This window comes from Oceaniglobus ichthyenteri, assembly GCF_003057885.1.
GTDB classification, from domain to species: domain Bacteria; phylum Pseudomonadota; class Alphaproteobacteria; order Rhodobacterales; family Rhodobacteraceae; genus Oceaniglobus; species Oceaniglobus ichthyenteri.
Genome location: NZ_QAGK01000012.1, coordinates 55097 through 111555 on the forward strand (window position 1 = coordinate 55097; position 56459 = coordinate 111555).

At 58.3% G+C, this 56459-nt stretch carries 58 protein-coding genes and 1 riboswitch (2 of these 59 running past the window's edge); of the genes, 35 read left to right on the plus strand and 23 right to left on the minus strand.

The features are described 5' to 3' along the window. The 3 genes from lnt to C8265_RS15950 form a co-directional block, all read left to right on the plus strand. On the plus strand, nt 1–979 hold the 3' portion of the coding sequence (lnt, locus tag C8265_RS15940) for an apolipoprotein N-acyltransferase (protein WP_240611116.1). The gene continues 512 nt to the left of window position 1, outside the view; the window shows 979 of its 1491 coding nt (coding positions 513–1491); its start codon lies beyond the left edge, outside the window; the stop codon is at nt 977–979. Between the two features lie 27 nt (nt 980–1006). Beyond that, nucleotides 1007–1055, plus strand: a riboswitch (SAM-SAH riboswitch). Between the two features lie 7 nt (nt 1056–1062). Further along, nucleotides 1063–2244: a methionine adenosyltransferase gene (gene metK, locus C8265_RS15945; RefSeq protein WP_108485013.1), complete on the plus strand. Its 1182-nt coding sequence runs from the start codon at nt 1063–1065 to the stop codon at nt 2242–2244. A 96-nt stretch (nt 2245–2340) separates the two neighbouring features. Further along, entirely contained in the window at nt 2341–2670 is a 330-nt protein-coding gene (locus C8265_RS15950; protein WP_108485014.1) for a hypothetical protein, read from the plus strand. A gap of 39 nt (nt 2671–2709) precedes the next feature. Here the strand turns inward: C8265_RS15950 and C8265_RS15955 are convergent, their stop codons facing one another. After that, nucleotides 2710–3765 (minus strand): LacI family DNA-binding transcriptional regulator, encoded by a 1056-nt coding sequence (locus tag C8265_RS15955; RefSeq protein WP_108485015.1) that lies wholly within the window; start codon nt 3763–3765, stop codon nt 2710–2712. A 177-nt stretch (nt 3766–3942) separates the two neighbouring features. On the opposite strand from C8265_RS15955, the gene C8265_RS19550 reads away from it, so the two are divergent. The 6 genes from C8265_RS19550 to C8265_RS15980 all read left to right on the plus strand — a co-directional run bounded on the left by C8265_RS19550 (nt 3943) and on the right by C8265_RS15980 (nt 9403). Beyond that, nucleotides 3943–4092 carry a hypothetical protein gene (locus C8265_RS19550; RefSeq protein ID WP_164512354.1) on the plus strand — a complete coding sequence of 50 codons (150 nt, stop codon included), beginning with the start codon at nt 3943–3945 and terminating at the stop codon, nt 4090–4092. Between the two features lie 29 nt (nt 4093–4121). Beyond that, on the plus strand, nt 4122–5270 hold the full coding sequence (locus tag C8265_RS15960; RefSeq protein WP_108485016.1) for a TRAP transporter substrate-binding protein: 1149 nt from the start codon (nt 4122–4124) through the stop codon (nt 5268–5270). Between the two features lie 114 nt (nt 5271–5384). Then, nucleotides 5385–5897 (plus strand): TRAP transporter small permease, encoded by a 513-nt coding sequence (locus C8265_RS15965; protein ID WP_108485017.1) that lies wholly within the window; start codon nt 5385–5387, stop codon nt 5895–5897. Nucleotides 5898–5909: 12 nt separating this feature from the next. After that, a complete protein-coding gene (locus C8265_RS15970; protein ID WP_108485018.1) occupies nt 5910–7235 on the plus strand; it encodes a TRAP transporter large permease in 1326 nt (441 codons plus the stop codon). 45 nt (nt 7236–7280) lie between these two features. Then, a complete protein-coding gene (locus C8265_RS15975; RefSeq protein WP_108485019.1) occupies nt 7281–8408 on the plus strand; it encodes an alanine racemase in 1128 nt (375 codons plus the stop codon). Between the two features lie 98 nt (nt 8409–8506). After that, the gene (locus C8265_RS15980) at nt 8507–9403 is read left to right on the plus strand and encodes a 5'-methylthioadenosine/S-adenosylhomocysteine nucleosidase (protein WP_108485020.1); all 897 of its coding nucleotides are present in this window, start codon (nt 8507–8509) and stop codon (nt 9401–9403) included. A gap of 65 nt (nt 9404–9468) precedes the next feature. Here C8265_RS15980 and C8265_RS15985 read toward each other — a convergent pair whose 3' ends face one another. Then, nucleotides 9469–11454 (minus strand): acyltransferase family protein, encoded by a 1986-nt coding sequence (locus C8265_RS15985; protein ID WP_164512358.1) that lies wholly within the window; start codon nt 11452–11454, stop codon nt 9469–9471. 274 nt (nt 11455–11728) lie between these two features. Then, entirely contained in the window at nt 11729–12400 is a 672-nt protein-coding gene (locus C8265_RS15990; protein WP_108485022.1) for a GntR family transcriptional regulator, read from the minus strand. Between the two features lie 123 nt (nt 12401–12523). Between C8265_RS15990 and C8265_RS15995 the strand changes: the two genes are divergently transcribed. The 4 genes from C8265_RS15995 to C8265_RS16010 all read left to right on the plus strand — a co-directional run bounded on the left by C8265_RS15995 (nt 12524) and on the right by C8265_RS16010 (nt 16514). Then, nucleotides 12524–13603, plus strand: coding sequence for a 4-hydroxythreonine-4-phosphate dehydrogenase PdxA (locus tag C8265_RS15995; RefSeq protein WP_108485023.1), 1080 nt, complete (start codon nt 12524–12526; stop codon nt 13601–13603). 38 nt (nt 13604–13641) lie between these two features. Beyond that, nucleotides 13642–14613 (plus strand): TRAP transporter substrate-binding protein, encoded by a 972-nt coding sequence (locus C8265_RS16000; protein WP_108485024.1) that lies wholly within the window; start codon nt 13642–13644, stop codon nt 14611–14613. A 66-nt stretch (nt 14614–14679) separates the two neighbouring features. Next, complete coding sequence (locus C8265_RS16005) at nt 14680–15231, plus strand: TRAP transporter small permease (RefSeq protein ID WP_206050350.1); 552 nt, start codon at nt 14680–14682, stop codon at nt 15229–15231. Continuing rightward, nucleotides 15228–16514 carry a TRAP transporter large permease gene (locus C8265_RS16010; RefSeq protein WP_108485025.1) on the plus strand — a complete coding sequence of 429 codons (1287 nt, stop codon included), beginning with the start codon at nt 15228–15230 and terminating at the stop codon, nt 16512–16514. Before C8265_RS16005 ends, C8265_RS16010 begins: the two co-directional genes overlap by 4 nt. A 65-nt stretch (nt 16515–16579) precedes the next feature. On the opposite strand, the gene C8265_RS16015 is transcribed toward C8265_RS16010, so the two are convergent. Further along, complete coding sequence (locus tag C8265_RS16015) at nt 16580–17728, minus strand: putative sulfate/molybdate transporter (protein ID WP_108485026.1); 1149 nt, start codon at nt 17726–17728, stop codon at nt 16580–16582. Between the two features lie 108 nt (nt 17729–17836). Between C8265_RS16015 and C8265_RS16020 the strand changes: the two genes are divergently transcribed. After that, a complete protein-coding gene (locus C8265_RS16020) occupies nt 17837–18046 on the plus strand; it encodes a TOBE domain-containing protein (protein WP_108485027.1) in 210 nt (69 codons plus the stop codon). On the opposite strand, the gene C8265_RS16025 is transcribed toward C8265_RS16020, so the two are convergent. From C8265_RS16025 to tsaA, 4 genes are read right to left on the minus strand one after another with little or no spacing between them, the layout of a single operon-like run. Continuing rightward, nucleotides 18001–18825, minus strand: a complete 825-nt coding sequence (locus C8265_RS16025) for an ABC transporter ATP-binding protein (protein WP_206050351.1) — start codon at nt 18823–18825, stop codon at nt 18001–18003. The genes C8265_RS16020 and C8265_RS16025 overlap by 46 nt on opposite strands. Next, nucleotides 18825–19847, minus strand: a complete 1023-nt coding sequence (locus C8265_RS16030) for a FecCD family ABC transporter permease (RefSeq protein ID WP_108485029.1) — start codon at nt 19845–19847, stop codon at nt 18825–18827. The genes C8265_RS16025 and C8265_RS16030 overlap by 1 nt, the downstream gene beginning before the upstream one ends. Continuing rightward, complete coding sequence (locus C8265_RS16035) at nt 19820–20848, minus strand: iron ABC transporter substrate-binding protein (protein ID WP_108485030.1); 1029 nt, start codon at nt 20846–20848, stop codon at nt 19820–19822. The genes C8265_RS16030 and C8265_RS16035 overlap by 28 nt, the downstream gene beginning before the upstream one ends. Before the next feature lies 1 nt (nt 20849). Then, nucleotides 20850–21359, minus strand: coding sequence for a tRNA (N6-threonylcarbamoyladenosine(37)-N6)-methyltransferase TrmO (gene tsaA, locus C8265_RS16040; protein ID WP_108485031.1), 510 nt, complete (start codon nt 21357–21359; stop codon nt 20850–20852). Nucleotides 21360–21545: 186 nt separating this feature from the next. On the opposite strand from tsaA, the gene C8265_RS16045 reads away from it, so the two are divergent. The 11 genes from C8265_RS16045 (at nt 21546) to C8265_RS16095 (ending at nt 31975) form a co-directional block, all read left to right on the plus strand. Continuing rightward, entirely contained in the window at nt 21546–22232 is a 687-nt protein-coding gene (locus C8265_RS16045; RefSeq protein ID WP_420818876.1) for an ABC transporter permease, read from the plus strand. Continuing rightward, nucleotides 22225–22980: an ATP-binding cassette domain-containing protein gene (locus C8265_RS16050; protein ID WP_108485032.1), complete on the plus strand. Its 756-nt coding sequence runs from the start codon at nt 22225–22227 to the stop codon at nt 22978–22980. The genes C8265_RS16045 and C8265_RS16050 overlap by 8 nt, the downstream gene beginning before the upstream one ends. Before the next feature lie 31 nt (nt 22981–23011). Further along, the gene (locus tag C8265_RS16055; protein WP_108485033.1) at nt 23012–23830 is read left to right on the plus strand and encodes an ABC transporter substrate-binding protein; all 819 of its coding nucleotides are present in this window, start codon (nt 23012–23014) and stop codon (nt 23828–23830) included. Between the two features lie 53 nt (nt 23831–23883). Next, entirely contained in the window at nt 23884–24792 is a 909-nt protein-coding gene (locus C8265_RS16060) for a helix-turn-helix transcriptional regulator (RefSeq protein WP_108485078.1), read from the plus strand. 134 nt (nt 24793–24926) lie between these two features. Next, nucleotides 24927–25340 carry a universal stress protein gene (locus C8265_RS16065; protein ID WP_108485034.1) on the plus strand — a complete coding sequence of 138 codons (414 nt, stop codon included), beginning with the start codon at nt 24927–24929 and terminating at the stop codon, nt 25338–25340. A gap of 142 nt (nt 25341–25482) precedes the next feature. Beyond that, nucleotides 25483–26781 (plus strand): TRAP transporter large permease, encoded by a 1299-nt coding sequence (locus C8265_RS16070; RefSeq protein ID WP_108485035.1) that lies wholly within the window; start codon nt 25483–25485, stop codon nt 26779–26781. A gap of 27 nt (nt 26782–26808) precedes the next feature. Further along, nucleotides 26809–27858, plus strand: a complete 1050-nt coding sequence (locus C8265_RS16075) for a TRAP transporter substrate-binding protein (RefSeq protein ID WP_108485079.1) — start codon at nt 26809–26811, stop codon at nt 27856–27858. Between the two features lie 13 nt (nt 27859–27871). Continuing rightward, on the plus strand, nt 27872–28378 hold the full coding sequence (locus C8265_RS16080; protein ID WP_206050352.1) for a TRAP transporter small permease: 507 nt from the start codon (nt 27872–27874) through the stop codon (nt 28376–28378). A gap of 192 nt (nt 28379–28570) precedes the next feature. After that, nucleotides 28571–29260, plus strand: a complete 690-nt coding sequence (locus tag C8265_RS16085) for a type 1 glutamine amidotransferase (RefSeq protein ID WP_108485037.1) — start codon at nt 28571–28573, stop codon at nt 29258–29260. Continuing rightward, nucleotides 29247–30617 carry a glutamine synthetase family protein gene (locus C8265_RS16090; protein ID WP_108485038.1) on the plus strand — a complete coding sequence of 457 codons (1371 nt, stop codon included), beginning with the start codon at nt 29247–29249 and terminating at the stop codon, nt 30615–30617. The genes C8265_RS16085 and C8265_RS16090 overlap by 14 nt, the downstream gene beginning before the upstream one ends. Before the next feature lie 68 nt (nt 30618–30685). Next, on the plus strand, nt 30686–31975 hold the full coding sequence (locus C8265_RS16095) for an NAD(P)/FAD-dependent oxidoreductase (protein WP_108485039.1): 1290 nt from the start codon (nt 30686–30688) through the stop codon (nt 31973–31975). A gap of 23 nt (nt 31976–31998) precedes the next feature. On the opposite strand, the gene C8265_RS16100 is transcribed toward C8265_RS16095, so the two are convergent. From C8265_RS16100 to C8265_RS16125, 6 genes are all read right to left on the minus strand, one after another. Beyond that, nucleotides 31999–33327, minus strand: a complete 1329-nt coding sequence (locus C8265_RS16100; protein ID WP_108485040.1) for a glutamine synthetase family protein — start codon at nt 33325–33327, stop codon at nt 31999–32001. Further along, nucleotides 33324–34163 (minus strand): ABC transporter permease, encoded by an 840-nt coding sequence (locus tag C8265_RS16105; RefSeq protein WP_108485041.1) that lies wholly within the window; start codon nt 34161–34163, stop codon nt 33324–33326. The genes C8265_RS16100 and C8265_RS16105 overlap by 4 nt, the downstream gene beginning before the upstream one ends. Next, nucleotides 34160–35035, minus strand: a complete 876-nt coding sequence (locus tag C8265_RS16110; protein ID WP_108485042.1) for an ABC transporter permease — start codon at nt 35033–35035, stop codon at nt 34160–34162. Before C8265_RS16110 ends, C8265_RS16105 begins: the two co-directional genes overlap by 4 nt. Before the next feature lie 84 nt (nt 35036–35119). Continuing rightward, on the minus strand, nt 35120–35845 hold the full coding sequence (locus tag C8265_RS16115) for a transporter substrate-binding domain-containing protein (RefSeq protein ID WP_108485043.1): 726 nt from the start codon (nt 35843–35845) through the stop codon (nt 35120–35122). A gap of 24 nt (nt 35846–35869) precedes the next feature. Next, entirely contained in the window at nt 35870–36649 is a 780-nt protein-coding gene (locus C8265_RS16120; RefSeq protein WP_164512359.1) for an ABC transporter ATP-binding protein, read from the minus strand. A 134-nt stretch (nt 36650–36783) separates the two neighbouring features. Then, a complete protein-coding gene (locus C8265_RS16125) occupies nt 36784–37227 on the minus strand; it encodes a tellurite resistance TerB family protein (protein ID WP_108485045.1) in 444 nt (147 codons plus the stop codon). 153 nt (nt 37228–37380) lie between these two features. Between C8265_RS16125 and C8265_RS16130 the strand changes: the two genes are divergently transcribed. Continuing rightward, nucleotides 37381–38196 carry a MipA/OmpV family protein gene (locus C8265_RS16130; protein WP_108485046.1) on the plus strand — a complete coding sequence of 272 codons (816 nt, stop codon included), beginning with the start codon at nt 37381–37383 and terminating at the stop codon, nt 38194–38196. Between the two features lie 6 nt (nt 38197–38202). Here C8265_RS16130 and C8265_RS16135 read toward each other — a convergent pair whose 3' ends face one another. Next, complete coding sequence (locus C8265_RS16135; protein WP_108485047.1) at nt 38203–38970, minus strand: 23S rRNA (adenine(2030)-N(6))-methyltransferase RlmJ; 768 nt, start codon at nt 38968–38970, stop codon at nt 38203–38205. Then, nucleotides 38971–39264, minus strand: coding sequence for a DUF1330 domain-containing protein (locus tag C8265_RS16140; protein WP_108485048.1), 294 nt, complete (start codon nt 39262–39264; stop codon nt 38971–38973). Nucleotides 39265–39320: 56 nt separating this feature from the next. On the opposite strand from C8265_RS16140, the gene C8265_RS16145 reads away from it, so the two are divergent. Continuing rightward, nucleotides 39321–40097, plus strand: a complete 777-nt coding sequence (locus C8265_RS16145; RefSeq protein WP_108485049.1) for an SDR family oxidoreductase — start codon at nt 39321–39323, stop codon at nt 40095–40097. Here C8265_RS16145 and C8265_RS16150 read toward each other — a convergent pair whose 3' ends face one another. From C8265_RS16150 to C8265_RS16160, 3 genes are all read right to left on the minus strand, one after another. Beyond that, nucleotides 40098–41741, minus strand: a complete 1644-nt coding sequence (locus C8265_RS16150) for a CTP synthase (RefSeq protein ID WP_108485080.1) — start codon at nt 41739–41741, stop codon at nt 40098–40100. It abuts the gene before it with no gap. A 168-nt stretch (nt 41742–41909) separates the two neighbouring features. Beyond that, a complete protein-coding gene (gene secG / locus C8265_RS16155) occupies nt 41910–42269 on the minus strand; it encodes a preprotein translocase subunit SecG (protein WP_108485050.1) in 360 nt (119 codons plus the stop codon). A gap of 190 nt (nt 42270–42459) precedes the next feature. After that, complete coding sequence (locus C8265_RS16160) at nt 42460–42855, minus strand: DUF6524 family protein (RefSeq protein ID WP_108485051.1); 396 nt, start codon at nt 42853–42855, stop codon at nt 42460–42462. 154 nt (nt 42856–43009) lie between these two features. On the opposite strand from C8265_RS16160, the gene C8265_RS16165 reads away from it, so the two are divergent. Then, a complete protein-coding gene (locus C8265_RS16165; RefSeq protein ID WP_108485052.1) occupies nt 43010–44302 on the plus strand; it encodes an adenylosuccinate synthase in 1293 nt (430 codons plus the stop codon). 8 nt (nt 44303–44310) lie between these two features. Next, entirely contained in the window at nt 44311–44538 is a 228-nt protein-coding gene (locus tag C8265_RS16170; protein ID WP_108485081.1) for a DUF2842 domain-containing protein, read from the plus strand. A gap of 72 nt (nt 44539–44610) precedes the next feature. Here the strand turns inward: C8265_RS16170 and C8265_RS16175 are convergent, their stop codons facing one another. Next, entirely contained in the window at nt 44611–46905 is a 2295-nt protein-coding gene (locus tag C8265_RS16175; RefSeq protein WP_108485053.1) for a hypothetical protein, read from the minus strand. A gap of 141 nt (nt 46906–47046) precedes the next feature. Here C8265_RS16175 and C8265_RS16180 point away from each other — a divergent pair, with 141 nt between their 5' ends. Next, on the plus strand, nt 47047–47697 hold the full coding sequence (locus tag C8265_RS16180; protein WP_108485054.1) for a thiamine diphosphokinase: 651 nt from the start codon (nt 47047–47049) through the stop codon (nt 47695–47697). On the opposite strand, the gene C8265_RS16185 is transcribed toward C8265_RS16180, so the two are convergent. The 3 genes from C8265_RS16185 to C8265_RS16195 form a co-directional block, all read right to left on the minus strand. Next, nucleotides 47648–48586 (minus strand): DMT family transporter, encoded by a 939-nt coding sequence (locus C8265_RS16185; protein ID WP_108485055.1) that lies wholly within the window; start codon nt 48584–48586, stop codon nt 47648–47650. The genes C8265_RS16180 and C8265_RS16185 overlap by 50 nt on opposite strands. Then, nucleotides 48583–49503, minus strand: coding sequence for a DMT family transporter (locus C8265_RS16190; protein ID WP_108485056.1), 921 nt, complete (start codon nt 49501–49503; stop codon nt 48583–48585). Before C8265_RS16190 ends, C8265_RS16185 begins: the two co-directional genes overlap by 4 nt. 298 nt (nt 49504–49801) lie before the next feature. Next, entirely contained in the window at nt 49802–51175 is a 1374-nt protein-coding gene (locus tag C8265_RS16195; protein WP_108485057.1) for an L-serine ammonia-lyase, read from the minus strand. Nucleotides 51176–51342: 167 nt separating this feature from the next. Between C8265_RS16195 and rpiA the strand changes: the two genes are divergently transcribed. The 5 genes from rpiA to C8265_RS16220 form a co-directional block, all read left to right on the plus strand. Further along, a complete protein-coding gene (gene rpiA, locus C8265_RS16200) occupies nt 51343–52131 on the plus strand; it encodes a ribose-5-phosphate isomerase RpiA (protein WP_108485082.1) in 789 nt (262 codons plus the stop codon). 72 nt (nt 52132–52203) lie between these two features. Then, on the plus strand, nt 52204–53562 hold the full coding sequence (gor, locus tag C8265_RS16205; protein ID WP_108485058.1) for a glutathione-disulfide reductase: 1359 nt from the start codon (nt 52204–52206) through the stop codon (nt 53560–53562). 82 nt (nt 53563–53644) lie between these two features. Then, complete coding sequence (gene hflK / locus C8265_RS16210) at nt 53645–54793, plus strand: FtsH protease activity modulator HflK (protein WP_108485083.1); 1149 nt, start codon at nt 53645–53647, stop codon at nt 54791–54793. Further along, nucleotides 54793–55680: a protease modulator HflC gene (hflC, locus tag C8265_RS16215; protein WP_108485059.1), complete on the plus strand. Its 888-nt coding sequence runs from the start codon at nt 54793–54795 to the stop codon at nt 55678–55680. Before hflK ends, hflC begins: the two co-directional genes overlap by 1 nt. A gap of 291 nt (nt 55681–55971) precedes the next feature. Further along, nucleotides 55972–56459, plus strand: the start of a protein-coding gene (locus C8265_RS16220; RefSeq protein WP_108485060.1) for a DegQ family serine endoprotease. 919 nt of this gene lie beyond the right edge of the window; only the first 488 of its 1407 coding nucleotides appear in the window; the start codon lies at nt 55972–55974; the stop codon falls past the right edge of the window.

Consider the following 56459-nt stretch of genomic DNA (forward strand, 5'->3'; position numbering starts at 1 on the left):
GCTGCTGGGCGTTGCGATTGCCGCGCATCTGGATCGGCGGCGCAGCGCAGCGTTGGTTTTGGTGGGGCTTTGGGGTTGGATCATCGGCACCGGGCATCTGTTGCTGGACCCCGCCCAACCCGCGCCCGCCGACGCCGCCACACTTCGGCTGGTCCAACCCAATGCGCCGCAAAACGAAAAATGGGATCCCGACCGCGCGATGGTGTTTTTCAACCGCCAGCTTGATTATACCGCCGCGCCCGGTGCGCCGGATCTGACCATCTGGCCCGAAACCGCCATTCCGTGGTTGGCCGAACCGGGCCACCCGGCGTTGGAGCAAATTGCCTTTGCCGCGCAGGACCGGCCGGTGATCATCGGTGCGCAACGTCTGGAAGGGTTCCGCGCGTTCAACAGCCTGCTGAGATTGGGTGTTGGCGGCGAAATCAACGCAACTTACGATAAACATCATCTGGTTCCACTGGGCGAATATATCCCATTCGGTCAGGTCACATCATGGATGGGGCTGCAAAGTTTCGCGGCCCAGGATGGCTATGGATTTTCGGCCGGGCCGGGGCCGGAGTTGTTGGATCTGGGGCCATTGGGCCGCACATTGCCGTTAATCTGTTACGAGGCGGTGTTTCCACAGGATTTGCGCGGCACCGCACGCCCCGATTGGATCGTGCAGATCACAAATGACGCGTGGTTCGGCACATTTGCCGGCCCACAACAGCATCTGGCACAGGCGCGGTTGCGCGCGATTGAACAGGGGCTTCCGTTGGTGCGGGTGGCCAATACCGGTATTTCCGGCCTGATTGATGCCCGGGGGCGGCTGCGCGATCATATCCCGCTGGGCCAAGCGGGGTATATTGATGTGCGCCTGCCCAAGGCGCGGGCCGCGACGCCCTATTCCAAAACCGGCGATTTGCCTTTGGCCCTGTTGCTGTGTGTATTTGCCGCGGCGCTATTACCGGGGCGGAGCGCTAAGGTAATTGATCCTTAACCCCAGACAGTGTACCCCGCGCCATCACACCCGGCGCAACGGCTTCCTGGCGCGTCGGGCTCATTTGAATGGAGCACGTCCCAATGACCCGCAAGAATTATGTATTCACTTCGGAATCCGTGTCCGAAGGCCACCCTGACAAGGTGTGCGACCGGATATCAGATGCCATCCTCGATGCGCTGCTGACCGAAGAACCCGAAGCGCGGGTCGCCTGTGAAACCTTTGCCACAACAAACCGCGTGATCATCGGCGGCGAGGTGGGGCTGAGCGATCCGACCAAGTTGAAAGAATATATGGGCCAGGTTGAGGGAATCACCCGGGCCTGCATCAAAGACATCGGATATGAGCAGGATAAATTTCACCACGCCACCTGTGAGATCACCAACCTTTTGCATGAACAATCGGCCCATATTGCCCAGGGCGTGAATTCGGCCGTGGACAAGGATGAGGGCGCCGGCGATCAGGGCATCATGTTTGGCTTTGCCACCCGCGAAACCCCTGAATTGATGCCGGCACCGATTCATTATGCCCACGCGATTCTGAAACGTCTGGCCGAAGTGCGCAAGGATGGCACCGAGCCCACTTTGCGCCCCGACGCAAAATCACAGCTTTCGGTGCGCTATGAAGATGGCAAACCTGTCGGGGTCAGTTCGATCGTGTTGTCGACCCAACATTCTGACGAACGCCAGACCAGCGCCGATATTCGCGCCATCGTCGAACCCTATATTCGCGATGTCCTGCCCCAGGGCTGGATTGACGACGAAACGGTGTGGCACGTGAATCCCACCGGCGTTTTCGTGATCGGTGGCCCGGATGGCGATGCCGGTCTGACCGGACGCAAGATTATCGTCGATACTTATGGTGGTGCGGCACCCCACGGGGGCGGTGCGTTTTCCGGCAAAGATCCGACCAAGGTTGACCGTTCCGCCGCCTATGTGGCGCGGTATCTGGCAAAAAATGTGGTTGCGGCGGGCATGGCCGACAAGTGTACGATTCAGCTGTCCTATGCCATTGGCGTGGCGCGGCCTTTGTCGATTTACGCCGATACCTTTGGCACCGGCGATGTGGCCCCCGCCGAAATCGAGCGCGCCATCGATCAGGTGATTGATCTGACACCGCGCGGTATTCGCGAACATCTGGGTCTGAACCGCCCGATTTACGCCCGCACCGCCGCCTATGGCCATTTCGGCCGCGCACCCGAATCCGATGGTGGTTTTTCATGGGAGCGGACAGATCTGGTGGATGCGCTGAAAAAGGCAATCTGACAGCTGCGAGATGTTTTTTGGATGAACGCGCTCTTGTGCGTCAGGGTTTTGCGCGGCTTGGACTGCCGCGCATAACCACAACAAAGAGGGGGCCCCATGGTAGGCGTGAATTTCCCGCGTTCGCGCGACGGCGAACCGTTTGCCTGGGGTCTCTCCGGGCCCGAACCTGTCGAGATCTGGGAAAGGTTTTCTCCGGCCTATGAGGCGCAACTTGAGCGGTTGGTGTCCACCCTGCAAGAGCTTGGGTTCGCCCCAGCGGTCGGTGGGGCCGGGTCGGAGGATGGCGAATATGTTCGGGCTGAATATCTGGCCAACAGCCGCGTTGTGTTTTTTTACCACCTCGAAGATCCCGCCGACGCACGGTTTATTGCCGCGCTAAACGACGATGATCTGCGCAGATGGATTATCGAATCCTGGGGCGTTTAGCGGGGCGTTTCCCTTTACCCCACACCGCCATTTCCCTGATCAGATCGCGCGCAACCCGGTCGCCGGTTCAAGGGTGTGTGGCGGCGGCGCCAAAGTGTCGCGCATAACCAGCGACGTGCCAAGTTCGATTGATTTCAACGGCTTATCGTCTTTCAATAGCCCAACCAGCGCCAAGGCCGATTGTCGGCCCATTTCACGGTGGGGGACATGAACACTTGTCAGCGCCGGGATGGTAATCTGGGCAAGCTGCATATCGTCAAACCCGGTGATTGAAACATCGGCGGGCACTTTGATTCCCATCTCATGGGCCCGGCGTAACGCTCCCACCGCCAGCACATCATTGCCGCAAAAAACCGCGGTGGGGCGCGGCGTTGATTGCATCAGGGTTGCAAACGCAACAGCGCCCTGTTCGATGCCATATGTCGTTGTGACCATTTGCAAATCTTTCGGGTCCAAACCGGCGGATTTCAGAGCATTGCGAATGCCCGTCAGACGCCCTGATGCACGGTCGTTGGTGGATGTGTCAGCCGAAATCAGCGCCAGACGTTTGTGGCCCAAATCAATGACCGCATCGGCCATCTTTTGCATTGCCGCCACGTTGTCAAACCCGACTGATGGCTGTTTCAACGCAGGTTCATAGGCCCAGGTGACAAGCGCCGGAACGCCTTGGGTTTCCAAAAACTGATATATCTCGGGGGCGCGGGCATGGCCGATCAATAACAGGGCATCAGCCCCGCGCGCCACCAAAGACCTGATCTGTTCCTCTTCGATATCCTGGCGGTACGAGGTGCTGGCGACGAGCATGGTATAGCCGTGGCCGCGCAACTCTTCCTGAAACGCTTGCAGGGCGCGGGCGAAAATCGCATTTTCCATGGTGGGGATGATTGCGCCGATGGTGTTGGTGCGACGCGATGCCATCGCCTTGGCGCCGAAATTCGGCGAATATCCCAGTTCCGCCACAGCGGCCATCACCCGTTCGCGGGTTGGTTTGGCAACCTGTGTGGGAAAGTTGAGACACCGCGATACCGTCGCAGTCGACACACCTGCCATTTGCGCGACATCATGCAAGGTCGGTATCGAGTGGCGTTGCGGCATACAAATCCTGAGTATTCACGTCTGAGAAAATATCGGTTTGTCGTCTTACCAGCATAACAGATGATAAAACAGTCGATGTAAAGGCTTGCATTTCGAAAATATCACGGTTTAAATAAAAAAGGGAATTGGCGTAGCGATCGGGAGGATACGCAGATGCCGCTTTACGGAGCACTCATCTTGTTTACGATTTTTGCAGCAAACGTGGTGCTTGGCGCCATGTCCAATGCCGCATTTCTAAGCGATGTGGGCGAAATGCTCGTGTTGTGGGGTGTCGCGGTGCTGTTCGTTATCGTGGTTCTCAAGAAAGAGGCCGACGCCAGGAAATAGGCCTAATTCAACAGATCAGGGAGGATCGAATGATGGATCAAGAGAACGAAATCAAATCCGCCGAACGGCGCAATTTTCTGAAGCTGGCCGGCATGGGCAGCTTTACCGCAGCGGTTGTTGCGGGTGCGGCCGGAACGCTTTGGTCATCCGAGGCCGCGGCCCAGACGGCGAACGAAGAGCGTGACCGCGAAGCGGCCGCCGATCATGTGATGACGTTGGCCACAGAATATGTCATCGGCACAACGCGCAGCTATCCGGTGATGCAGCTGGACGTGAAAGAAAACCTGCAAAACGCATCCAATGGCAAAATTTACGTCAAACTTGCACCGGGTGGGCAACTTGGCACCGGGTCTGCGCTGGCGCAAAAGGTGCAGGGCGGCACCGTTAATGCAGGGCAGTTTTCCCTTTCGAACTTTGCGCCCTTTGCCCCGGCTGTCGATCTGATCAACATGCCGTATTTCTGCGGTGCGAATCAGCGTTTCGTGAACCTGGTCACATCCGACATCTGGAAAACCGAAGTCGACGCCATGGTTGAACAGCGCGGGTTCAAGCCGATGTTCTATTTCTGCATTGATCCGCGCGTCATGGCCGTGCGCAAGGGCGGCGCCGGGGCGATCATGACACCGGGCGATCTGCAGGGGGTCAAATTCCGCGTGCCCGGCTCGCAGATGTTGCAACAATTTTACCGTATGGCCGGGGCCAACCCGACGCCTGTGGCCTGGGGTGAAACATCATCGGCCATCAAACAGGGCGTTGCCGATGCGTTGGATCCGGCTGTTGGCGCGCTCTATGCCTTTGGTTTCAAAGACATCCTTAGCCATGTGACCTTTACACAGGCGGTGCCTGACAGTCAGGTCTACGCCTGCAACCTGGAATGGTACAACACCCTGCCGGGCGACGTGCAAGAGGCCATCACATGGGCATCCGAGATGAGCTTTCATCAAAACCTTGCCAAGGTTCCGTCGTCGCGCGCCTTTGCCATGGCGGAAATGGCCAAGAGCGGCGTTGAATTCCACTCGCTCAGCGACGACCAGCTTGCCGAATGGAAAGACACGGTTGGCTATCAGCGGTCGGAATGGGACGGGTTCAAGACCGAACTTGCCGGGTCGATGGACACGTTCGAAAAACTGGTCGAAGCGGCCGGAACCCGTGGGCAATTTTACGTTCACGACGCCTGATCGACACAGATCGGCGGGCGCTGAATGCGGCGCCCGCCACATTCCAAACATTCAAAGCGCTGCTTTTTCCGGCCATTCCGGAGCATTTGTCGCGTGATGTCTCCGGGGGGACAGATGGAAACTTTGCGCAATATCGACCGCAACGCCGAAAGATGGCTGCTGTTGGTCTTTTATGTCATGCTTGTCATCACGATGGCGATCGAGGTGCTGCGGCGCGAGGTGTTTTCCTATTCCTCGGTCTGGGGCGAAGAGATCGTGCGCTATTCCTTCATTTATCTTGCCTGGATCGGGGCATCGGCGGCGATCCGGGATCGCGCCCATATCCGCATTGACGTGATCATGCATTATATCGGGCCACGGCCAAAGGCACTGCTGTATATCTTTGGCGATATCGTGATGTTTCTGGTCGCTGTGATCGCGCTTTACTGGTCGTTCGAAACGGTTCTGGTTTCGGCAAAATTCGGGTCGGTCACCGCCGGGCTTCGCATTTCGCAAATCTGGTTTCTGATGGCCGTTCCGGTCGGATTTACGCTGATGATCTGGCGGCTCATTCAATCTTTTCTTCGTGATGTCAAAGCCCTGAAAGACGGGACTGACGTTTACGAAGGCAATACTCTGTTCGATTGAGGAAATACTTAAATGTGGCAACAAATCAATCAGACAGTGGAACTGGGCTGGGATTTCCACCTGCCGGTGATCTTGTTTGTATCGCTGATCGCGCTGGCGGTTCCGGTCTGGGCGGCGATCGGGGCTGGCGCGATCGTCATGCTGGTCATGTCGGGCGACATGCCGCTGAGTGCGGTTGGCGAAACGCTGTTCAGCGGCATCGATTCCTTTGCGCTCACGGCGGTGCCGTTGTTCATTCTGACCGGTGATGTTTTGGTGCGCACCGGTTTGTCGCGCAAATTTCTTGACGTCGCCGAGGCCCTGACCAGCTTTGCCAAAGGCGGGTTCGGATCGGCGACAGTTCTGGTGTGCGGCATGTTCGCGGCCATTTCCGGGTCGGATGCGGCGGGTGCGGCGGCGGTGGGGCGAATGACAATCAGCCGTCTTGTCGAATCCGGTTATCCGCGGCCCTATGCCTGTGCGCTGGTTGCGGCGGGGGCCTGTACCGGCATTCTGATTCCGCCCTCCATTGCCTATATCATCATCGGTCTTGTTCTGGGAATTTCGGCATCAACCCTGTTTCTGGCCGCACTGATCCCCGGCCTTGCGATCCTTACATCGATCCTGATTACAAATATCATCGTCAACCGTATCTATAATTACGAAGGCGGCGGCATGCTCAGTTTCGCAGAGTGGTTCACAAATCTGGGCCGCTCGCTGAAATCGGGGTGGTATGCGTTCATCGTGCCGGGCATCATTTTTTACGGCATCTTCTCGGGGCGTCTGACCCCGACTGAGGCGGGCGCCACCGCGGTTGTTGTCACGATCATCATGGGGTTCATTCTGCGCACGCTGAAGTTTGCAGATTTTCCCGCGATGCTGCTCAGCTCGGCCAAAGTGAACGGTGTGATCCTGCCGATCATCGCATTTTCGGCGCCTCTGGCCGAAGCCCTGGCAATCATGGGTGTTCCGCAGGGGTTTGTGAATTCTGTCACTTCATTGACGGACGAACCCTGGGTGCTGATCCTGTTGATGATCGCGATTCTGATCGCGGCGGGCTGTGTGATGGAGACGACTCCAAATATCGTGATCCTCGCGCCGATCCTGAAACCGTTGGCCGACAATATCGGCATGAATGAAATTCAGTTTTGTATCATGATGGTCACGGCGTTGGGTGTCGGATTTATCACGCCGCCCCTTGGGCTGAACCTGTTTGTGGTGGCCGGGATCACGGGCGAATCCATTCTGCGGATTGCATGGCGTGCGATACCATTTGTTCTGGTCATGTTGATTGTGGTTCTGCTGATCGCATATATCCCGGCCATTTCCACGACCCTGTTGCCGGATATTTACAAATAGGCCGGGTCTGTCAGGGTGGGGGCATAAATCCAGGGGACACACGGGATGCAAACTGATCGAACTGACCTTGAAGGATTGGCAACACCCGCCTTGGTGCTGGATACGGCCAAGATGACGCGCAATATCGACCGACTGGCGGCGCGCGCCAGTGATCTGGGCGTGACGTTGCGGCCGCATATGAAAACCGCCAAATCGGTTGATGTTGCCAAGCGTCTGACCGGTGGTGACACCACCGGGCCGATCACCGTGTCGACCTTGAAAGAGGCCGAGGTGTTTCATGGGGCGGGCTACACCGATATTCTGTATGCCGTTGGTATCGCGCCGCAAAAACTGCCGCATGTGCAGGAACTGCGGGGCAGGGGCTGCGATCTGGTTGTGATCCTTGACAGTGCGGCGCAGGCGGTCGCGGTGGCCGATGCGGGCGTGCCGGCATTGATTGAAATTGACAGCGACGGGCATCGCGGCGGGCTGTCTGCGGATGATCCCGACTTGATCAAGGTTGGCCGTATTCTGCACGATCACGGGCTGCTGCGCGGGGTGATGACCCATGCAGGCGAAAGTTACGGCGCCCGCGGTCAAACCGCCCATGCCGCATTTGCCGAACGCGAACGCGATGCGGTTGTTGGCGCGGCTGAAAATTTGCGGGCGGGCGGGCTCGATTGTCCTGTTGTGAGCGTCGGATCAACACCCACCGCCCATGCCGCGCGCGATCTTACAGGCGTCACTGAAATGCGCGCCGGCGTTTACATGTTCTTTGATCTGGTGATGGCAGGGATTGAGGTGTGCCGCGTGGACGACATCGCGCTCAGCGTGCTGACCACGGTAATCGGGCACCAAAATGCCAAGGGTTGGGTGATGATTGATGCGGGCTGGATGGCCATGTCACGCGACCGTGGAACAGCAGCGCAAAGTGTGGATCAGGGATATGGAATTGTCTGCGATGCCCAAGGGGCGGTGATTCCCGATCTGATCGTGATCAGCGCCAATCAGGAACACGGCATCATTGCCCTGCGGCCGGGCGCGAATGGCACGGTGCCTGATCTTCCTGTGGGAACACGATTGCGCATTCTGCCCAACCATGCCTGCGCGACGGCCGCACAACATGACCGGTATCACGTGCTGCCTGCGCAGGATGGAACGATGGCGGTTTGGCATCGCTTCAACGGCTGGTAAGCGGGCGGACCGGCAGAACCCTTTCATGTCGTTCTCAACCTTGACTTACCGGGCGCCTCGGTGCTTCGGTCGGCGTTAGATCAATCACGGAGGCTGCCATGCGCCATCTATCAATTCTTGCCCTTGCCATCATGCCGACAATGTCGGCCGCCGAAATGCTGGACGACACACCGCGCATCGCCCTGATGTCGGCATTCCCGCCCGAATGGGTGGCGTTGCAGGAAGGGTTGGAAAACCCGTCCGAACATGAATTGAATGGCGTCACCTTCATCACCGGCCAGATGGGCGGCAAGGATGTGGTGATTTTTCTGTCGGGCGTTTCGATGGTGAACGCGGCCATGACCACGCAACTTGCGCTTGATCATTTTGACATTACGACCATCGCGTTTTCCGGTATCGCGGGCGGTGTCGATACCAGCCTTTCGATTGGCGATGTGGTGGTTCCGGCGCAATGGGGCAAATACCTCGAAGGTGTGATGGCCCGCGAAACCGATGGCGCGTTTTCGATTCCGCCCTGGATGAACAGCGATTTTGAAAACCTGGGCATGATCACGACCGTCCCGATGGGGATCAAATCGGCGGCAAGTGCCGAAGTGGATGATCGTTTCTGGTTTCAGTCGGATGAAAAATTGTTGGAAACCGCGCGCCGGGTTGCGGAAGAAATGACGTTGGCCGATTGCAATCCCGACAACGAATGCCTGAGCACCGCGCCCGAGATCGTAATTGGCGGCAATGGGGTGTCGGGGCCGTTCTTCGTGGACAATGCCGAATTGCGAACCTGGGCCTTTGCAACATTTGAGGCACAGGTTCTGGATATGGAAAGCGCGGCGGTGGCCCATGTTGCCTATGCCAATGACGTGCCGTTCATCGCGTTCCGGTCATTGTCTGATCTGGCCGGCGGCGGCGAGGGGGCGAATGAAATGGGCACGTTCATGTCCCTCGCGGCCAGCAATGCGGCAAGCGTGATGCGCGGTTTTGTCGCCGCATTGGAATAGCGCGCGGTTTTACCGCAAACCCGGTGAGAGGGCGGGTTTTGGATCATGGGGAAAGAGCCGGGGTTTCATTTGGGCGATGGTGGTAACATCAGCGCCCGAATGGCCGGATCACCTCCCAGATCCCGTGCCAAAAACCGCATGCCCGATTCCGTCAGATGCTGATCGTCGAAATTCATCAAGGTCAGATCGTCACCCGGCACAAAGGCCAGACATCCATCAGGGTCACAAAGCGCTGCCAATCGGTTATACACATGAAAACCATAAGGTTGCGCCATTTCAACCAGCGCCCTGTGTGCCGCCGCAACATCAAAATCAAACCGCGCTGGCAATCGGGTGTCCGGGGTCAGATTCGCATTGTTCAACCCCAAACCGCGGATCGCGCTGACGGTGGGGTTCTGAAACTTTGGTCCCGGCCCGATGACAAGAACCTCACCGCCCCACCGATCCAGATCAGTCAGGGTTTTTGAGGTTGGGGAAAGACCCACAATTGGCCAGTGCGATGCAAGAATTACCAGTTTCGGTTGGACGATGGACAGTACCTCGGAAAGGTTGTCGTTCAGGCCGGGAAAGCAATGCCGGTTGGCCCGAACGGTATATTGCGCTGGCGCACAGCCAGAGGAATGAAGCATCACAAGATGCGCCTTGGGAAAGGCATATCCAATGGTGCGCAACATGTCGCGCCCGTGACTGTCGCCTATAATCAGAACCGGCTGATCACCGGGCGCCGCACCGCGGGTGGCATTTTGTGTCGCAGTTTCAAGACACGCGAGGGTGGCAGGCACCGTTTCATAGGTGTCCAGACTGCACAGGCCCTGGCGCCCATCCATGCCCAGATTGGTCAGATGATCAATGTAATCTGAACGTGCGGTGTCGGCCAACGCCGTGATGACGCGGGCATCATGCAGGGGAAGATATGTGCGCGCGGTGCTTATCAGGGATGTCTGTTTTTCAAGCGTCCAGGCAAAGCCAACCATAATCAACGGTATCACCGCCACCGCGACCGATCGTTTGGGCAACCGCCACCACGGGTTTGTACGCACAGGCCTTTCAAAAAACCGATAGGACAGTTCAGCCAACGGAAAAGCCAGCAGGGCAATGGCCATCCGCTCTCCTTCGTTGGGGATGATCATGATGAGTTTGAGTGCAACGATAAGCGGCCAGTGCCACAAATAAATCGAATACGACCGCGTGCCGATCCACCGCATCACCCGATTGGTCAAAAACCAAAACGACGGATCCGACTTTTGCGCCGGGGCTGCCACCACCAAACCCGCCCCGATGATGGGCAACAGCGCGCCCAAGCCGGGAAAGGGCAGGGCCGAGCGGTACAAAACAGCCGTCGTCACAATCACGCACAGCCCAACCAACCGCATGATCCAGCCAAAGCGCGCAAACCGTGCGAACGCCCCCTGACTCAGGCCCAGAATCCCGCCGATGGCCAATTCCCAAAACCGCGGCACTATCCCGAAAAACGCGCGGTTGTCTGCGTTTTGAACAAGATATTCTGCCCAGATCAGCGATACGCCCGCGAAAAGGATCAGAACAAGCGTCATGCGCGATTTCACAACAAAGGGCAGCACCGCAAGGATGAGATAGAATTGAAACTCTACCCCCAATGACCATGTGTGCAGCAACAAGATGGTATCGCTGCTGCGTTCGAAATATCCACTTTGTGCCAAAAACAGATAGTTCGAGAAGAATCCCGATGCCGCAAATGCGCTGTTTAAAAACTCTACAAACGCGCTGTCGCTGAGGTATAACAGGCCAACAGCGCCGCTGAAGGCAAGCACCGGCAGCAGGGCGGGCACCAGACGGCGAAACCGCCGCAACATGAAATCCCGTGCCGAAAACGTGCCCGCCGCACTCTGTTTGAACACCGCCGGAATGATCAGATAGCCGGAAATGACAAAGAAGACATCAACACCGATAAAGCCGCCGCCAAAATCGGAAAATCCGACATGATAGAAAAGAACAATCAGAACCGAAAGCGCGCGCAAGCCGTCAATATCGTGCCGAATCTCACGCGCTGCGTTTTGCCGTCCTATCGTCACGCGACATTCCTTTGTTGAAACGTACCCAACGGACATCGCGTCAGGGATACTTGGGCCTCACGAAGTGCCGCGACCGTTTTGCGGGCCTGCAAGACCATCCGATATGGGGGGTCTGAATATCTTAAACCAATGAATATTCAATACCGATGCGTTCAGGGCCGCACCGCGCAAAAGGGCGATCTGTGCGTGGCACTGAAAGGTACAGTGCGCTGGCTAGGATCAGGGCCGGGCCTGCCGCGCACATGGTTCAATCATCTGAGGGCTATGCTGACATTCAGATGCTGTTTTGCACCCTGTCCCACGTGTTGGCGAGGTGGCGTTCCATGATATCGGACAGGCGCGTGGCGTCGCGATCTTTTAGCGCGGCGACCATTTCTTCATGTTCGGCCACGGCATTGGCCCAGTGTTCGGGCGTCGCGTTGCCCATGAACCGAATCCGTTTAAGACGCGCCTGAATGTTGGCCTGAATCTCAACAAGCGTCGGGTTCCCGCTCAGTTCGGTCAGGCGACTGTGAAATTCCTGATTAAGCTTGTAATAAGGAAGCCGGTTGCGGGATTCGTAATATCCGATCATTCGACGGTGAAGATCCAGCATACCTTCGATATCGGCGTCCGATGCCCGCTCACAGGCCAGACGCCCGACCAACCCTTCCAGATGGGCCAGCACTTCCAGCATGGATTGCACTTCTGATGGGGTCAGTTTGCGCACCCGGCTGCCATGCGACGGGCGGATCACGATCAGACCCTCGGCCGCCAACGTACGCAGCGATTCGCGAAACGGTGTGCGCGACACGCCAAGCTGGCGCAGCAGCGTCGTTTCGTCGATCCGGCTTCCTGGCTCCAACACGCCCTCGATGATCAGGTCGCGCACCCGGCTGGCAACCTGATCGTGCAGCGTTTCTTTTTGAATGGCCAGGGGGTGGGCCGGTTCGGTCGTGTCATTCATCAGTGTTCTCCTCGCAAATATATTAGAGCGTTGTTCGGGAAAATACATCTTGAATTTACAATATAAAATTTTGTATACATAATACACAGGAAAGAATTTGTACTCGGTAACTGTGAGGTCGGCATGAAGATTGCGTTTGCTCTGGGTGATGCGGCAGGTGTTTCACCAGAGTTGGCTGCAAGGGTCCTTGCGGATCCAGCGGTGGAAGCGGGCGAGATGATCGTCATTGGCGATGCGCGCGTGCTTGAACTGGGTTGTGCACAGGCCGGAGTCACACTGGATCTGCCGCGTATCACGGCCGATGATCTGGGCAATCTGCCCCAAGGGTCGGTTTTTCTTGATATGGGAAATTGCGATCCTGCTGATGTGCCTTTGGGTGAGGCAAGTGCCGCAGGCGGGCGCGGATCGGTTCAGAATTTTCGCGCTGCGCTGTCGATTGCCAATGCCGGCATTGCCGATGTGGTGTTTTTCACCCCTTTCAACAAACACGCGATGCGCCAGGCGCAACCTGATTACGTGGATGAAATCGGGTTCATCGACGCCACCATCGGGGCCACCCAATCGGGGCGCGAATTCAACGTGCTGGATGAGGTGTGGAATGCCCGCGTGACATCGCACATTCCCCTGCGCGACGTGGCCGATACACTGACCACTGACCGGATTTACAACAGCCTGAAACTGACCGCGCAGATCATGGAGGGCGCGGGGTTCGAGCGCCCGCGCATTGGTGTGGCGGCGTTGAACCCCCATGCCGGCGACGGGCGTAATTTCGGAACTGAAGATGATGATATCATCGCGCCCGCGGTCGAGCGTGCCCGCAAGGAGCAGTTGGCCGTGACCGGCCCTGTGCCGTCAGACACCGTATTCGTGCGCGCCATCAAGGGCGAATTTGACGCCGTGCTGACCATGTTCCATGATCAGGGCCAGATCGCCATGAAACTTTTGGGTTTTGATCGGGGCGTTACCCTGATTGCCGGCTATCCTTTTCCGATTGTGACCCCGGCCCATGGCACCGCCTATGATATCGCCGGGCAGGGCAAGGCCGACACCGGCGCCACGTTTAACGCTGTGCATCTTGGCCGCAAACTGGCCGGACTGGCGCAACTGTCTGACGCCGCCGAACCCACAAATCACGATGAGCTTCGCCGTGCACTGCCCGCCCTGATCGGGCGGATTCAGGCCGGAACCGACGACTGGAGCTAAAACACAAACGTTTTGATAAATCTTTGGGAGGAGATAACATGAAACTTCGTCACACCGTCTTTGCTTTGGCCACACTCGCAGTTGCGGGTCCGGCCATTGCGCAGCAAGAAATCATTTTCGGCCTGTCCGCCGCTAACGGATCGTTGCAGGAACAAACCGCAAGCGAATTTGCCCGCCGCGCCAATGAAAAATTGGGCGACAAGGCCGTGGTCAAGGTTTTTGCCGACAGCCAGCTGGGCAAAGACAAGGACATGCTGCAAAAGATCAAGCTGGGCACGATGACCCTGACTCTGCCGTCGTCCACCATGCCCGAAATTGCCCCCGAATACGCGATTTTCGATCTGCCCTTCATGATCAAGGACCGCGCGCATCTGGCACGTATCGATGATACGCTGTTCAAGGATGTGCTGGTGCCCGCCGCCGAGGCGCAGGGTTATCGCCCTCTTGCCATTTGGGAAAACGGCTTTCGCCAGATCACCAACAATGAACGCCCGGTTGTCACACCCGCCGATCTGGAAGGTCTGAAAATCCGCACGCCAAATTCAAGCTGGCGTGTGGCGATGTTCAAGGAATACGGCGCAAATCCGACACCGATGTCGTTTTCCGAAGTGTTCGTTGCCCTGCAGACCGGCGTGATCGACGGTCAGGAAAACCCCCTGACCAACATTGCGGGTGGCAAGCTGAACGAAGTTCAGAAATATCTGTCAATGTCGGGCCATGTGTATTCCCCCGCATACCCCACCGTTGGCATCGCCGCGTTTGAAAAGCTGGATGCCGATGTGCAGACCGTCCTGAGCGAAACCGCCGCCGAAGTTGCCCTGTGGGCGCGCGAACAGGGCGAAATGCAGGATGGCACGCTTTTGAAAAAGCTCGAAGAGGGCGGAATGGAGGTCAACCAGACCGACCGCGCCGCATTCGTGGAGGCCTCCAAGCCGCTGTACGAAAAGTTCGCCAGCGAAGTTGAAAACGGGCAGGCAATGATCGACCAGGCTTTGTCACTGGCCGACTAAACATACCGAGCAGGAGCAGCGCCCAGCCCGTGGCGCTGCTTCGTCTTTTTCAGACAGGCGACTGTAATGATTTCAATAGCTTCCCGCACACTCGACCTTGTTTTGCAGGCCGTGACCCTTGCCCTTATCGTTGGACTGACCTGCGTGATTCTTGTTGGTGTTGCCTTTCGCTACTCGGGGCAATCTCTGATCTGGTATGATGAGGTTGCGGTTGTCCTGTTGGCCTGGATCACTTTTCTGGGTGCCGCACTTGCCACACTTCGCAATGCGCATCTGGGATTCAATGGATTGCTGTTTGGCCTGCCGCCAGCGGGGCGTTTCGTTCTGTTCTGGTCGGGCGAGGTGATTTTCATCGGTGTCTTTGCCATCGCGGCCTGGGCCGGATGGGTCATTCTGGGAATTTTTGGAAATGAAACGATGACGACATTGCGCTTTGTGCCGCGCTGGTTCGTACAGGGGATTTTGCCGGTCAGCGCCGCCCTGATGGTTCTCAGCCGACTGTTGACGCTGCCAAACCGTCTGCGCGACGTGCGTGCCGGGCTGGACCCCGAAGCACAGGAAATCGCCCACGAAATTGCCCGTGCCGAGGCGGAACTGAAGCGGGGGCAAAAGCCATGACCGAAGCGATGATCCTTTTGTCGATGTTCCTGATGATTGCCATCGGGGTGCCGATTGCGGTGTCCATTCTTGGCGCGGCCCTGATCGGGATGTGGATCCTGAACGGCTCTTTGGGGTTTTTGAACGCTGCGCTTTCGCTTTATGATGGCGCGACCAGTTTCCCGCTTATCGCAATTCCGCTGTTCGTGCTGGCCGGTGCATTGATGAACACCGGCGGCATCTCGACGCGTCTGATTGCCTTTGTGTCATCGTTGATCGGGTTTGTGCGCGGCGGTCTGGCCATGGTCAACGTTGGCGTTTCGCTGTTTTTCGCCGAAATCTCGGGCTCGGCGGTGGCCGATGTGGCCGCGACCGGTTCAATCCTGATTCCCGCGATGAAGAAAAAGGGCTACTCCCCCCGGTTTGCTGCCGCCATCACTTCGTCTTCGGCGTCGCTGGCCATCATCATTCCGCCATCAATCCCGATGATCCTGTACGGCGCGCTTTCGGATACGTCGATTGTACAGTTGTTTGTCGCGGGCATCGTTCCGGGCCTGTTGGGGGCGGCGGGGCTGATGGGACTGAGCTGGTATTTTGCCGTGCGCTATGACCTGCCGCGCGAAGAGGCGTTCAATCTGTGCCGGGTCTGGTCAACATTCAAAAGTGCGGGCTGGGCGTTGATCCTGCCTCTGATCATTCTTGGTGGAATTTTTGGCGGCATTGTCACCGCAACCGAAGGCGCGGGTATTGCCGTATTGGCCGCGCTGTTGATCGGCGGGCTGGCATACCGTGAACTGAACGCGCGCAAATTGTATGACGCGCTTGTTGATGGGGTGACCCAGACGGCGGTTGTCATGCTTCTTGTTGCGACTTCCGCTGTTCTGGGGTTGTACCTGACGGAAACCCAGTTGCCACAGCGTTTGGCCCAAGGGATCACCACGATCACCACCAACAAGATTGCAGTGCTGCTGATCATCAATGTATTCCTTTTGGGGGTCGGGATGGTTTTGCACGGGGCGGCCGCGATCATTCTGACGGTGCCTGTGTTCATGCCGCTGGTTCGTGAGATCGGCATCGACCCGGTGCATTTTGGCATTCTGCTGACGCTGAACATCGCCTTGGGTCAGCAGACGCCGCCGGTGGCCAGTGTGCTGATCACCGCCTGTTCCATTGCCAAAACCGATGTGTGGTCGACAACCCGCACCAACCTGCCGTTCATCGGCGTTCTGGTCGCGGTTCTGCTGTTGGTTACTTATGTGCCTGCCGTGCCGCTGTGGTTGGTCGGCGTATTCTACAGCCCATAGCGCACAGCCTTGTGCATGTCGGGCCAAATCGGGCGCGGGGATCATACCCTTGCGCCCGATTTTTATTATCTCTGTCGCCGGAGTCCGAGATAGGACAAGATCCATTTGCGCCCGATTTCCGCGATTGTGCCAAGAAACAGACCCAACAGCGGGTTGCCAAGGGCTGTTGCAACGGCCGCAACCGCAATCACCGGTCGGCAGGATGGTCTGGCATCAAACAGGCGACGGTTGGCGGCAAGTTCGACCGATGCGATCAACAAAAGCGCGCCCAGCGTGGCGGTGGGGATTGATGTCAGCGCGGCATGTCTGATCGGGTCGGGAAGAAGCGTCAGCACCAAAAGGCCCGCGCCCAACAGGATCGGTGCGCCGCCGGTTGTTGCGCCAAACCGGTGGTGCGCGGCCACCCCCCCGGCCCCGTGGCACATCGGCAGCGCCCCGAATGGCGCCAGGATCAGATTGGCCGCGCCCGATGTCAGGCAAAGCTTGCGTGGCGTGACCCGCGCGGCAGGGGCGCCGAAACAATCCCGCGCTACAAGGCTGGTCAGGAATACGGCGTTGGTCAGGGTCAGCGCCAGTTGCGGCAGCGCAAGATCGGCGATGGCCATGCGGAAATCTTCGATTGTGGGAATCGGCAGCGTCCAGCCGCTACCCTGTGATACATTCAGTTGATGCACATCAGGCTGCGCAATCCCGACGCCAAGGATCACCCCGAACACGATTGTCGCCAGTGCCGCATGAAGCCCCATGCGCAGCGTGACAACGGCAAACCCCAAAGACAGCGCGCCAATAAGCATCTGATCCTTCATAAGCCCAAGCGCGATCCAGCCCAGCGCCAGCCCAAGCCCAAGTTGCAGCCCTGACAAAACCGATTGCGGCACAAGGCGTGCCAATCTGTCGATGATCCCGCTCGCCCCGAGAACTAAAAGCGTCACACCGATCAACATACCGCTGAGCGCAAGCGCGGTTGGCGTTACCTCGCTGACCAGGGCCACGGCGACAATGGCCTTCATCGGTTGCACCGGAATTGGCAGACGATAAATCAGACCTGTGGCGATGTAAAAAAGGCCAAAACCCAACAACACATGCTGCGCCGAAAGACCGACCAAGGCGATCGTGCCAAGGGTCAGGGGCAAAAGCGTTCCGATATCGCCAAGCGCGCCATTCGCCTCGCGCAGATCGAACCGAAACCTGTTTTTCGCAGACTCACCCATCATGTTTCACCCGACAGCGCCGCCCCGGTCGGTTTCCAGATCGACAAGGTTGAAATCGGCCAGACGCAGCATACTGTATAACAGAACAGAAACCAGCAGGAGTGGCCGACCATGAAACTGAGCGCGCGCAATACATTGAGCGGAACCGTAAAGGCAATCGACAAGGGTACCGTCAATTCGACCGTACAGATTGACCTGGGCGGTGGGGCCGTGGTGACGGCCATGATCACCAATGCGTCGGTTGATGATCTGGGGCTTGAAGTGGGCAAGGCGGCTCATGCGATTATAAAGGCGTCGGATGTGATTGTCGGCGTCGATTGAACATTCAGCGACGGCAGGCACACCTTGCGGCCCGATGACGTGGTTTCGATTGAAACAGGAATGCCGTACACCTTGCTTAGGTTGGCATCTGTCAAAACCGTATGCGCCGCGCCTTGCGCCTGCCTGTTGCCGTCTTTCATCAGCAAAACCTGCGCGTTCAGCGCGAAAGCCTGATCCGGGTCATGGGTTGACAGGATAATGCCACAGCCTTGCGCCGCACCATCGCGGGCAAGGGTGGAAATCTGCGCCAACACCTGTGCCTGATTGCCAAAATCAAGGCTGGCGGTTGGTTCATCCATAACGATCAGATGCGCCTCTTGCGCCAAGGCCCGCGCGATCAGCACCAACTGCCGCTGACCACCCGACAGGCGCGAATAATCGCGCTGGGCCAAATGCGCTATGCCCAACCTGTCCATGGCGTTTTGCGCGATCATGCGGTCATCGCGCCCCGGCTGGCCAAACAAACCCAGCCGGGCGGTGCGCCCCATGAGAACAACCTCAAGCGCTTCAAACGGGAAGGGCGGGGCATGGGCCTGTGGCACATAGGCCACCTGCCGCGCGATATCCGCGCGAGTCTGTGCCGTGATCGGCTTGCCACCCAGAAACACCGTTCCTGACAGCGCCGGTAGCAGCCCCAGAACCGTGCGAAACAGCGTGGTTTTGCCACAGCCATTTGGCCCGAGCAGGCACAGAATTTCACCGCGCCCCACGCTAAGATCCAAACCCGACCCGATCCGCGTTTTGCCATACCCGATGGAAAGACCCTGCGCCGTCAGCATCACGACCAACCGCGTCTGCCGCGCGCCAGCAGCCAGACGAAAAACGGCGCACCGATCACGGCGGTCAGGATGCCCAATGGCACCTCGACCTGCGCCAGGGTTCGCGCCAGGGTATCAACGATCAAAAGATAGCCCGCGCCGATCAGCGCCGATGTGGGCAACAACCGCGCAAAACCGGGGCCAACCAGCATCCGCGCGATATGCGGAATAACCAACCCGACCCAGCCCACAACCCCCGCCACAGCCGTGACACTGGCAGTGATCAGGGTGGCGGCGACGATCACCAGAAACCGTGTGCGCGCCACCTCAACCCCCAAGGCGCGCGCCTCTTCATCGCCCAGGCTCAGAACATTGATTCGCCAGCGCAGCAGGATCAGCGGCACCAGCCCGATCAACACCATCGGCAGAGCGGGCAGGATATCATGGATCGTTGTGGCAGCCAATGACCCCAACAGCCAAAATGTGATGGCGGGCAATTGATCGTAAGGGTCGGCCATTACCTTGAGCAGCGATGTCGCCGCCCCGGCCAGCGCGCCGATCACGACGCCAACCAGGACCAGTGTGAGGGTCCGATCCGTGTTTTGCACCAATGACGCCACCAGCATCACAAACCCCACCGCCACCATGCCGCCGATGAATGCCGAAACCTGAATCGCCGCCACCGGCAATGACAGGAAAATGCCCGCCACCGCGCCCAGGCCCGCACCAGCCGAAACGCCCAGAATATCAGGTGATACCAATGGGTTGCGAAACAACGCCTGATAGGTCGCGCCAGCCGCGGCCAGGGCGGCCCCAACCAAAAGCGCCGCCGCCACACGGGGCAGGCGGATGTTCCACACCACGATTGCCGCCTGTTGATCGCCCCGTCCGATCAGCGCCGCCACTGTCTGGCCCGGCGTCAGGCCGAATGGCCCGATCATCACCGCACCAAAGGCCAGCGCAACAAGACACAGCGCCAGTCCGCCAGTCAGCGTCAGAGCGGGCCTTTGCAGGGCTACATCGGCGGTTTTCCCTGCGCCCATTCAAGGAGCCTCCCCAATTCCGCATCGCTCAGATCGACATGATAATATTGCTTGTAAAACGCGCGGGTGTCTTCGCGCAGATCGCCCTCCCATGTTTCGGGGTACAGCAAACCTGCCATCCAGATCAGCCCGATCATCCGGTTAAGGGCCGGGGGCCGGTCGATCCAGCCAAAGGGCGCCATCGGGGCCAGATAAACGCGCCCGTCGCGCACCGCGTCGATGCCTTGCCACAACGGATCGTCAAACACCCTGCCATAAAAGTTCGTATCCCACGTGACAATCGTGTCAGGATTCGCCGCGATCACCTGTTCCATTGACGATTGCACAAGGCCGCGCGTCGCCCCACCATCATCGGCCACATTTCGCCCGCCTGCGCGTTCGATGATTTCGGTGTTGATTGATCCTTTCATGCCCGTTTCCAACCCATCGGCCCCACGGGCCAGATAAACGCGGGGGCGGGCCTCTTCGGGGATATCGGCCAGCATTGCATCCAGACGCGCAAAGGTTTGTTCCACATCTGCCGCCAGGGCTGTGCCGCGGTCGGGCACGCCCAGCGCGTCACCGACAATGCGCAAGGCGTCGGCGGTGTTTTCAAACCGCCCGTCGATCAACAGATAGGGAATGCCGGTCTGTTCCTGCACGCGGTTGGCCAGATCGATATAGGTGTCGCGCACCGATCCGAAATCGATGATCAGATCAGGATTGACCTGCAACACCCGTTCCAAATTCGCCTCACCGCCACGCCCGGTGATGCGTCCGGTTTCTGGCAGACCCACGAACGGTTCGGCGATATACGCCTCTTCTTCGGGGCGCAGGGCACGGGGCCATCCGGTCAGCACTTCGGGTTTCATGATATAGACAAGGGCGCCCGCCGGAGGGCCAGCGGCAAATACCGTGTTCACCTGTTCGGGGATTTCAACCTTGCGCCCGGCGCTGTCAACGATGGTGCGCGCCTGAACCGGCGCGGCAAGCAGGGCAAGGGCAATCAACAAAAAACGCATTTCAATCCCTCTTTGCCTGTGGGCCTGTATCCGAGTCGCCGGGTTTTGCCGGCGCTTGCGGGCTGAACACACAGCGGTCAGGCTTGATATCGATCAGCGGCGTACCATCAAGGCAATCAAGCCCCCGCACATGCAGCGTACCCTTTTCAATGCGCAGCAGTTTGACGACAGATGTGCCAATCGGATTGGGCCGCACGGGCGAGCGCAGCGCGAAAGTGCCCACCGTCTGCCCATTGCTTTTCGGGCTTTGCCGGATCAGATCACGGCGGCTTTTGTCCAGCCAATACAACACTTCGATCGTGTCAAACGCTTCGAGCCCATCCAGCGCGTCGGGCCAGACGGGATCAAGAACCAATTGACAGTCCGGCCCGTCAAGCCGCCCTTGGCGTGGGCAATCCTTGCGATCGCGCCAAGGGGTGTGGATGGTGCCGATAAAGCGCAATGTCGCATCCGCCGCAGGGGCAAGCGTGACTGCCTGCTCATTGGGGCGCAGTTCCTCTGTCTGGCTCATGGGGATCTCCGGAAATTATGCAGTCTTTATTTCATGGATTTTTGGCCAATTGGCCATGGTTCATCGGAACATGCCTTTAATTTCACCCAAAGGCTAGGCTTGAACTTTGGATGCCAAACTGCATATCCTCCGACATGTGGGAATTTTTGCATATCGGGGATCGCTCTGCAAAGCATAACTGACGCCTTGGGACTTGCTTTTGCGCTGGTATTGTCCGGTGACGGCGATCTTTTAGAGATCGTCGCGCTGTCGTTGCGGGTCAGCCTGACGGCAACGGTGATCGCCTGCCTGATCGGGTTGCCGGTTGGGGCGCTTGTTGCCATTGGCCGGTTTCGCGGGCGCAATGCGGTTTTGATCGTGATGAATGCGCTGATGGGGCTGCCCCCGGTTGTGGTCGGGCTGCTGGTTTATCTGCATCTGTCGCGCTCTGGCCCGCTTGGGTTTCTTGGGCTGCTTTATACGCCAAGCGCGATGATCATCGCGCAAACGATCCTGATCGCGCCCATTGTCGCGGCCCTGTCGCGCCAGGTTCTTGAAGATTTGCACGCCGAATATGCCGAACAGTTCCGCTCGCTTTGTCTGACGCGGTTGCAGACGATACAGGCGTTATTGTGGGATGCGCGATATTCACTTTTGACCGTTGGGTTGGCCGGATTTGGCCGCGCCATTGCCGAAGTCGGGGCGGTGATCATCGTCGGGGGCAATATCGACCATCTGACGCGGGTGATGACCACGGCCATCGCGCTGGAAACCTCAAAGGGGGATCTCGCGTTGGCGCTGGCGCTGGGCATCATCCTGTTGATCATCGCCCTTGGGGTAAACGCGGCGGTGCAATCGGTGCGGATGACGGCGGCCAGGCAGGCCTATGTCTGACGCGGCCGCCCTGACCCCCCTGCACATCCGGGAAAGCGCGCAAAATAGCCCGCTCATGCCGCTGGTCGTGCGCGATTTGACGCTGCGCTTTGGGGAAACGACCGTGCTTGATGGCCTGTCTCTCGATCTTGATACACGGGGCTGTACCATGGTCATGGGCGCCAACGGGTCGGGGAAAAGCCTGTTGTTAAAGCTTTTGCATGGGTTGATTCACCCAAGCGCGGGCCAGATCCATTGGGGCAGCCAAACGCCAACCGCAGTGACCAGACGACAGGCGTTGGTGTTTCAAAAGCCTGTCCTGCTGCGCCGGTCGGTGGCTGCGAATATCGATTTCGTGCTGAAAGTACGGGGCAAGGACAGATCGCGGCGCGCGGCCCTTTTGGAACATGTCGGCCTGTCGCACAAGGCCGATCAACCCGCACGCCTGCTGTCGGGCGGCGAGGCGCAGCGACTGGCGCTTGCCCGCGCATTGGCCACCGACCCCGAGGTTTTGTTTCTGGACGAACCCACGGCCAGCCTTGATCCGGCGTCGGTTCTGGCGATTGAGGGCATCGTGAACGGCGCGCGCAGTCGGGGTGTCCGGATCATTTTTGTCACCCATGATGTCGGGCAGGCCCGGCGCATCGCCGATGACATCGTGTTCCTGCACCGTGGCCGCATCGCCGAACACAGCCCCGTGGCTGACTTTTTCCCCACACCGCAAAGCAGCGCGGCCCGGGACTATCTGAGCGGCAGAATTGTCGTCTGACATACCAATACTGAATGAAGGAGCTATTGAAATGCTGAGAAGAACATTTGGGGCAACCACCGTCGCCCTGCTTTTGACAGGCGCTGCCTGGGCGCAGGATCAATCAATCATCGTGCAATCCACCACCTCGACGGCAAACTCGGGGCTGTATGATTATCTTTTGCCGATCTTTCAGGACAAGACCGGCATTCAGGTGAATGTGGTCGCGGTGGGCACCGGGCAGGCGATCAAGAACGCCGAAAATTGCGATGGCGATGTGCTGCTTGTGCATGCCAAACCGTCCGAGGAAAAATTCCTTGCCGCGGGGTTTGGAACCGCGCGTACCGATCTGATGTATAACGATTTTGTCATTGTTGGTCCGGGGTCTGACCCGGCGGGCGTTGGCGGGATGACCGATGTTCAGGGCGCGCTGACACAGATTGCCGAAAAAGGCGCGCTGTTTGCGTCGCGCGGCGATGACAGTGGCACGCATAAGAAAGAAGTGTCGCTGTGGGCGGACAGCGGCGTTGATCCGACGGCGGCCAGCGGTGATTGGTATCGTGAAACCGGTTCGGGCATGGGTGCCACATTGAATGCGGGCATCGGCATGGGTGCGTATGTGATGACCGATCGCGCAACCTGGATCAGCTTTGGCAACAAACAGGATTATGCCATTCAGGTTGAAGGTGACGAGGATATGTTCAACCAATATGGCGTGATCCCGGTGAACCCGGAAAAATGCCCGTCGGTCAACGCCGAGGCAGCGCAGACATTTGCCGACTGGCTTGTGTCGGGCGAAGGGCAGGATGCGATTGCGGGCTACAAGGTGGCCGATCAGCAGTTGTTCTTTCCAAACGCACCCACCAACTGATAGTCTTGTCGGGGCGGCACGGATCGCCGCCCCGACACTTTGAACGGATGATGATGACCGACCCGGCCTTTCCCGATCATGAATACCTGACGGTCAAGGAACTGGCGGAATTGTTGCGCCTGAAAGAACGCAAGATCTATGATCTGGCGGCCTCTGGCGCGGTGCCATGCTCAAGGGCGACAGGAAAGCTTCTTTTTCCTGCGGCGGACATCAGAAGTTGGATCGCGCAGGCGAAATCGGGGGGAGGCACAGCGCCCGAACCCCGGCCTGCAGACCGCCCGCCAATCGTGCTGGGCAGTCATGATCCCCTCTTGGATTGGGCGATCCGGCAATCGCGTTGCGGTCTGGCCAGCTATTTCGATGGATCGCTTGATGGGCTTGACCGGTTTGTTCGGGGCGAAGGGGTGGCGGCGGGATTGCATGTTCATGATGCGGCGTCGGCGCGTTGGAACGTGCCGGTTGTGTCGCACCGCGCGGCCGGTCAGAACGCTGTGTTGATCTCGTTTGCGACCCGGCGACGTGGCTTGGTGTTTCGGCCCGGTGAGGCAAGACCGGCACGCCTGTCGGATCTGGCCGGTCGGCGCATCGTTCCCCGGCAGGCAGAATCCGGAACAGAAACCTTGTTTCGGGAATTGGCCGCAAAAGAGGGGCTGGAATTGGCTGCTCTGGACTTTGCCGAGGTGGCGCGCACCGAAGACGCCGCCGTTGAGGCCGTTCGGCGCGGCGATGGCGATGCCGCCTTTGGCCTTGAGGCGGTGGCGCGCGGTTATGGGTTGGAATTTCTACCCATCGTCGAAGAACAATTTGCGCTTCTTTTTGATCGAAAAGCCTGGTTTGACACACCCGTTCAGCGCCTGATGGAATTCTGCGCAACAGCGCAATTCGCCAGCCGGGCGGCGGCCTATGGCGGCTATGGTATCGAACATTTCGGACAGGTGATCTGGAACGCAAGCGCCGGGTGATTTGACGTTGGGTTCGAGAGCACTCAACCCTGATGCCGACCACGACCAATCGCGCCGCTCACCATCGGTTTGATCCAGGGCAAGGACATGGCACGAAACGCGTGATAGGTTCGCCCCAGTATAAGGAGACCACCATGTATTCAAACATCATGATTCCCGTCGATCTTGGCCATGCCGATCAGGTTGCCAAGGCGTTGTCGGTCGCGGCTGATCTTGCGAAGCTTTACGGCGCAAAGGCCCATATCGTGGGGGTGGGCCAGACGGTGCCAACCAAGATCGCGCGCACCCCGGATGAGTTTGACCGCAAACTTGGTGCCTTTGCCGCCGAACGCTCGGCCGAGTTGGGCGTGACATTCATGCCCCATTCCGAGATCAGCCATGATCCGGCGGTCGATCTTGATACGGTGCTGAAACGTGCGGCAAAAACGCTGGGAACTGACCTGATCGTGATGGCCAGCCATGTGCCCGGCTTTGCCGAGCATTTCTTTGCGTCAAATGCCGGTTATCTGGCCTCGCACGCAAGCATTTCGGTGTTTGTTGTTCGCTGAAGGGGCGGCGATTTTTTCAAGATGTTCACCTTGACGATGGCTTTGGCAATCTGTCTATTTGTCCGGACAGGTTTGCCGGGGCGCCGGTACAGCGATGAGTAAGGGAGAGTTCTGTGACAGCTGATTTTCGGTGCGGCGCGCCATGATCGAACCGATTATCGTCGTTGTTTCATTGTTGGGCCTGATTGGCCTTGGTGCGCCCATATTTCTTGCGCTGGGGGCCAGCGGGCTGTTGGGCCTGTATATGGCGCGCGGATCCTTGGCGTTTTTCTTTGCGCCGTCATCGTTGTTTGGGCAGCTGAACTCGTTCGAGCTGATCGCGCTGCCGCTGTTTATTTTGATGGGCAATATTCTGGGCGCTACCCCGGTGGGGCGCAATCTGTTTCGCGCGGCGGCTTTGTGGCTGCAATGGCTGCGCGGTGGGTTGGCGATTGCCACGGTGGGGGCATCGGCGATTTTTGGCGCGGTATCGGGCGTTTCGGTGGCCGGTGTGGCCGCTGTCGGGTCGATCGCGGTGCCACAGATGTTGGACCGGGGGTATTCGCGCACCTTGGCCGCCGGATCGGTGGCGTCGTCAGGCGCATTGGCGATGCTTATTCCACCATCGGTGCCGTTCATCATTTACGGCGCGGTGTCTGGCGTCAGCGTGGGTGCCTTGTTTATTGGCGGTATTGTTCCGGGCATTGCATTGGCGCTGGCGCTGTCGGTTTACATTTATATCCGCGTGCGTCTGAACCCCGAACAGGCCCCCCAGGACACCGGACCCAAAGCCACAACCGGCGAAAAAATTCGCAGCCTTGGCGGCATCTGGCACGCGCTTTTGCTGGTGTTTATTGTGCTTGGCGCAATTTATTCCGGCCTTGCCACCCCATCCGAGGCGGCGGCATTCGGCGCGGCGGGGGCGCTGTTTATTGCCGGGGCGGTGTTTCGGGTGCTGACCCTCAAAAAGACGATGGAGATTTTCTCAAGTTCGCTAAAGGTATCCGGCGCGATCCTGTTGATTATCGGCTGTGCGCGGATCTTTGGCGATTACCTTAATCTGGTGCGGGTGCCTGAAAATGTCAGCGCCGCCCTGACCGCCACCGATCTGCCCGGTTGGGCGATCCTGATCATTCTGATGCTGGCGTTGGTGATGTTGGGCATGTTGGTGGATGCCGTGTCACTGATCGTGGTGACCACGCCGATCCTGCTGCCGTTGATTGAAACCCTTGGATATGATCCACTGTGGTTCGGGATCATCATGGTGATGAACCTTGAAATTGCCGTGGTGACGCCGCCTGTGGGGCTGAACCTTTATGCGCTGAAAGGCGTGTGTCCGATGTTGGGGATCGAAGAAATCATCCGCTCGGTCGTGCCGTTTGTATTTGTACAGTTTGCGATGCTGATGTTGTTCGTTCTGGTGCCCGAGCTGAGCCTGTGGTTGCCAAACCTGCTGCAGTAAATATGTCATTTGATGGAGGAGAAAGTGATGACCAAGACACAAAAGGCGCCCACACGGCGCAAATTTTTGGGAACGGGCGCGGCCCTTGTTGGTGGTGCGGCTTTGGGTGCGGGCCTGCGCCCGGCGATGGCCGCAGAAACCACTTTGACCGGCGTCAGCTATCTGCCGCCCAGCTATAAGGCGCTGTCTTATGGGTCGGCCGGATTTGTTGAGCGGTTGAATGCATCGGATGCAGTGAAAACCGATTATTTCGACAGTGGCAAACTGTTGAAGGCGGATGAACAACTGCCCGCGCTGCGTTCGGGCACGATTGATTTCATGTTCCACACCACCAGCTATGTCACCCGGTCGATCCCGATTTTGGGCATTACCGGCCTGCCGGGCGTGGTTGAGGCATTGTATGAAAATCCCGGCCGCATTGCCAAGGGCAGCCCGCTGTTTGACCTGATCAACGAAGAGTTGGCCAAGGAAGACCTGTATATGGTTTCGATGATGGGCAACATTCTTGAGCCGGAATATATCTGGTCAACCGCTGCCGCGCCGATCCGCTCGATCGCCGATCTTGAGGGGAAGAAAATGCGCGTTGTCAGCTTTGAGGCAACGCAGATCATCGAAGGCTATGGCGCCGCCGCCGTGCGCATTCCGTCATCGGAATTGTATCTGGCGTTGCAGCGCAATACGGTGGATGCGGCGGTTGCCAATATTTCAACCGTGATCGGGCGTTCCCTGCAGGAGCAGGTAAACCATGTTTATAAACTGCCGCTGACCGGTTTTGGCATTGGCCTGTTCGTAACCACGAAACGCTGGGCCGCGATGGATGACGATGTGAAAGCCGCATTCGAGGACGCCGCACAGTGGTTTGAAGAAAACGGTGCGAAATATTCCAACGACACCATCTATCCCGACGAATATTGGCCCATGGTCGAAGCCGCCGGCGTTGAAATCTCAGAGGCCAGCGCCGAAGACATCGAATCGCTGAACAAAGCATCGGTGGCCGTTGACGAGGCATGGATCAAGGAAGTCGGCGAAGATGTCGGCAGACGTGCCATCGCGCTGGCTTTGGGCGAAACAGCCTGACATGGGGGGCGCCGTGCGACGTTTTCTTGAGCGTATCATTCATCTGACTCAGGTTCTGGGTCAGCTCGTTCTGGCCTTTATGGTGGTGACGATCTGTTATGATGCGCTGATGCGATACGCTTTCACGGCGCCCACCTCTTGGTCGCTTGAAATCAATACGTTTCTCATCATCTATCTTGCGGTGATGACAGCGGCCGATGTGCAACGCACCGACAGCCATATCCGCATCACGTTTTTTGCCGATATGATGCCCGGTGCGGCGCAAAGGGCGGTGCGCGCGCTTATTGGTATTGTTGGCGCTGTGTTTTGCGGCATCATGGCCTGGCGCGGCTATCTCATGGCGGCCTCGGCGTTTGAATATGGCGAACGGGTATCGTCCAGCTTTGGCACCCCGGTTGGCATTCCTTATGCGCTTGTGCCGGTTGGCTTTGGGCTGTTGGCGTTGCAATTCTTCTTTAACATTCTGGATTCCCTGTTGGCCGAAGACACGCCCAGCAGCGAAGATCTGCAACAACTTTGATTGCGCGCCCTGCCGTTGGGGGCAATCGCGCGCGTTGCCATATAGCGCGCGCAACCGGGCACGGTCGATTTGGCGCGTCGGCATTCGTTTCACTGCGGCGTCAATATCGCCAATGAACACGGTCCTGCCATCGCCATTGCACAGCAGCGGGCGGCGGATTAGCGTGGCGCAGATTGGTCATTGAGGTGAATCATGCATATCGGCATTTTGCAAACCGGGCGTGTGCCGGATAATCTTGTGGGAAAAACCACAGATTACCCCGAGAAATTTGCGCAGCTTTTACAGGGGCATGGGTTTACCTATTCCACCTTTGTGGTCTGCGATGGTGAAATGCCCCCCGGTATTGATACCTGCGATGGCTGGCTGATTACCGGTTCAAAACATGGCGCCTATGAGGATTGGCCGTGGATTCCCCCGCTTGAGGATTTTATTCGCGCCGTTCACCACGCCGGGCGGCCCATGGTCGGGATATGTTTCGGCCATCAGATCATCGCTCAGGCGCTGGGCGGACGGGTCGAAAAATATCAGGGCGGCTGGGCTGTGGGGCGCACCGCCTATCAGATCGAAGGGCGCACATACCAGATGAACGCCTGGCATCAGGATCAGGTGGTGGCACTGCCCCCCAATGCACAGGTGGTGGGGCATAGCGATTTTTGCGCCAATGCGGCGTTGGTCTATGGCGATACGATTTTCACCGTGCAACCCCATCCCGAATTTGACGCCGATTTCATTGATGCGCTGATTCAAACTCGGGGGCGCGGCGTGGTGCCCGACCCGTTGTTGGATGCCGCGGTGGAAAAATTGAACAAACCCTTGGATAACACCGATATGGGCCATCGTTTGGCGCAGTTTTTAAAGGCGGCCGCCCATGTCACGGCCTGATCCCGATTGGATGGCGCAAATTCCCGCCGCCGCGCGCACCTTTCTGGAAGGGCGGCGATTGGACGAGGTGGAATGTATCATCTCGGACATTCCGGGGATTGCCCGTGGCAAGGCAATGCCAGCCAGCAAATTTTCACGTCAATCACAGTTTTTCCTGCCCAATTCGATCTTTTATCAAACCATCACCGGCGGGTGGGCCGAGGCAGCAGGCAGCGAAGGGTTCACCGAACCCGATATGATCCTGTCGCCCGATTACACGACCGCGACCGCCGCGCCCTGGACCGCGGATTGGACGTTGCAAGTGATTCACGATGCAACCCTGCAAAACGGCGAGCCGGTTCCGAATGCGCCGCGCAACGTGTTGAAACGGGTAATCAAAGCCTATCACGACCGGGGTTGGAAGCCGATTGTCGCGCCGGAAATGGAGTTTTATCTGGTCGCGCGCAATATCGATCCGGGTCAAGGGATTGTGCCGATGTTGGGCCGCACCGGGCGGCGCGCCGCCGCACGCCAGGCCTATTCCATGAGTGCGGTCGATGAATACGGTCCAGTGATCGATGACATCTATGATTTCGCCGAGGCCCAAGGGTTTGAAATTGACGGTATCACCCAGGAAGGCGGCGCCGGGCAGTTGGAGATCAACCTGCGCCATGGCAACCCGCTTAAACTGGCAGATGAGATATTTTTCTTCAAACGTCTGATCCGCGAGGCGGCGTTGCGCCACGATTGTTTTGCCACCTTCATGGCCAAACCGATCGAACACGAGCCGGGCAGTGCGATGCATATTCACCATTCGGTTGAGGATATGGCGACAGGGGAAAACATATTTTCCAATCCCGACGACAGCGAAACACCGGCCTTTCACCATTTCATCGGCGGGATGCAGAAATATCTGCCCCAAGCGATTGCCGTGCTGGCCCCTTATGTGAACAGCTATCGGCGCTATGTGAAAGACCACGCCGCGCCGATCAATCTGGAATGGGCGCGTGACAACCGCACCACCGGCCTGCGCGTGCCGATTTCCGAAGCGCACGGGCGGCGGGTTGAAAACCGGCTGGCGGGAATGGATTGCAATCCGTACTTGGGGATCGCTGCATCGCTGGCCTGTGGATATCTTGGGTTGGTAGAGCAGGTCGACCCGACACCGGAATATTCCGGTGATGCCTATCAGGCAGAAGAGGCGATCCCGCGCGGATTGTTTGACGCGATAGATCTGTTCGATGGGGCAGAGGCGTTGCACAATCTGTTGGGCCCTGAATTTGCCCGGGTCTATTCCATCGTCAAACGCACGGAATACGATGAGTTTTTGCAAGAAATCTCACCGTGGGAGCGGGAGCATTTGCTGCTGAACGTGTAAGGGCGGCCCATGGCATATGGATTTGAACCATGCTTGTGCCGGGAAAACCGCCGGGGCATACCAGACGGATGAACCTGCTTTTTGCAAATGACACGCCCGGTGCCTATCCACCCAGTTGGTACGCGGAAACGGCGCAGCCCTTGCCGGAATCGCCGCCCCTGCGCGAAAATCTGCGCGCGGATATTTGCATTGTGGGTGCCGGATATACGGGGCTGTCGGCGGCATTGCATCTGGCCCAGGCCGGGTTTGATGTGGCCGTGGTTGAGGCGCAGCGCGTCGGGTTCGGCGCATCCGGGCGCAACGGCGGACAGGTGGGCACCGGCCAACGCCAAGGTCAGGATTGGCTGGAGCGCCACGCGCCCGCTGACGCCCGCGCCCTGTGGGACATCGCCGAGGCGGCCAAGGCCACGGTGCAAGAACTGATCACAACCCACGGAATTGACGCGTCCTATCGCCCCGGCATTGCTTATGCTGAACGCAGCGCGGCAGGCGTGGCCAAGGCCCACAGCGCCGCCGCCCATCTGGCCCGCGAATACGGATATGATCAGATTGAACCGCTGGATCGCGCCGCCATGCGCGGGCTGATCGGGTCGGACATGTTTGTGGGGGGGGTGATTGACCGTGGGGCGGGGCATCTGCACCCCCTGCAATTCGCGCTGGGTCTTGCGCGTGCGGCGCAAAAGGCAGGCGTGCGGTTTTACGAAAACAGCCCGGTCACACGGGTTGAAAACGCCCATGTCCTGACTGAACAGGGCAGTGTCAGATGCGATCATGTGATATTGGCCTGCAACGGGTATCTGGGCGGGCTGAATGCGCCGGTTGCGGCGCGGGTCATGCCAATCAACAATTTCATCATCGCCACGGAACCTTTGGGCGCACGGGCAAAAACCGTTTTGACCCAAGACATTGCTGCCGCTGATGACCGGTTCGTGGTGAATTACTGGCGGCTGAGCGGTGACAATCGTCTTTTGTTTGGGGGGGGTGAAAGTTACGGCTATCGCTTTCCCAACGACATTGCCGCAGTGGTGCGCAAACCCATGTTGCAGATTTATCCGCAGTTGAAAGATGTGACCATCACCCATGCCTGGGGCGGTACCTTGGCCATCACGATGAATCGGATGCCGCATTTTTCCCGCAATGGCACAATCTATAATGCCTCGGGATATTCCGGCCATGGGGTGGCGATGGCCACCCAGGCGGGCAAGATGATCGCCAACGCCATTGCCGGTGATGCCACCCAATTTGATACAATGGCGCGCCTGCCCAATCCGCGCTTTCCCGGCGGCCCCGCGTTGCGCGCGCCCCTGCTTGCCCTGGCGATGACATGGTATTCCCTGCGCGACAGGATCGGGTTTTAGGGTCTGCCGCGCAATGTGGGTGGCTAAACCGTATCGAGATACAGTTCGATCTGCTCATCTTCGGTCAGCTCGGCGAGATAGTGCAGCTCTTGGCGTTTTGTCATCACGAAATTCTTGATCAATGCTTCGGGCAGGATCCGTTTCATCACCGGATCGCTTTCAAACGCATCAATTGCCGCGCCCCAGGTGGTGGGCATGCGCGGCAGATCCATCGTATAAGCATTGCCGGTGATCGCCGGAGCGGGCATCAGCCCATCTTCGATACCGTTCAGCGCCGCGCCCAAAATTCCCGCAATCATCAGATAGGGGTTCACATCGCCCCCGGCCACCCGGTGTTCAATCCGCCGTGCCGCCGTGGCCCCACCCGGCACGCGAATCGCCGCCGTGCGGTTTTCATAGCCCCACGCGATGGCAGTGGGCGCATGGGCGCCGGGCACAAAACGGTCGTAGCTGTTGCCATGGGGCGCAAACAGCAGGGTCGAGGCGGGCATCGCCGCCATACATCCGGCAATCGCATGAAGCAGGGCAGGGGTGCCTTCGGGGCCGCCATTGTCGAAAATATTCTTGCCGTCGCGGTCCAGCACCGAAAAATGCACATGCATCCCGTTGCCGCTGTGCTCTTCATACGGTTTGGCCATGAACGATGCGGCAAACCCGTGTTTGCGGGCCATGCCGCGCACCAGAAGTTTGAACAAATAGGCATCGTCGGCGGCCTTTAGCGGGTCGGCCACATGGGTCAGGTTGACCTCAAACTGGCCCTTGCCCGCCTCGGAAATCACTGTTTCGGCAGGAATATCCATGGCATCGCAGGCATCGTAGAGATCGGTAAAAAAGCTGTCCCAGGCATCCAGCGCACGCAGAGACAGGATTTCGGCCCCTTGGCGGCGTTTGCCGGATCGGGGCGATTTTGGAACGCGCAGATCCTTGCCGGAATCGTCGATCAGATAAAACTCCAACTCGGTTGCAACCACCGGAGTCAGACCCTTGGCGGCAAAGCGGTTTTGCACATCCGACAGGGCATGGCGCGGATCGCCGGCAAAGGGGCGGCCATCTTCGTGAAACATCCACAGGGGCAACAGCGCGGTGGGTGCCTCAAGCCAAGGCATCGGGATCAGGCCGCGTTCCGTGGGAAACAGAACGCCGTCCGGATCACCCGCATCATGCACCAGGGGACTGTCGTCGATATCTTCGCCCCAGATATCCAGAAACATGACGGAATAGGGAAACCGGGAGCCGTCGGTAAATACCTTTTCGGCCAGGCGGGCGGGCATCCGTTTGCCACGGGGCTGACCGTTCAGGTCTGATGCCGCGACACGGATGGTTTTGATTTCGGGGTGTTCGGAGAGGTTCATCTGATAACCTGAGGGCGAATGCGCAGCTTTGCGCGCTGCTCACCCGGCAAATGTCGGTTTAGCCGCTTATTTGCAAGGTTAAAGATGCCAATCACCGCCAATGTCAGCAAAATAAAGTAACCCGCCAGAATCGGATAGGGGATGAACGGATTAAACGTCTTGTCGGCAAAATAGCTGGCGTAATACAAGGCATCGCCGCGCTGCTGCCAGGCGGGAAAGCTGGAAAAGAACACCAGCGTTGTGGCGTGAAACAGGAATATCGCCTCGTTCGTATACGAGGGCCAGGCGAGGCGCAGCATGGTGGGAAACGTGATTTTGCGAAACTTGCGCCAGCCGGTAAAGCCATAGGCATCGGCGGCCTCCATATCGCCCTTGGGGATCGAACGCAGCGCGCCATAAAAAATCTCGCCCGCATAGGCGGCAGTGTTCAGGAACAGCACGATCAGCGCGCCCGCCCAGGCCCGCGTCAACCAGCGTGTTTCAACGGTGATTTCCGTAAATCCAAGGTTCAAATCAAAACCAAGCCGGGGCAATAAAACAAAGGTTTCATAGGCCAGGAAAAACTGAATGAACAAGGGGGATCCGCGAAAGACAAACACGAACCAATCGGCCGGTTTCCGGATCAGCGGGCTGTGCGCCGATTTGGCCATGGCCACGGCGATTGACAGGAAAAACCCAAACGCCAAAGCGATGATGCCGAAATAGATGTTCCAGATCATCCCCGACCCGATCAGGGTGAATTGTTCACACAATGTGAAATCACTTCGCGGCAAAAGACGTTCGCCAATTCCGATTGAGCGCAGCCCATAAGCCTGAATTGTTTCCAGACAACTCATGCCGCGCGCCTTTGCTCTTCGCCCGCGACGGTGGCCTGACCGCGCGACAGGCGCGTGGTAAGCCGCGCCAGCGCGATTTCGGATACTTTGGTCAAACCAAGATAAAACACCAAAAGACCCAGAAAATAATACAACCGCCAATCGGGGTGGGGGTAATCATACATCGACGCTTTCGATGTGCCCAGTTCGCGTGCCCAATAAACAATGTCCTCGACGCCCAAAAGAAACAAAAGCGGCGTCGCCTTGATCAGGATCATCCACAGGTTTGACAGGCCGGGCAGGGCATAGATCCACATTTGTGGCACAAGAATGCGCCAAAATGTCTGGCTGCGCGACAGGCCATACGCCTCGGCGGTTTCGATCTGTTCGTTGGGCACGGCGCGCATGGCGCCAAACAGCACGTTCGCCGCAAAGGCCCCGAACACAATCGCAAAGGTCAGAACCGCAAGCGAAAATCCATACGCCTCGTGCACCCATTGCGGGCTGTTGGACAGGGGCAATTTGGCCGCCGCGCAGACCACGAAATCATTGCCCTGGCGGATCGGCATATCCCAATCGGGGCATTTCACCTGGTGGCGCAGCCATTCAAACCCCTGATCCAATGCAATCACAAAGAACAGGAAAAATGCAATATCAGGCACGCCGCGCACAATCGACGTATAAGCCTTGCCAAACCAGCGCAGGGGCAAAACCGGGCTGCGCGCCGCCATCGCCCCCCCAAAGCCAAAGGCCAACGCTGCCGGGGCGGTAACCGCCAACAACAACATCACCGTCCCGAACGAGCCATAAAACGCCATGTGCTTGCCCGTTGTCAGATAACAGGCAAGCCAGTGAAAGCCGTCGAGGGTTTTGGGATCGCTACACTGAAAAATGGCGCGGCACCTTTTGCAAATGGCGGGATCTGGATATTTTCAGCAAGAAAAAGGGGGCAGGTTTGCGCCCCGCCCCCCCCGTGATCAGAACTGAGCGCTGTCCGCACCCAGCCATTTGACGATCAACTCATTCAGCGAACCGTCAGCCTTCATGGATTGAATGGCGGCGGTGATCGATTCGCGCAATTCGGGATCGGATTTGCGGAACGCCATGCCCAGACCTTCGTCCAACGGGACATCTTCGCCCACGAACATCATGTCGGTTTCACCCTCGACGATGGGAAACAGGAAATCCTTGTCGGCCAGCGCGGCGTCGGCTTCGCCGTTGCGCACGGCGGCCACCGCTTCGTCGAACGTGGCGAATTCAACCAGCGTGGCACCGGAATCGACCACATGGTTGGCCTGTACCGTGCCGACCTGGCTGGCGACAACACCGCCGGAAATATCGGCATCATCGCTCAGCGCGACATAGGCCGAGGGCGACGGCGGGGTGTAGTTTTCGGCAAAATCAACGACTTCGCGGCGTTCATCGGTGATCGACATGCCCGCGATAATCGCGTCATAGTTGCCTGACACCAGGTTTGGGATGATCGAATCCCAATCATTGGTCACCCATTCACAGGTGAGCTCTGCGCGCTTGCACAATTCATCCCCAAGGTCGCGTTCGAACCCGTCAACTTCGCCATTGTCATTGATGAAGTTATAGGGCGCATAGGCGCCTTCGGTGCCGAGCCGAACGGTCGTGTCCTGGGCCAGGGCCATGCCCGCCGTCAAAGCCAGAGCAGCAGTCGCAAGAATAAGAGTCTTCACTTTATAATCTCCCGTTTCGTAAGGTTATTTGGATTGGCCTGCATTCAAGAATTGTTGCAGGCGTTGGGTTTGCGGCGCGCCGAACACAGCGGCAGGCGCGCCTTCTTCTTCGATCCGGCCCTGGTGCAAAAACACTACGTGGTCGGATACATCATGGGCCAGGCGCATATCGTGGGTCACCAACAACATGGTGCGCCCTTCTTCGGCCAGGCTTTTGATGACTTTGACGACCTCTTGTTCCCGTTCCGGATCAAGGGCCGATGTGGGTTCGTCAAACAACAGGGCGCGCGGCTCCATGCACAAGGCGCGGGCGATGGCGGCGCGTTGTTGCTGACCCCCCGACAGCATGGCGGGGTAGGCGGCGCATTTGTCCCCAATCCCGACCTTGGCCAGATATTCGCGCGCCTTTGCCTCGACCTCGTGCTTGTCACGTTTCAAAACGGTGACGGGGGCCTCCATCACGTTTTGCAGAATTGTCATGTGTGCCCACAGATTGAACTGTTGAAACACCATCGAAAGATTGGTGCGGATGCGCGTCACTTGGGCGCGGTTGGCCGGCCTGCGGGCCAGACCGGTGCCGCGCCACTCAATCGGCTCGCCTTCGAATTTGATTTCGCCCTGCTGGCTGTCCTCCAACAGATTGGCACAGCGCAACAGCGTGGATTTGCCCGACCCCGACGATCCGATCAATGACACGACATGCCCGCGCGGGGCGACCATATCGACCCCTTTCAACACCTCAAGGGCGCCATAGCTTTTGTGCAAATCGCGGATTTCGATCACGGGGGCGGCAGTGTTTGACAAAATGGAACCCTGTTGGTGAATTTCGCCGATTAGGGCGGATTAGCCGCGCGATTGCAACGCAGAATTGGCCGCTGACGTTGGGTAAGCCTGAGCTTTGGCGATGTAAACACCGCAAAACGCGCTTTGTGCGCCGATCACGGCTGGCGCGCCTCGACCCGCTGGCGGGCCAGATTGCTGTCGCGGTCATTCAGGCCCAGCATCGGCGCAATCAGACGCAAAAGCGCGTCTTCGTCTTCGTCGCGCACGCCATCGGCCAGAACGATTTCCCACAAGGCTTCAACCACTTGCACACGATCCTCGAACGCGACGGCGTTCTTGATGGCGCGGGTGAAACGCACGGTGTCGGGCGCCTCGGATTCCAGACTTTCCGCCTCGCGGCGCAGGGCGGCGGCCTCGAACGGAGAAAGCGCGTACCGTTTGCAGAGTACACGATCGATTTTGGCGATTTCGACATCAGAATAATCGTCATCGGCGCGGGCAATACGCACCAGCAGCGCGGCCAGGGCAAGCCGCGCGTCAGGGTCAGACAATGTATCAGGTTCGGGTGCGGTGAGCCGCGTCAAGAATTCTTTAAACATATGTGGGATATAAGGGCAGGGCGGCAATTGGGAAAGGGGCGCTAATGGTATGGCAGAAATACCATGTCACATAATGTTGTATCTTTTTGCCTACGTGCGCGTGAAAAAACCGCTATATATTGGCGTGTCTTAACCTTTTGCGATGGAATCACCATGGCCCTGCTGCCCCGTTTTTTTGCACTTCTCGCCCTCTGCGCCCCTGCTGCGGGGTTTGCGCAGGATGCACCAGCCCCGATTTACCAAGCGGCGCCATCGTCCAGCCCGGATTTGGTGTTTACCCTGCGCGGCGGTGCCAAAGTCACGCCAGATTATTTCGGGTCGGGTGATTATAGCATTGGGCCGGATGCGGGGTTCAGTTTGAATTTTGCACGCTTGCCCGGTGGTTTGTCGATCGGATCAACCGATCCCAACGATCCGCGTTACGGGATCGGGATGCGCGGATCGTTCCGCTATATCTCAAAACGCGACACGTCGGACCATGTGGAACTGTCGGGTTTGAATGACGTGGATGCCAGTGTCGAACTGGGCCTTGGCGTTGCCTATACATCGCGTAATTTCGATGCTTTTGCCGATGTGCGCTATGGGGTTGTGGGGCACGAGAGTTTTGTTGGTGAACTGGGCGCGGATGTCAAAATTCACCCCACAGATCGTTTGACCCTGTCGATGGGGCCACGTCTGTTCATGGGCACCGACACCTATGCGCAAACCTATTTCGGCGTTTCGCTGGCCGAGGCCGCAGGCCCCGGCGGTTATGCGGGCGGCGCATTCAATGCGGGCGGTGGTTTGTTGAGCGCGGGCATTGAATTGGGCGCGGCCTATAAGATCAATGATGATTGGGGCGTCGAGGGTGCAATTACCTGGGATCGTCTGACCAATGATGCCGCCGACAGCCCCATTGTTCGCGCCGGTGAGCGGGATCAATACGGTATTCGTATCGGCCTGACACGGCGTATCACGCTGGATTTCTAAACGAAATCAAAGGTCTGAAAATAACTGGGTGAGGCGGCGCGCCTCATCCTGCATGCCCCACGGCGGATTGACGGTTATGACACCGCTGCCGTGCATCCCGTGGCCGGGGCGGGCGGGTGCGAACCGCAGTTCATGGCACAGGGCACCGGGTATCGCCTGTGTCAGGCTGCGCACCATCGCGCGATGGCGGTTATCGACCAGAATAGGATACCACAGCATGATAACCCCGACATTCCACTTGGCGTGCAATTGCGGCAGCAGTTTTGCCAATGCCGCATATTCGGTTTTCACCTCGTAACTTGGATCGATCAGCATCAGGCCCCGGCGTGGCGTTGGCGGCAATAGGGATTGCGCCAAGGCCAGACCATCGGTTTTATACAATCTGCCGCCGGATATGTCTGCCAAAGCGGCATGTTCGCGGGGGTGCAATTCTGCCAGATGAATCCCGTCGCAATCGCGCAACAAAGCCTCGGCAATCAGAGGTGATCCGCCATAGGCAGTTGCGCCATGCTGCGCACGCACCACAGCCAAAGCCACGCGATAAGGGTGATCGGGGGGCAATAATGGCTCAACCCGGGTGATTCCCGCCGCCGCTTCGCCGGTTTTCAACGCTTCGGGGGCCGTCAGATCATACAGCCCCCGGCCTGCGTGGGTTTCGATGTAACTGAGCGGCTTATCCTTGCGCGTCAGATATGAAAGCGCCCAAGCCAAAAGCGTGTGCTTGTGAACATCGGCCAGATTGCCCGCGTGATACCCGTGTTGATACGACAGCATCTAACCGTCATAGCCTTCGACGATGATCAGCTGACTTTCGGAAACCGGCGTGCGAATCGCTTTGGCGTCCTGGTATTCGGGGCTTTCGTAACAGGCGATTGCATCGGCGTAGCTGGGAAATTCGATCACGACGGTGCGTGGATATGGCGTGCCCTCTCCGGTGTGTTGTTGGCCGCCGCGCACGATGAACCGGGCGTTCCATTTGGCAAAAATCGGGCCGTTCGCGGCCTTGTAGCGTTCATAAGTTTCGACATCATGCACGATATTGTTGGCGATCCAGTAACCTTTGGGCATGGTGGCTCCTATTGGTGGTTTTCTGCACCCTACGCAGAAGTTTGAAAGGGGCAAGGATGGATCTGGGATTAAATGGGCATCGGGTGATTGTAACGGCGGGGGCGGCGGGCATCGGGTTAGCCATCGCAAGGGGATTCGTGGCCGAAGGCGCGCGCGTTGTCGTGTGCGATGTGGATACCGCCGCGCTGACCTCTTTGGCCGATACCGACCCGAAAATCACCGGATTTGCCTGTGATGTGGCTGATCGTACAGCGGTTTCGGCATTCATGGCCGCGGCGTTGAGCGTGCTGGGCGGATTGGATTGCCTAATCAACAACGCCGGGATCGCCGGCCCGACGGGGGCGGTGAAAGATATCGACCCTGCCGATTGGGATCGCTGCCTGGCGGTTTGCCTGACGGGCCAATTCAACATCGCACGCCTGGCAATTCCGGCATTGGAGAACAGCGAAAACGCCGCAATCATCAACGTTTCATCCTTGGCGGGGCGGTTGGGATTTGCCCTGCGCGCGCCCTATGCAGCGGCGAAATGGGGGGTAATCGGGTTTACCAAATCTCTTGCGATCGAGTTGGGCAGTGCGGGTGTGCGGGTCAACGCGATACTGCCGGGGTTGGTTGCCGGGGATCGCCAGCGTCGGGTGCTAGAGGCCAAGGCCCAAGGCATGGGCCTGTCGTTTGGCGACGTGGAAGCGCGGGCGTTTTCCTATACTTCGATAAAGGAATATGTGACGCCCGCGCAGATTGGTGATCAATGCGTCTACCTCGCCTCCGAACGTGCGCGCACGATTTCGGGCCAGGCTTTGTCGATCTGTGGTGACACCGGCATGTTGGCGTGATCAGACGAGGCGCGACACCTCTTTCGCGGCGCGCACGAAATCCTTGAACAGGGGGTGAGGATCAAAGGGTTTTGATTTCAATTCCGGGTGGAACTGCACGCCGATAAACCAAGGGTGATCTTCGATTTCCACGATTTCGGGCAGGCGGCCATCGGGCGACATGCCCGAAAATTTCAGCCCCTTTTCCTCAAGCGCGGCGCGATAGGTCAGGTCGACTTCGTAGCGGTGGCGATGGCGCTCTTCGATTGTGGTGGTGCCGTAAATTTCGGCCACGCGCGATCCTTCGGTCAGATGGGCGGTATAAGCCCCCAGACGCATGGTGCCACCTTTGTTGTCATCGACGCGGCGCGCCACTGTATGGTTGCCCTGCACCCATTCTTTCAGGTGGTAAACCACCGGAGTGAAACGTTTTCCCCCGGCTTCGTGGTCAAATTCCTCGGACCCGGCATGGGGCAGGTCGGCCAGATTGCGCGCGGCTTCGACCACCGCCATCTGCATGCCCAGACAAATGCCAAGATACGGAATCTTGCGCGTGCGGGCATATTCGGCGGCTTTGATTTTACCTTCGGTGCCACGCTCGCCAAATCCGCCGGGCACCAGAATCGCATGGAATCCTTCCAATGCGGTGGCGGCATCGGTCCGCTCAAAGGTTTCGGCGTCGACCCATTCGATGTTTACCTTGACCCGGTTTGCCATGCCGCCGTGCGTCAACGCCTCGGCAATGGATTTATAGGCATCCTCAAGCTGGGTATATTTGCCGACAATGGCGATGCGCACCTGACCTTCGGGGTTGTAAATGCGGTCATACACATCTTCCCAACGGGTCAGGTTGGGTTTAGGGGCGGGTGAAATGCCGAACGCGTCAAGAACGGCCTGATCCAGCCCTTCGCGGTGATAGGCCAATGGCGCTTCGTAAATTGATTTCAGATCATAGGCGGCAATCACGCTGTCCAAGCGCACGTTGCAGAACAGCGCCAGCTTTTCGCGTTCTTTCTGCGGGATCATCCTCTCGCTTCGGCACACCAGAATGTCGGGGGCCAGGCCGATACTGCGCAATTCCTTGACGCTGTGCTGGGTCGGTTTGGTTTTCAACTCACCACTGGCCGCGATCCACGGCAGCAGGGTGAGATGCATGAAGATACATTCGCCGCGCGGTCGGTCCTGTGCAAACTGGCGGATCGCTTCGAAAAACGGCAGGCCTTCGATATCACCCACGGTGCCACCGATCTCGCAAAGCATGAAATCGACCTCGTCAGCGCCGACTTTCAGGAAATCTTTGATTTCATTGGTAACATGGGGAATAACCTGAATCGTCTTGCCCAGGTAATCGCCGCGCCGTTCTTTTTCCAACACGTTGGAATAGATTCGCCCCGAAGACACAGAATCAGTATTGCGCGCGGCAACGCCGGTAAAACGTTCGTAATGCCCAAGATCCAGATCGGTTTCGGCGCCATCGTCGGTGACGAACACTTCGCCATGTTCAAACGGCGACATCGTTCCGGGATCAACGTTAAGATATGGGTCAAGCTTGCGCAGACGCACAGAAAATCCCCGCGCCTGCAGCAGTGCACCAAGGGCGGCCGACGCCAACCCTTTGCCCAACGAAGACACAACACCACCCGTGATGAAAACATACCGTGCCATGGCGCACTGACCCCCGTGAAAACCCGCCGCATTGCGACGCAAAACTGTTTGAATGCGGTGCGCGCAACGCACCATCACGGGGTTTGATCTATAATGGATTTACGCTCTGCCCGCAACCAGAGCGCAATATTTCGGGGCGCCGTCGCCAGCCCCCAACAGGCGTTCGATTTAATCGGCGCGCGGTGGCAGTGTTGGCGCGTCTGTGGCGGGGGGCGGCAACAAATCGCTGCCGCTGGGCGTTGTTGTGGATTCGGTTGCGGGCGCTTGGGTGCCCAACCGATCAACCACGGAACTGCCCGAAGATTTCTGCGCCGCAATCACTGTCAGGCCGATCGAGGTACAGATAAACGCGATGGCAAAGATCCAGGTCAGCTTGGTCAGCGCCGTGGCCACGCCACGGGCCGATACAGCACCACCGCCGCCGCCGCCGCCCATACCCAGGCCGCCCCCTTCGGAGCGTTGCAACAAAACAACGCCGATCAGGCAGAGCGCCAATATGAGATGAACGGCAAGAACGATATTTTCCATGACGGGCGGCCTTTGGCATTGCGACAGGCGGTATCTAAAAGCCAAACGCCCGCGCCGCAACCCCAAAGGTGCCCTGAGGCGGCGCATCGGCCCGGTGTTGTCGTGTAAAACAGCAGGGCCTTGATGCAATATGTCGTTTTACCCAAGGCCCGTCGAACCAGATATGCCTGCTTGGACAGACGATAGGGGACTATTCATCAATATCATCGACATCGGCCTGACCTGAAATCTTGCGCCGAACCAGACTCCAGCTCAATCCGATTCCCAAGACAGTGGCCAGCGCGATAAGGCCCATCCAGATGTTCAGATCGCGGTTGTCCAGCCGCAGAACGCGCCAATCATACAATACCCAGATCAGCGCGGCGACCACCGCCGCCACCAGAATCATGCCGATCCCGCCGATAGATCGCAGGGTGGCGCGTAAATAGATGATATAACCGATGAACAGAAGCAGGCCCAACAAAACGGTCAGCGACATCTGGGTTTCGTAATTCGACCGCGCCCAGCGCACGAAATTCCATTCCGTCGGGTTGAACGTTGCCGCCAGCAACACAAACGCAAAGATCCACCGCAGCACAAATCCCATCACGCGCCCCTTATCAAACTGCTCTTTTGATGGCAGAGCGGCAGGGCAAGTGTAAAGCCTAATGGGATTCCATTTGTCCTGAGCGATTGCTGCGCGTATACGGGCGCGGGCCGCCACAGGCAGGTCTCTACAGCACAACCGGAAAGGATGCCAAATGGCCAATGTCGTCGTCGTCGGAGCCCAGTGGGGAGACGAAGGAAAAGGCAAAATCGTGGATTGGCTGAGCGAGCGGGCCGATGTGATCGCCCGGTTCCAGGGCGGCCACAATGCCGGCCACACCCTGGTGATTGATGGCACGGTTTATAAATTGTCCTTGCTGCCATCGGGCATCGTGCGCGGCGGCAAATTGTCGGTGATCGGCAATGGCGTGGTTCTGGACCCTTGGCATCTGGTCGAAGAAATCGCCAAACTGCGCGCTCAGGGCGTTGATATCACGCCTGAAAATCTGATGATTGCCGAAAATACGCCGCTGATCCTGCCAATTCATGGAGAGTTGGATCGCGCCCGCGAAAGCCACAGCGCAGTTGCCAAAATCGGCACCACAGGGCGGGGAATCGGCCCGGCCTATGAAGACAAGGTGGGACGCCGGTCAATCCGCGTCGCGGATCTGGCCGATGCGGCCACGTTGGAAACCCGTGTGGATCGCGCGTTGGTGCACCATGATGCGTTGCGCCGTGGCCTTGGGTTGCCCGAAGTTGACCGCGCCGAATTGCTGGAAGCGTTGCGCGCCATTGCGCCATCGGTTCTGGAATACGCCGCGCCGGTCTGGAAGGTGTTGAACGAACAGCGCCGCGCCGGCAAACGGATTTTGTTTGAGGGTGCACAGGGCGCGTTGCTTGATATCGACTTTGGCACATACCCGTTTGTAACCTCGTCCAATGTCATCGCGGGGCAGGCCGCCACCGGCACGGGAATCGGGCCGGGTGCTATCGATTTCGTGCTCGGTATCGTCAAAGCCTATACGACCCGGGTTGGCGAAGGTCCGTTTCCCGCCGAGCTGAATGATGAAACCGGTCAGCGTTTGGGCGAACGGGGCCGCGAATTTGGCACGGTCACCGGGCGCAAACGGCGGTGTGGCTGGTTTGATGCGGTGCTGGTGCGCCAAACCTGCATGACCTCGGGTGTCAACGGCATTGCCTTTACCAAACTTGATGTGCTGGATGGGTTCGAAACCCTGAAAATTTGCGTTGCCTATGATCTGGATGGCACCCGGCTGGATTATCTGCCGACCGCTGCTGATCAACAGGCGCGCTGTGTTCCGATTTACGAAGAAATGGAAGGGTGGAGCGATTCGACAGAAGGCGCGCGCAGCTGGGCCGATCTGCCCGCCGCAGCGATCAAATATGTGCGCCGCGTTGAAGAGTTGATCGGTTGCCCGGTCGCGCTACTCTCTACCTCACCCGAGCGGGAGGACACGATCCTGGTGACCGACCCGTTCGCCGATTGAGGGGTTTCATGGCACTAAGCTATAAGGCGAGGCGGCGTTGGGCATTGGTCATCCTGTTGATTGCGCTGCCCCTTTACATATTAACGGCGAGTTGGGCGGTGACCCTGCTGGAGCGTCCATCGATATTGGTTGAACTGCTGATCTATGTCATTTTGGGCATTGTCTGGGCTCTTCCGTTCCGGGCTGTTTTCAGGGGGATCGGTCAGGCCGACCCGGATGCCAACCGCGATCCTTAGATCACCTTGCCAGAACGTAAAAAGGCGGCCCTGATGACGGGCCGCCTTTTTCATCTTGGGTGGGCAAACGGGCTAAGCGCCGACGCTTTTTTGTTTTTGCGGGCTTTCGTTTAGCGCGAACTGCCCTTGGCCAACCTTGCGGATTCGACCCGACCGCAGGAGTTGGCCAAAACTCTGCAGACCTTTTTCGCGGCTCTGGGCCAAATCCGGGCGCAGAGATGCGGCACGGCGCAGGATTTGTGGGCGCGACAGTTCTGCCTTGCCTTCGACCTCAGTGGAATAGGCGACCGCCGCTTCCAGGATTTCAGACAGATCAGAGGCGCCACGTTTCTGTGCAAAATCCGAGAAACTGATCGTGCCGTCGGTTTTTGCCTCGATTTGCGCTACTTCTGGTTCCGGGCGTTTTGCGGAAACCCGACGGGGGCGCACGATTCCGGCTGGGCTGCTGGGTTGCGCGGATTTATCAATCCTTTGCTCTGACACCAAAACCAATGGCGCCGGCCGCTGATCAAGCGGATTGGTCGGGCGACCGCTGGGCGTATCATCAGATTTTGCCGGTCCGGCCACCGGGCGCCGGGGGCGCACGACTTGGGCCAGATCATCGCGATACTGGTGCATGGTTTTTTCTTCGGCCGGTTCCGTCCGATTGCCTTTCATCAGGCGGTCAGCTTTGGTGGCGGCAACAGCGCGTTTCAGATGTGCGATGGCCGAGCGGCGGCGCGATCCTTCGGTTTCGCTGAACTTTGCGTTGGTTTCATCGAGCAGGCGGTTCAGTGCTTGTTCGTCGCTGTCTTCGGTCGGCGCCATTTCCTCGGCAGAGTCTTCGGCATCGTCGCGCCAATCCTCCATCAACTCCGCGTATCTTTGTCTGGCCTTGGCTTTTTCTGCTTCGGCGGCCCTGGTTGCGGCGGCGGCGGCTTCGCGTTCAACGGCGGCCAGTTCTTCAGCCAGATCCGCGGCATCGTCCTGGTCAAGCGAGGTTTGCCCGATCAATTCGCGGATGCCCTCGGTCAGGGTATCATCGCTGTCCGCATCTGAGTCGGCAAATACGTTTTCGTCATCCTCTTCGAATGTGTCCTCACCCAAGGCAGCGGCGATTGTGTCAGCAATATCGGCGTCTGCGTCTGCATCGTCTTCCAAAAGATCATTTGCGAATTGGGTATTGTCCTCTTCACTGTCGACTTCGATTTCCGCGACCATATCATCGTCGTCGCCCAAGTCGTCATCTTCGATCTCTTCGATTTCACCGGCGGCAAGGGCCGCCTCAAATTCGGTCCGCTTCAGCTTTATCACTCGGGCGATGGGCGCCAAAGGCACCGCAACTTTCGCGGCACTCTCGGCCTCTGCCTTTGCGGCCTCTTCGGCCTCCTTTGCGGCACGTTCTGCCTCTGCCTTTGCGGCCTCTTCGGCCTCCTTTGCGGCACGTTCTGCTTCTGCCTTTTCGGCTTCTTCGGCCTCCTTGGCGGCACGTTCTGCCTCTGCCTTTGCGGCCTCCTTGGCGGCACGTTCTGCCTCTGCCTTTTCGGCTTCTGCGGCCTCCTTGGCGGCACGCTCTGCCTCTGCCTTTGCGGCCTCTTCAGCTTCCTTGGCGGCGCGCTCTGCCTCTGCCCTTGCGGCCTCTTCGGCTTCCTTGGCGGCGCGTTCTGCCTCTGCTTTTTCGGCTTCCTCAGCCTCCTTTGCGGCACGTTCGGCTGCGGCGTCGTCTGCGCTGCTTTCCGCTTCCTTTGCGATCATATCGGCCAGGCTTTGTGTCGGCTCTGAATCATCCTCGGACACGGCTTCGGTCGCGAAATCGTCACCGTGGTCCGACAGCGGCGCGTTATCCTCGGTTGGAATTTCGGGGGCTGTGTTTACATAACTCTCAACCGGTTCATCCTCGGAAAAGGCTGTATCGGCGGAGCGGTTGGCGCGGGCACGGGCCACAACGGCGCGGATCCGCGACAATTTGGCGGCAACGCTTCCGCCATCGATATCAACCTCAAACGGGGTATTATCGCCAGGATCAACCTGATCCGATGGCAAATCCTGCGACGGGCGGCGATCATCTATGGGGCTGGTCGTCTTTGCCGCAGGGCCGTCAGGCATATCGTCGGGGCCAGCGGTAATCGCATCGGCGGTCTGACGCAGCACGACACCATTCTTGCCCAGCTTGGTTTCCACCCGCCGCTTGACCTCACGCTCGGCGATCTGGTGCAGCATTTGCGCATCGGGTTGCGGTGGTTCGGCACCGAAATAGCGGTCGTCGGCAGCCAGATCGCGGAAGTATTCCGCAATTGATTTCATCGTCTCGAAAGGTTGATCAAACCCCTCAAGTGTGCACGAAAACGTGCCATATGAAACAGTCAGAATCTTACTTGATCCAACCATCGGTTACTCGCTTTCTCCCCCGATCCAGCAAGGGTATGTTTACCACGTAATGGTTCGCAAATCGGAGCATAACTGCGATGCACATGGTGTTTTTTCTGGGCCAGATTGTGTCCAATATGCTGATATAGGGTTAATTTCACCATGATTCACGATGCCATTTCCCATGACCTGGGCGCAACCCTGGTCGGTGGGGGGCCTGTATTTGTTGGGGATTTCGACGAATCGCGATCAATTGCGCCGCTTTTGGTGGCGGCAGATAGTGGGGCGGACAGGATTCTGGATCTGGGGCACATGCCCGATTGGGCGATTGGCGATCTTGATTCAATTTCACAATCCGCACGAGATAGAATCGGTGCGCGGGTGATTCACGACCCGTGTCAGGAGACCACGGATTTCGAGAAATGCCTGGCGCGAATTGATGCGCCCCTAATCCTGGGTCTGGGGTTTCTGGGCGGGCAGATTGACCATGAACTGGCCGCATTGTCGGTGTTGGTGCGCCAGGACCGTGCCATCGTATTGATTGGCGAACATGACATCGTCGCCCATGTGCCGCAGATTATTGATTTGGCACTGGCGCCGGGAACGCGCGTGTCGCTATTTCCGATGGCGGCGGTAACCGGGCGATCAACCGGGCTGACCTGGCCGATTGATGGGCTGAAATTTGCGCCCGGGCGGCGCAGCGGCACATCCAACCGGGCCTCGGGGGCGGTTCAGCTGGCGTTTGACGGGCCCGGTATGTTGCTTATTCTGCCGCGCGCTGCGCTGTCTGCGCTTTTGACAGGGTTGCGCTAAGCCCGCGTTCGCGCCACACGATATAAAGCCCGGCGGCCAAAGTCACCGCGATTCCGACCGCCGCCAGACCATTGGGCAGATCACCAAAGACTGCCCAGCCGATCAGCGTGGCCACCGGAATTTCAAGGTACTGCATCGGGGCCACCGTGGCCGATGGCGCAAATCGCAACGACCAGGTCATCATCAGGTGGGCAACGGTGCCCAACAGGCCCAAAAGCAAAAGAAAAATCCATGCCATCCCGTGCGGCATAACCGGATCAAGCTGTGGCAGGCCCGTGCCATCAAGCAATGCCAGAGCCGGAATCAACAGCGCCGATGCCATGACCCCGCTGGTAAATTGAAGCGCAATCGGATCGACGTCTTTTGCCATGGTCCGGGTGACCAGCATGAACAGCGAAAACACCACCGCCACGATGAGTGGCAGTAAAGCCGGGGCGCCAAACTGGGCAAAGCTGGGCTGAACCACCATCAAAGTGCCGCAAAACGCAACGGCGCAAGCGGCCATGCGGCGGTGGCCCACTTCTTCGCCCAGAACGTATTTGCCCAAAAGCAGCAACAAAAAAGGCATCACGAATGCGATGGCAATGGCCTCGGCGATGGGTAAATAGACCAGCGACAGAAACATCGCGCCAATGCCGATGATATGCAGAACCGTGCGCACCACCGTCAGCATCAGAACCCGCCGGTTTAGCCGCAACACCGCCGGCGCCAAAACCACGAACGGCGCAAGAAACACCACCTGAAGCGTGAAACGTACCGCCACCAATTGCGCCACGGGAATGGTATCGCCCAACAGTTTGGCCGTGGCATCGCCCATCGGGGCAAGAACGCAAAAGCCCAACATCAGAACAATGCCCAAAAGCGGGCGATCGGCGGCGCGCGGTATCATACGGGCGGTTGCGGGGCCAACATGGCCGCCCGCTCCAACCGCCGCTCGCGCAGGAAGACATACAGGCCCGAAGCCACGATCAGGGCGATGCCCAAAAAGGTCTGCGCGTCAGGCAGGTCATCAAAGATGTAATAACCCAGTGTGGTCGCGGCCACGATCTCAAGATACTGTAAGGGGGCTATCGTGGCGGCCGGGGCAAACTTCAGCGCAAAGCTGATCATCATGTGCGAGATCGACGCTATGACACCAACACTCATGATCCAGATCCAGGCCACCCCCTGTGGCATGGTCAACGCGAGGGGCTGAAACCCCCGGTCATGGGTGAGCCAGAGAATCGGCAGGATCAACAGCGTCGCGGCCACCGCTGTCCAGAATTGCAACGCTACAGGCGGAATGCGTCGGGCAATGCGCCGGGTCAGCACCATGTAAAATGCAAAACAGAATGCCGTAACCAGCGGCAGCGCCGCCACCAAACCGAAAACCGCAAGGCTGGGGCGGATGATGACCAAGGCACCGACAAACCCCACCGCACATGCCCCGATCCGCCGCCAGCCAATGGATTCACCCAGAAAAAGCGCGCCAAGCAGGGTAAGGATGAACGGTTCAACAAAGAAAATCGCAATCGCATCCGCAATCGGCATCACCCGCAGCGCCGAAAAGAATGCGCCTGTCGCCACAATGATCAGCGCCGCGCGCAAGATATGCAAACCCCAATCGCGCCGCTCGGGCCACGCAAGCTGGGCCAGAAACATCACCGCCGGAAGCAGCAACAACGCCTGTATCCCAAACCGGAATGCCACAATTTGCCCGACGCCAATTGTGTCAGAGGCAAGCTTTGCAAAGGCATCCATAACCGGCGCGGTAAAGCAGAAGCCAACCATCAGCAGAATACCAAGAACAGGGCGATCAGATGTCATGGCCTGACGCTAATGCCCGGCGCACAGCTCCACAATGGGCGAATGCCTGTGGCCAACGTAGAAGGGGGGCTGTCTGCCCCCCGCCTTCGGCTCCCCCCGAGGATATTTTCGAAACAGAAATGAGATTTTTACAACTTGTTAAGGTTACCGTTGGATTATTTAAGAGCGGTACAGGCGGGGACGCCGATGACCGCAAACGGAAATGGCGGTCCGTTCGGTTTGCCGGGCGGACCGCTTTCATTTTCGTTTTCTTAAATATCCCCGCCGGAGGCTCCTGTCCTATCGCCATGTCATAACATCAACAGTTGGGTACATTGACCGCCAATCCGCCCAATGATGTCTCTTTGTATTTCTCGCTCATGTCTGCACCGGTTTGGCGCATGGTTTCGATTGCCGAATCCAAAGGCACCAGATGCGTGCCGTCCCCGCGCAGGGCAAGGGAGGCGGCGGAGACTGCCTTGATCGCGCCGAGGCCGTTGCGTTCGATACAGGGCACCTGCACCAAGCCGCGCACCGGATCACATGTCATGCCAAGGTGATGCTCAAGCGCGATTTCAGCGGCGTTTTCAATCTGTTCGGGTGTGCCACTCAGAACGGCGGCCAATCCTGCGGCCGCCATGGCCGCAGCGCTGCCCACTTCGGCCTGGCAGCCACATTCCGCGCCGGAAATGGAGGCGTTGTGTTTGACCAGCCCGCCGATGGCTGCGGCGGTCAGCAAGAAATCGGGTATGCGTTTTTTTGACGCGCCGGGCACATGATCCAGATAGTAGCGGATCGTCGCAGGGATTACGCCCGCCGCACCGTTTGTGGGTGCGGTCACCACTTGGCCCCCGGCTGCGTTTTCTTCATTGACCGCCATGGCATAGCTGATCATCCAGTCGTTGATGGTATGGGGTGCGGGTTGGTTCATGCCACGTTCGGCCTGCAGTGCCTGATGGATGCCTTTGGCGCGGCGGCGTACGTTCAGGCCACCCGGCAGGGTCCCTTCGGTGGCCAATCCGCGATCAATGCATGTGTTCATCACCTGCCAGATGCGCGCCATGCCTTTATCAAGGTCCGCCGCGCTGCGACGGCTGAGTTCGTTGATCCGTTTCAGCTCGGCGATGGATTTGCCGGTTTCCGCACACATGTGCAACATTTGCGATGCGGATTTGAAGGCAAAGGGCACTGGCGCCCCGTCGTCGGTATCGGCACCGCTGGCCAGTTCATCGGCGGTCAGAACAAATCCGCCGCCGACGGAATAGTATGTTTCCTGCGCGATGATATCGCCTTGGGCGTCGGTGGCCATCAGGATCAGGCCGTTGGCATGGCCGGGCAGGGGCGGGCCATAGTCGAATTTCAGATCGGTTTCCGGGTCAAAGGCCAAAGGTTGTAACCCCGTTGGCGAAACCGACTTTTCAACACGAATGGTGGCCAGGGCGGCCTCGGCCATTTTCGAATCATATGTCTCGGGTTCGAATCCGGCAAGGCCAAGGATCGTGGCGCGGTCAGTGGCGTGCCCCACTCCGGTAAAGGCCAGTGAGCCATGCAGGATGGCGCGCACTCCGTGGGCGGTAAAGGGCAGCCCGCGCAGTTGATCGAGAAATCGCGCCGCAGCCACCATCGGGCCCATGGTGTGGGACGAGGATGGCCCGATCCCGATTTTGAACATATCGAACACGGATAAGAACATGGCGCCCCCTGGGGTATGATTTCGGTCATCTGCCCCAGTTACCGCGAATTTCCCAGGGAAAGGCGATATTCTTCGTATCGCTCAACCTGTGGGATTAATCGCTCGCACCCGGGGCGCAGGCGGCTTATAACACAGTTATTTGATGCCCAAACCCCGGAGCCATGCCGATGTCGTCTCGTTTGTCCCCCATCGACACCGCCAAATTTGTCGCCGCAAAGCGCGCGTGTGATTTTGTAGAGGACGGCATGCGTGTCGGCCTTGGCACCGGCAGCACCGCCGCATGGTTGGTGCGTTGTCTGGGTGAGATGGTGAAAGATGATGGTTTGCGCATCACCGGTGTGCCGACCAGCACCCGCACCGCCGAACTGGCCCGTCAGGTCGGGATCAAGGTCGCCACTCTGGACGAGGCAAAGTGGCTGGATGTCACCATTGATGGCGCGGACGAGTTTGATGACGAGCTGAACCTTATCAAAGGCGGTGGCGGCGCGTTGTTGCAAGAAAAGATCGTGGCAACCGCCAGTGACCGCATGGTTGTCATCGCCGACAAATCGAAACAGGTGCAAACCCTTGGCGCGTTTCCCTTGCCCGTCGAAGTTGTGCCGTTTGGGTGGCAAACCACCAAGGCGCTGGTCGAGGAAACCCTGGCCGCGCTGGATGTTCTGGGCGATACCGGCACCCTGCGCATGACCGGAGATACCGCTTTTGTCACCGATGAGGGGAATTATATCCTGGATCTGCATCTTAATCGTATCGGCAATGCGCGCCAATTGGCCCTGGTGATCAATCAAATTCCGGGAATCGTGGAAAACGGATTGTTCATTGATATTTGCGATGTGGTGGTGATTGGCCATGGCGATGGCCGGGTCGAGGTAAAAGATGTGAACACCGGCGTCACCCAGCAGGACAAGATCGATTTTGTCGATACTGACAACCTGTTTCGTGATCTGGGCGAATAGGGCGCCGCCTGCTCTGGCCTTTCGCGCCCCTGTGTGGGATACCCACGCGACGTTTGAAACGGGGGCGCTGCATTGACATTCGATTATGATCTTTTTGTTATTGGTGGCGGTTCGGGTGGGGTGCGTGCGGCGCGGATTGCCGCATCCGAAGGCGGCGCAAAGGTGGCGTTGGCCGAAGAATTCCGGATGGGCGGCACCTGTGTGATCCGCGGCTGCGTACCCAAAAAACTGATGGTGTTCGCCAGCGGGTTTTCCCAGATGATGGAAGATGGCAAATCCTATGGATGGGATATTCGCCAGAACGGCTTCGATTGGCCCAAGTTCAAAACGCATCTTGAGACAGAGCTTGACCGTCTTGAAGCCGCCTATCGCCGCAATGCGCAAAACGCCGGTGTCACGATTTACGACAGCCGCGCGGTGTTGAAAGATGCCCACACGGTCGTGTTGGCCGATGGGCAGACGGTATCGGCGAAACATATCCTGATTGCCACGGGCGGCTATCCGTTTGTGCCCGATTTGCCGGGCCGCGATCTTGCGATGACCAGCAATGAGATTTTCCTGCAAGAGGAACTGCCCAAATCGATCCTGATTGTGGGCGGCGGTTATATTGCCTGTGAATTTGCCTGCATCCTAAACGGTCTGGGCGTTGAGGTGACGCAATTTTACCGGGGCGCGCAAATCCTGAACGGGTTTGACGAAGAGGTGCGCGGCCATATCGGCGAATCGATGATCGACAGCGGCGTAAGCCTGTCGTTGGGTTGCGATGTCATGGAGATGGAGCAGCAGGACCAAGGGATTTGGGTAAAGGCGACCAGCGGCAAGGACCGCCATTATGACGCGGTTTTGTACGCCACCGGACGCATGCCCAATACCACGGGGCTGGGTCTGGAAGACCTGGGTGTGAAACTGGGACGGCGGGGCGAAATTCTGGTTGATGAGTGGTCTCAAACCAGCGTGCCGTCGATTTATGCCGTGGGCGATGTCACCGATCGGATCAATCTGACCCCCGTGGCGATCCGCGAAGGCCATGCCTTTGCCGACACGGTGTTTGGCGGCAAAAAGGTGAAGGCCGATCATACCTGCGTGCCCGGCGCGGTGTTTACGCAGCCCGAATATGGCTATGTGGGGATGACCGAAGAAGAGGCGCGCAAGGATCACAGCATCGAAGTGTACGCCACCGCGTTCAAACCGATGAAAACCGCCTTTGCCGGGCGCAGTGACCGGGTGTTGTTCAAACTGATCGTCGATGCGGAAACGCGCAAGGTTCTGGGGTGCCATATCGTCGCAGAGGGCGCGGCCGAGTTGATACAACTTGCCGCCATCGCGGTCAAAATGGGCGCCACAAAGGAAAATTTCGACCGTACAGTGGCGGTTCACCCGACAATTGCCGAGGAATTGGTAACGATGCGCACCCCGGTGCGTACAGCCTAATGGCGCTGAAAGGTTGATTTTGGCGCAAAAATACACAGTTACAGCAACAGCAGATACTGACCAACAAAAGGAACAAACCTGGATGGCCAGCAACAACGGCGGACCTTGGGGGAGCGGCCCCCGCGGCGGAAACGGCGGAAACGGTGATGATCGGGGGCCAGGTAATCGGCGTCCCGGAAGTGATGGCCCGCAGATCCCCGAAATCGAAGAACTGATGAAAAAAGGCCAGGAACAGCTTCGTGTTCTGATGGGCGGGCGCGGCGGGCGCAACAAAGGCACCGGAACGGGTGGCGATGGCGGCGGCGGAATTTCGCGCGGAACCGTTGGAATTGCGGCGATTGCCGTGTTGGGCCTGTGGGTGTTTTCCAGCTTTTACACCGTACGCCCCGAAGAACAGTCAGTTGAATTGTTTCTGGGTAAATATTCGGCCACAGGCGGCCCCGGCCTGAACTTTGCGCCCTGGCCGTTGGTCACTGCCGAAGTATTGCCTGTAACGCGTGAACAGACCGAACAGATTGGCGTTGCCGGTACAAGCGGGCCGGGTGGCGATGGTTTGATGCTGACCACCGATGCCAATATCGTTGATATCGAATTCGAAGTGGTCTGGAACATCAGCAATCCTGCCAACTATCTTTTCAATCTGCGTGATCCGCAGCAGACAATCCGCGCCGTTTCGGAATCGGCCATGCGCGAAGTGATCGCACGCAGCGAACTGGCGCCGATCCTGAACCGTGACCGGGGTTTGATTGCAACAACCGTGCAGGAACTGATTCAGTTCACGTTGGACAGTTATGACGCCGGCATCAATGTCGTGCGTTTGAACCTGGACAAGGCCGATCCCCCGGCCGAGGTGATCGATGCCTTCCGCGAAGTGCAGGCCGCCGAGCAGACCCGTGATACATTACAGCGTCAGGCCGATGCCTATGCCAACCAGGCCCTGGCCGGTGCGCGTGGTGAAACGGCAAAAGTTCTGGAAGAGGCCGAAGCCTACCGCGCCCAGGTCGTCAACGAAGCGGATGGTGAGGCCAGCCGTTTCACCGCTGTTCTGAGCGAATATGTCAAAGCGCCCGAAGTGACACGCAAGCGTCTGTATCTTGAAACCATGGAAGACGTGTTGGGCCGTGTGGATAAATTCATCCTTGATACCAACGGCGAAAACAGCGGGCAGGGCGTTGTGCCCTATTTGCCGCTTAACGAGTTGCGCCGCAATTCCACCGGAGGGTCGAACTGATGAAAAAGTCTGCTATTCTTCTGCCGGCCATCGTGCTGGTTGGTGCGGTCCTGATGTCGTCGGTGTTCATTGTCGACGAACGCGAAAAGGCGCTGGTGCTGCAGTTCGGTCAGATCAAGGCCGTGAAGGAAGAGCCGGGATTGGCGTTTAAAATCCCGCTGATCCAAGAGGTTGTGCGCTATGACGGGCGGATCCTGTCCATCGACACCGATCCCATCGAAGTCACGCCCAGCGATGACCGCCGTCTGATCGTAGACGCCTTTGCGCGCTACCGGATCAGCGATGTGGTGCAGTTCCGTCAGGCTGTTGGTCTTGGCGGTGAAAGGGCGGCGGAAAGCCGTCTGGAAGGGATCCTCAATCCACAGATCCGTGCGGTTTTGGGCTCTGAGGGCGTAACGTCGAACACCATCATCTCGGCCGATCGTGCCGAACTGATGGCGCGCATAACGGCCCAGGCCCGCACCCGTGCGGCGCCTTTGGGTCTTGAGGTGCTGGATGTGCGTCTCAAACAGACCGCGCTGCCTGAACAGAACCTTGATGCCACGTTTGCGCGGATGCGCGCCGAGCGGGAACGCGAAGCGGCGGATGAAATCGCCCGCGGTCAGGAAGCGGCATCGCGCGTGCGCGCAACCGCAGATCGTACCGTTGTCGAATTGGTATCCGAAGCCACCCGCGACGCTGAAATCACCCGAGGTGAGGCCGACGCCCAGCGAAACGCAATTTTCGCCGAAGCGTTCGGTGCGGATCAGGAATTCTTTGAATTCTACCGCTCGCTCAACGCGTATCAGCGGGCGCTGAAATCCGAAAATTCGACGATGGTCTTGTCACCTGACAGCGAATTTTTCGACTATCTCAAGTCAGATCAACGACCCGCATCTGATCGCTGAGGCGGCTATTTATCGCCAATAACAAAGGGCTGGTGCATGCACCGGCCCTTTTTGTTTTTCCTGTTAAAGCTTTCATAATAATTTCACGGTCAAATCACGCTGTGGTGAGGGGCAAGGATTGCTGTTGGCGATGTGATATATCGGCACTATCTATGACCCCATAGGCAGGTTAAGGCCCCCGTGCTCCGCGCCGGGCCTTGCCTCAACCATGCTTTTCTGGAGGAGCATTTCGTGAAATCTCAAACAAGAACACTTACACAGGCCGTTCCAAACCCGTTGCAGGTGCTTTGGATGCTTGTCCTGGGCACTGCATTGGTCCTGGCCCAGGCAATTGCGGGCCATGCCCGCGGCGCACCAGAAAGTTTCGCCGATCTGGCTGACAAGATCAGCCCATCGGTGGTAAATATCACCACATCCACAACTGTCGCCCAACGCTCTGGCCCCGGCCCGATTGTACCCGAAGGATCCCCGTTCGAGGATTTTTTCCGTGAATTCAATGACCGGACAAACCCGGGGCAGGGCCAGCGCCCGCGCCGCAGTCAGGCGTTAGGATCGGGTTTCGTTATTTCCGAGGACGGTTACATCGTTACCAACAATCACGTGATCGAAGGCGCCGATGAAATCCTGATCGAGTTTTTTTCTGGCAAAGAACTGCCTGCAGAGCTGGTGGGCACCGACCCCAATACCGATATTGCACTGTTAAAGGTCACGGCGCCTGCGGCCTTGCCGTTTGTTCCGTTTGGCGACAGTGACGTCATGCGCACAGGCGATTGGGTGAT

What these genes read in the sequence shown, in the direction of transcription:
- C8265_RS15975 (WP_108485019.1), top strand. Translation starts at nt 7,281, where the DNA reads ATGCAAACTGATCGAACTGACCTTGAAGGATTGGCAACACCCGCCTTG.
- C8265_RS16055 (WP_108485033.1), top strand. Translation starts at nt 23,012, where the DNA reads ATGCTGAGAAGAACATTTGGGGCAACCACCGTCGCCCTGCTTTTGACA.
- C8265_RS16065 (WP_108485034.1), top strand. Translation starts at nt 24,927, where the DNA reads ATGTATTCAAACATCATGATTCCCGTCGATCTTGGCCATGCCGATCAG.
- C8265_RS16125 (WP_108485045.1), bottom strand. Translation starts at nt 37,227, where the DNA reads ATGTTTAAAGAATTCTTGACGCGGCTCACCGCACCCGAACCTGATACA.
- C8265_RS16085 (WP_108485037.1), top strand. Translation starts at nt 28,571, where the DNA reads ATGCATATCGGCATTTTGCAAACCGGGCGTGTGCCGGATAATCTTGTG.
- C8265_RS16050 (WP_108485032.1), top strand. Translation starts at nt 22,225, where the DNA reads ATGTCTGACGCGGCCGCCCTGACCCCCCTGCACATCCGGGAAAGCGCG.
- C8265_RS16185 (WP_108485055.1), bottom strand. Translation starts at nt 48,586, where the DNA reads ATGATACCGCGCGCCGCCGATCGCCCGCTTTTGGGCATTGTTCTGATG.
- C8265_RS16030 (WP_108485029.1), bottom strand. Translation starts at nt 19,847, where the DNA reads ATGGGCGCAGGGAAAACCGCCGATGTAGCCCTGCAAAGGCCCGCTCTG.
- C8265_RS16140 (WP_108485048.1), bottom strand. Translation starts at nt 39,264, where the DNA reads ATGCCCAAAGGTTACTGGATCGCCAACAATATCGTGCATGATGTCGAA.
- C8265_RS15955 (WP_108485015.1), bottom strand. Translation starts at nt 3,765, where the DNA reads ATGCCGCAACGCCACTCGATACCGACCTTGCATGATGTCGCGCAAATG.
- C8265_RS16020 (WP_108485027.1), top strand. Translation starts at nt 17,837, where the DNA reads ATGAAACTGAGCGCGCGCAATACATTGAGCGGAACCGTAAAGGCAATC.
- C8265_RS15970 (WP_108485018.1), top strand. Translation starts at nt 5,910, where the DNA reads ATGTGGCAACAAATCAATCAGACAGTGGAACTGGGCTGGGATTTCCAC.
- C8265_RS16025 (WP_206050351.1), bottom strand. Translation starts at nt 18,825, where the DNA reads ATGCTGACGGCGCAGGGTCTTTCCATCGGGTATGGCAAAACGCGGATC.
- C8265_RS16175 (WP_108485053.1), bottom strand. Translation starts at nt 46,905, where the DNA reads ATGGTTGGATCAAGTAAGATTCTGACTGTTTCATATGGCACGTTTTCG.
- C8265_RS16005 (WP_206050350.1), top strand. Translation starts at nt 14,680, where the DNA reads ATGATTTCAATAGCTTCCCGCACACTCGACCTTGTTTTGCAGGCCGTG.
- C8265_RS16095 (WP_108485039.1), top strand. Translation starts at nt 30,686, where the DNA reads ATGAACCTGCTTTTTGCAAATGACACGCCCGGTGCCTATCCACCCAGT.
- C8265_RS16090 (WP_108485038.1), top strand. Translation starts at nt 29,247, where the DNA reads ATGTCACGGCCTGATCCCGATTGGATGGCGCAAATTCCCGCCGCCGCG.
- C8265_RS16105 (WP_108485041.1), bottom strand. Translation starts at nt 34,163, where the DNA reads ATGAGTTGTCTGGAAACAATTCAGGCTTATGGGCTGCGCTCAATCGGA.
- rpiA (WP_108485082.1), top strand. Translation starts at nt 51,343, where the DNA reads ATGTCGTCTCGTTTGTCCCCCATCGACACCGCCAAATTTGTCGCCGCA.
- C8265_RS16075 (WP_108485079.1), top strand. Translation starts at nt 26,809, where the DNA reads ATGACCAAGACACAAAAGGCGCCCACACGGCGCAAATTTTTGGGAACG.
- C8265_RS16060 (WP_108485078.1), top strand. Translation starts at nt 23,884, where the DNA reads ATGACCGACCCGGCCTTTCCCGATCATGAATACCTGACGGTCAAGGAA.
- C8265_RS15995 (WP_108485023.1), top strand. Translation starts at nt 12,524, where the DNA reads ATGAAGATTGCGTTTGCTCTGGGTGATGCGGCAGGTGTTTCACCAGAG.
- metK (WP_108485013.1), top strand. Translation starts at nt 1,063, where the DNA reads ATGACCCGCAAGAATTATGTATTCACTTCGGAATCCGTGTCCGAAGGC.
- C8265_RS16015 (WP_108485026.1), bottom strand. Translation starts at nt 17,728, where the DNA reads ATGATGGGTGAGTCTGCGAAAAACAGGTTTCGGTTCGATCTGCGCGAG.
- hflC (WP_108485059.1), top strand. Translation starts at nt 54,793, where the DNA reads ATGAAAAAGTCTGCTATTCTTCTGCCGGCCATCGTGCTGGTTGGTGCG.
- C8265_RS16150 (WP_108485080.1), bottom strand. Translation starts at nt 41,741, where the DNA reads ATGGCACGGTATGTTTTCATCACGGGTGGTGTTGTGTCTTCGTTGGGC.
- C8265_RS16180 (WP_108485054.1), top strand. Translation starts at nt 47,047, where the DNA reads ATGATTCACGATGCCATTTCCCATGACCTGGGCGCAACCCTGGTCGGT.
- C8265_RS16190 (WP_108485056.1), bottom strand. Translation starts at nt 49,503, where the DNA reads ATGACATCTGATCGCCCTGTTCTTGGTATTCTGCTGATGGTTGGCTTC.
- tsaA (WP_108485031.1), bottom strand. Translation starts at nt 21,359, where the DNA reads ATGAGCCAGACAGAGGAACTGCGCCCCAATGAGCAGGCAGTCACGCTT.
- C8265_RS16170 (WP_108485081.1), top strand. Translation starts at nt 44,311, where the DNA reads ATGGCACTAAGCTATAAGGCGAGGCGGCGTTGGGCATTGGTCATCCTG.
- C8265_RS16010 (WP_108485025.1), top strand. Translation starts at nt 15,228, where the DNA reads ATGACCGAAGCGATGATCCTTTTGTCGATGTTCCTGATGATTGCCATC.
- C8265_RS16165 (WP_108485052.1), top strand. Translation starts at nt 43,010, where the DNA reads ATGGCCAATGTCGTCGTCGTCGGAGCCCAGTGGGGAGACGAAGGAAAA.
- C8265_RS15965 (WP_108485017.1), top strand. Translation starts at nt 5,385, where the DNA reads ATGGAAACTTTGCGCAATATCGACCGCAACGCCGAAAGATGGCTGCTG.
- C8265_RS15990 (WP_108485022.1), bottom strand. Translation starts at nt 12,400, where the DNA reads ATGAATGACACGACCGAACCGGCCCACCCCCTGGCCATTCAAAAAGAA.
- C8265_RS16130 (WP_108485046.1), top strand. Translation starts at nt 37,381, where the DNA reads ATGGCCCTGCTGCCCCGTTTTTTTGCACTTCTCGCCCTCTGCGCCCCT.
- hflK (WP_108485083.1), top strand. Translation starts at nt 53,645, where the DNA reads ATGGCCAGCAACAACGGCGGACCTTGGGGGAGCGGCCCCCGCGGCGGA.
- C8265_RS16145 (WP_108485049.1), top strand. Translation starts at nt 39,321, where the DNA reads ATGGATCTGGGATTAAATGGGCATCGGGTGATTGTAACGGCGGGGGCG.
- C8265_RS16000 (WP_108485024.1), top strand. Translation starts at nt 13,642, where the DNA reads ATGAAACTTCGTCACACCGTCTTTGCTTTGGCCACACTCGCAGTTGCG.
- C8265_RS16160 (WP_108485051.1), bottom strand. Translation starts at nt 42,855, where the DNA reads ATGGGATTTGTGCTGCGGTGGATCTTTGCGTTTGTGTTGCTGGCGGCA.
- C8265_RS16070 (WP_108485035.1), top strand. Translation starts at nt 25,483, where the DNA reads ATGATCGAACCGATTATCGTCGTTGTTTCATTGTTGGGCCTGATTGGC.
- C8265_RS15980 (WP_108485020.1), top strand. Translation starts at nt 8,507, where the DNA reads ATGCGCCATCTATCAATTCTTGCCCTTGCCATCATGCCGACAATGTCG.
- C8265_RS16195 (WP_108485057.1), bottom strand. Translation starts at nt 51,175, where the DNA reads ATGTTCTTATCCGTGTTCGATATGTTCAAAATCGGGATCGGGCCATCC.
- C8265_RS16035 (WP_108485030.1), bottom strand. Translation starts at nt 20,848, where the DNA reads ATGCGTTTTTTGTTGATTGCCCTTGCCCTGCTTGCCGCGCCGGTTCAG.
- secG (WP_108485050.1), bottom strand. Translation starts at nt 42,269, where the DNA reads ATGGAAAATATCGTTCTTGCCGTTCATCTCATATTGGCGCTCTGCCTG.
- C8265_RS16135 (WP_108485047.1), bottom strand. Translation starts at nt 38,970, where the DNA reads ATGCTGTCGTATCAACACGGGTATCACGCGGGCAATCTGGCCGATGTT.
- C8265_RS15950 (WP_108485014.1), top strand. Translation starts at nt 2,341, where the DNA reads ATGGTAGGCGTGAATTTCCCGCGTTCGCGCGACGGCGAACCGTTTGCC.
- C8265_RS15960 (WP_108485016.1), top strand. Translation starts at nt 4,122, where the DNA reads ATGATGGATCAAGAGAACGAAATCAAATCCGCCGAACGGCGCAATTTT.
- C8265_RS16100 (WP_108485040.1), bottom strand. Translation starts at nt 33,327, where the DNA reads ATGAACCTCTCCGAACACCCCGAAATCAAAACCATCCGTGTCGCGGCA.